This window comes from Pseudoalteromonas sp. UCD-33C (assembly GCF_001306895.1).
GTDB lineage: Bacteria > Pseudomonadota > Gammaproteobacteria > Enterobacterales > Alteromonadaceae > Pseudoalteromonas.
In genome coordinates, this window is the sequence record NZ_LJTB01000017.1 from 1 (window position 1) to 57671 (window position 57671).

The window sequence follows — 57671 nt, forward strand, 5'->3', positions numbered from 1 at the left end:
GGACAGTCTACGTGTGCGTAGTGACGAGTTGGAGTATCGTACTCAACGTGTGAAGTTGAGATTGTGATACCACGCTCACGCTCTTCTGGAGCGTTATCGATTGATGCGAAGTCTTTAGCTACACCACCGTATACTTTTGCAAGTACGTTAGTGATTGCTGCTGTTAGAGTTGTTTTACCGTGGTCAACGTGGCCGATTGTACCAACGTTTACGTGCGGTTTTACGCGTTCAAACTTTTCTTTTGCCATGACGGAACCTATCAGTTTTGTGTATCTAGATTACATATGAAAATAATCCACCGAGGGTAGATTAATTTAATTTTTTCAAATTTCAAATAGTTTTTTCTGACAGATAAAGGAAGAAATTAAGATGAGTTCTCGATACTGGTGCTGATAGGCAGATTTGAACTGCCGACCTCACCCTTACCAAGGGTGCGCTCTACCAACTGAGCTATATCAGCAACACCAGAAGTCTGGAGCGGGCAGCGGGAATCGAACCCGCATCATCAGCTTGGAAGGCTGAGGTAATAGCCATTATACGATGCCCGCATAGGAACCTGTTCTTAAACTACCTCTAACCGTCAAGAATAAAGTGGTGGAGGGAGCTGGATTCGAACCAGCGAAGGCTGAGCCGTCAGATTTACAGTCTGATCCCTTTGGCCGCTCGGGAACCCCTCCACGAAAATTCTTTACTAAGTCACTTCCGGTAAAAGGAAAGTGGTGCCGACTATCCGAGTTGAACGGATGACCTACTGATTACAAGTCAGTTGCTCTACCAACTGAGCTAAGTCGGCACTGCTTTAGTACGGGGCGAGATTCTAAGGTAAGGTTTATTGTGATGCAACCATAAAATTAAAAAAAATGTGAATTTATGTGTTAAACGCTCACTATTCAGGCAAAAACCCGTATTTTTACTGCTTTATAGCTAATTCACGCCAATAATTCAGTCCTTTAAACACGAGCAAGCTGTCAAACTTAGCATCTATATATGTATCTGCTAACAATTTGCCATAACCACCAGCAAATAATAACTGACAACCCTGCTGGTTAAGATGTTGTTTTGCTTGCTCGATTGCACCAAGAGTAGCAACCATAGCGCCATTTTTTAGGCCATTTGGCGTATTACGCCCTAACTCAGTCGTAAATGGGGTTTGCTCATCATCAAACACGCGTTGCGTATTTTGGGTAAGTGATGAGGTCATTAAATCAAGGCCAGGTAAGATCCAGCCTCCTAGATGCGCGCCTTCTTTATTAAGCACATCAATTGTCGTTGCTGTACCGGCATCGATAATAATGCAGTTTTGCTCGGGATATTCTACATACGCAGCGATCACCGCGAGCCAGCGATCAATTCCTAGGTTTTGAAACTGCTGATAGGCACAAGTTAACGTAGCGAGTTTAGCTGTCACCTCTGCTTCAAAGTAAGGAACAGCATGTTGCTGCGCCTGTGCTAATAACGGTTTAAGTAGCTCTGTGCTACCTACGCAGGAATAGACCAGCTCTGTTATTTGTGACCAAGGTAAATTGCTGAGTTCACAGGTTTGGTAATCCTTGCCATCAAACAAAACGGCTTTAATTGCGGTATTACCAACATCCACTAATAGTTTCATAGCTCAGCCTTACGTAATGAAATTTCACCACCATAATAACTTTTCACTTCGCCATCTTGACGAATACGTACGCCACCTTGGTTATCAATCCCTTCACAAATACCACGCCAGCTACGATGACCCGTATTGAGCTCAACACACTCGCCAGCAAATGCATTTAATTGATTCCACTGTAGATACATATCGTTTAAACCTGATTGCTGATACTGGGCTAAGCGTTTTTCTAAATAAAAGCATAAATAGGCCACCAGCTTGTTTTTATCTAATCCCTGTACATGCTGGCTTAAATCAGTCCATGCCTGATCTATGTGTTGGCTAACACTTTCTGGCATATGTAAATTAATACCTATACCTATTACAAGCTGACAAGGCCCTTGTGGTTGGCCGTCAAGTTCAACTAATACGCCCGCTAATTTTTCACGGTTTAAGTAGATATCGTTTGGCCACTTAAGCTCTACATCCAATTGATATAAGGCTTTAAGCGTATCGTAAACAGCAAGCCCAACAGCAATAGATACCCCCATAGCAGCTTGCAAACCATCATCCAAACGCCAAAAATAACTAAAGTATAAGTTTGCACCAAATGGAGATTGCCAAACGCGCCCACGGCGCCCTCTTCCTGCTTGCTGCATTTCTGCAACTAATACACTTCCAGATGGCAGTGATACTTCTGTTTGCAAACGGCGCATTAACTCACTGTTGGTTGAGTCAATAATAGGCTGCACTTCAACATCCGCGGTGCTGCCACCTAACTCATTATAATGCTGACCAATTTTATCTTTGTTCAGTAAGCCTGCACTATTATTTAGGCAATACCCTTTACCCGTAACCTTAAATATATCGAGCCCCATCTCCTGCAAAGAGTGAATATGTTTACCCACTGCTGCACGGCTAATACCGAGCTGCTCGCCCAATTGCTGACCAGAAATAAAACCACCGGTATTTAGAGCTTGTAAAATAGCGAGCTTATTTCCATCTGGTGCTTTCATGATGAAGCTCCCAATTCAATGTGGCATTCATGTTCAGCATTGATCAGGCGTACTTCGTGCTGTAAAGCAATCTGATATTTATGCCAAACCTGTTGTTGTACATGCTTTACCATGGCAATTAAGTCACCACCTGTACTATTACCGTGGTTTACTAGCACTAACGCTTGCTGCTGATGCACTTCAATACCTGCGACCTTAAAGCCTTTTAACCCAGCTTGCTCAATCAACCACCCCGCCGCAACTTTATGATGCTCAGCATCCACAAAGTAATGAGGTAGCTCTGGGTACTGTTTTAAAAGTAACGCAAGTTGCTCATTCCTGATCACTGGGTTTTTGAAAAAACTGCCTGCATTTGCCAGTTCTCTGGGGTTTGGTAGTTTGCTATTTCTGGTTGTGATGATTTGCTCAAATACCTGCTGTGGAGAGGGTTCTGAAAGCTGTTGCAATGGTCCATAACTCAGAACTGGCTGCCATTTTTTAGGTAACAGCAACCCTACTTGGGTGATTACAGCTTTGTTCTTCAGTGCATGCTTGAAGATAGAGTCACGATAGCCAAATTGGCATTCGCCTTTAGTTAAGCGCTTTATGGTTTTGGTGGCAATATCAAAATATTCGACATAACTCACAAACTTTTCAAGCTCTACACCGTAAGCACCTATATTTTGCACTGGTGCAGCACCAACAGTCCCAGGTATTAAAGCAAGGTTTTCAAGCCCAGGCATATCATTAGCAATAGTCATAGCAACTAATTGGTGCCAGTTTTCTCCGGCTGCAATGTGCAATAAAAAGCCATCGCTTTGCTGCTCTATATCTATGCCCTTCGTATTCATGTGGATCACAGAACCTTGGTAGTCAGATAAAAACACCGTATTACTGCCTTCACCTAAAATACAAAATGGCCCAGAAAAGTCTGTGCTTAAAAGCTGATTCACTTCATCAATTTGATAAAAATGCTGGCATTGGCTTGGCAAAGAAAAGGTATGAAAAGATTGCAGGGACTGAGCCACAAAACGCCTCAAAGGTTACCGGTAACTAATCGCATTAGTGTAACCTATCGTCGCAAAATACGCATTAGATTGTAAAAATCACTCAACCCACTGCACTAATCATGTTATAAAACGGGCTCTTTTTCATTTCCGTTCCAGGGTTATTATGAAGTTTAAACCATTACTTTTAAGTCTTGCTATGGCCGGTGCTTGCTCTCAAGCAACTGCAGATGCAATCAGCCAGCACACTTACGCAAACTTAGATGACGTAACAACCACTCACCTACTACTAGATTTAGATGTTGATTTTGATGACAAACAACTAGAAGGTTTTGTTGAGCACACGCTAGATTGGCACAATGCAACAAGCAAAACACTGGTGCTTGATACTCGCGATTTAGATATCGAAAAAGTAATGTATCAAGATCAAAAAGGCAGCTGGCACAAAGCTGACTTCACCCTTGCTGCACGTGATGACGTGAAGGGCTCAAAATTAACAATTAAATTTAAAAGCCAAGCAGTTAAAGCACGTATTTACTACAACAGCCGTCCAGAAGCTTCAGGTTTACAGTGGTTAACGCCAGAGCAAACAGCCAGTAAATCACACCCATTTATGTACAGCCAATCACAAGCAATTCATGCTCGTAGTTGGATCCCAGTACAAGATACGCCAGCAATGCGTGTAACCTACTCGGCACGTATTCACACTCCTAAAGACATTCGTGCGGTGATGAGTGCTGATAACAAAGATGCACTTTATAAGGACGGCGATTACCTATTTAATATGCCACAACCAATTTCGCCATACTTAATCGCAATTGGTGCAGGTAATTTAGAATTCAAAGCCATGTCTAAGCAAACGGGTATCTTTGCTGAGCCAACAATTTTAGATGCATCAGTTGCTGAGTTTAACGACACACAAGCGATGATCGATAAAACTAACGCGATGTATGGCGAATACGCATGGGGTCGTTATGACTTATTAATGCTACCGCCAAGCTTCCCATTTGGTGGCATGGAAAACCCACGTTTATCATTCATCACACCAACGGTTGTTGCTGGCGATAAAAGCTTAGTAAACCTAATTGCTCACGAGCTTGCTCACTCTTGGTCTGGTAACTTAGTAACCAATGCGACTTGGGAAGATTTATGGCTAAATGAAGGTTTCACGTCTTACGTTGAAAACCGCATTATGGAAGAAGTGTTTGGCCGTGACCGTGCCGTTATGGAGCAAGCGCTTGATGCTGCCGGCTTACGTGCATTACTTAAAACTCTACCAGCACCAGATACGCGTCTTAACTTAAAACTTAATGGCCGCGATCCTGATGATGCATTTAGCTCAGTGCCTTACACTAAAGGTCAGCTTTTCTTAATCTATCTAGAAAACAAATTTGGCCGTGATAAGTTTGACCCATTCGTAAAGGGTTACTTTGACCAATTTGCGTTTAAGTCTCTTACAACAGCGCAATTTGTTACTTACTTAAAAGCTAACTTGATCGACAAATACCCAGGCGTTGTGAGCATGGATAAAGTTAATGAGTGGATCTTTGAGCCTGGTTTACCAAGCGATGCTCCTAACCCAACGTCTGATGCCTTCGATAAAGTTGATGCTGTAACCAAAACATGGTTAAACGGTGAGATCAGTGCAGCCCAGTTACCAACAGCGGATTGGTCAGTTCACGAGTGGCTACACTTTTTGAATAACCTACCTCGCGATTTAAGCATCGAAAAAATGACTGAACTTGATAATCAATTCAACCTAACACAGTCAACTAATGCAGAGCGTGCTTTCGCATGGTTTATGCTAGCGGTAGGTAATGGTTATCAACCAATTTACCCAGCGCTTGATGAACACCTATCAGGCATCGGTCGTCGTAAATTAATTGTGCCACTCTATAAAGCACTTATTAAAAACGGTAAAAAAGACTGGGCGCATGATGTGTACTTAAAAGCACGTCCGGGTTACCACCCACTCGCACAAGGTACTGTTGACGACTTATTTGCAAAGTAAGTCATCAAACACAAAAAAGGCGCTGCAATCAGCGCCTTTTTTAATTATTTTATTAGTTACTTACTTTTTGTAAGAACGCACGGCGCTCTTCAGGGCTTGCTTGTTGCCACCAAAACTCAAGCATCGCAGCCGCACTTGGCATATTTTTCAAACCCGCTTGTCCGCCGGGTACTTTTGCAGGCAATGTGACAGGGATTGCAGTCGCAGGTTTGTTGCTTGTACTTGTAGCAGCAACTGGGGCACTGGCTACAGCTTGTACAGGCGCGCTAGCTGCACGATAGCTAACTATCGATAGCGGCACAGCAAGTTCACTGCCCTTGGCTTTTAAGCTTACTTGCGGTGATTCAGCAAACACTTCTGCCGCAACAGCATTACTGGCACGATTAAACACTAGGTCATAGTCTTTGCCACTCTCTACCGTAAGCTCAACCCAAAATGGCTCTGACTCAACAACTTGATGGTCATCATAACCTTGCTCGTAAAGATCGGTATATTTCATCTTTACTTGGTACGTACCAGGAGCAAGCTCAACATCGTCAACACGACTGAAAAACGACTGTTCAATTAGGCGCTCTCCAACTTGTAAGGGTACAAACTCTTCGGGAAAGTGAATAGTCTCAGCTACACTGCTGAAACTATTAAATAGCATTAACGCACTACTCAGTAATACTAACTTACGCATGTTCACTCCTTGGTTGTTCAACTTGCGGCAGTTTCAGTTTGACACTGCAAATAAAGTTTGTCATTAGTGGGCGGTCATTTAACCACATTTATAAGAGAGCTAAGTATGAGCCAAGAGACTATTTTTACAAAGATTATTAACCGAGAGATCCCAGCTGATATTGTTTATGAGGACGATCTATCTTTAGCTTTTAAAGATATTAACCCACAAGCCCCTTTTCATGTGCTGATCATCCCAAAAACGCCAATAGCGACGATTAATGATGTTACGGAAGAAAACTCAGCTTTAGTCGGTCACTTATATGTAGTTGCTGCAAAACTCGCTAAACAATTTGGCTTTAGTGAAGACGGATTTCGCGTCGTAATGAACTGTAATGACCACGGCGGACAAACTGTGTACCATATACACCTACACATGTTAGCAGGTAAAGAAATGGGCTGGCCTCCATATCAGGACAAGAAAAAAACAGCAATCTAATACTTTGATATGTAAACAAGTGTAAAAAGTAGCACAAACATATTGTTTTTGGCTATAATAAATATATATCAGTTAGTTAACATATTGCGATTAGTTAACTAACTGTAATTTTTGACACAAAACAGACACAAACTGTACTTTTCCTGCACAACTCTCAGAAATTTCTAATACGAAAGGGGTGGATTGCGTGATAGGATTTAACTGTCAACTTTATTCAAGAGTGTATATATATGAGTAGTTCAGCCTTTTTATTATTAGATCCAGAGCCAATTAACACTATTGGCATTAACGTATTAGAGCCATTGTTAAAAACACAAGGACTAGCAGTGACATCTGGTACTGATATCTCTGAAGTACCAGAAGGAACACGCTTGTTATTTATTGAAACGTCAAGCACAGATCCGTGGGGCAAGTTAAAAGAGCAGCTAGTTAATTTACGATTAAAATGCGATATCGTGCTGTTTAACCTAGATGAAAATCCTGAACTTGCAAACCGTGCTCTATTAAGTGGTATTCGTGGTGTGTTTTACACAACAGATAATGCAGATGTGTTAATGAAAGGCATTCGTTTATTACTTGAAGATCAACTATGGTATCGCCGCGACATCATGTGTAATGCATTAAATCGTATGTTGCAGTTCAATAAAGACGCACTCCACAAATTGACAGATGGTGACATCGAACCGGTTAAACTTACTAAACGTGAAAAAGCAATTATCTCATTAATGAGTAAAGGTTCGAAAAATAAAGAAATTGCTGAAGACTTAAGCATCAGCCCACATACAGTTAAAACTCACTTATATAGTGCATTTAGAAAAACTAAATGTCGTAACCGTATCGAGCTATTGTCTTGGGCACAGCAGAATATTCCAGACGAAATTCGCTAAACTAAACATCCTACAAGTTAAAACAGACGCAGCCGCGTCTGTTTTTGTTTCTGGTTGCTAAACACTGTAATTGACTTTATGCTCAAACTGATTGCAAAACATCGGAAATACAATGCTCGACTCAGCCACTTTATATTATGCCAGTGCTGCCATGATGGCAGTAATGACTCTTCTTAATTACCTTACATGGCGAACCAATAATAATACTCCGGGCACCTTACTCTATATTTTCTATCCTCTAGTGATGTTTGCATCGGTAATGAGTTTTGCACTGCATGGTCATATCAATAATATTGCCAGTGTTGCTATCGCGAACACCTTACTCTTTAGTGCTTCCATTATTCATGTACTCGCGATTTGCCAATTTTTAAATGCCAAATGCGTTGGTTTTAAAACCTTTGTTGCGATAACGGTGGTGCTCGCGATTACCATGATTTACCTTGCCACTGATAGCGCAGAGTTACGTAGTCGAATTTTGGTTTCTGATCTTCAGCATATAGTTGAAGCTTTGTTTTTACTGGCATTATTTATTCGAAATGGCCGTAAAAGTTACCCTAATGGCAGTATTGTCTACATTTTAATTCTCAGCATTATTCTGGCTATATTTACAGGCCGAACCTTAATGATGGGAGATGTCACAACAGCAAGCTTATTGTCAGCGGATTGGTTTAGTATCACTTTATTTATTAATGGTGTTATTGCGCCGATGTTTTATGCAACTGGTATGGCACTATTATGTAATGAACGCCGCGAACAAAACCTCAATCAGTTAGCAGAAAAAGCTCATAAAGACTTAGAAATTCGTGGTTTATTCCTATCAACTATCAGCCATGAAATACGTACGCCGTTAAATGGCATTTTGGGTAGTGCACAGCTAATCATGAACCAGTCGAGTGACCCACGTGACAAACCTTATTGTGAAGCAATAATTAACTCAGCTGAGTCGCTAAACTTACTGGTCGATAAAGTACTCGATTACGCCAGCCTTGATCAGCGTGATGAAGCGCTCTACGAAGAAGACGTCGAGTTTAAAACCTGGCTCAATAACCTGTGCCTTTTACTCAGCCCTTTAGCAGAGCAAAAACATTTAAAGTTTGAACTTATATACAACTTGCCCGATCAAGCATGTTATTACTGCGACCAACAAAAACTCAGACAAGTTATTATTAACTTAGTAGGTAATGCGATTAAATTTACCGACCAAGGTGCAGTCAAAATCCAAGTAAAACTGCTCAATGAAGGGCAATTAGATCACCTTGTTCGTATCAGCGTCATAGATTCTGGGCCTGGTATTGAAGATGAAGAAATTGCATACCTAACAGAACCTTATGTTCAAAGCAGCGCAGGTAAAGAAAAAGGTGGTACAGGCCTTGGCTTAGCAATCACCAGCCGTTTACTGGAAAAGTTAGGCAGCAAGCTCAATATTGAGAGTGAACTTAATAAAGGCAGTACTTTCAGCTTTGATATTCCGCTTGCCATTGGTGAGCTTAGTCTTGTTGAGCAGCGCCACCAATCAAAAGATTATGTTACTGGCCTAGACGTGTTATTAGTTGAAGACCTCGACTTAAACCAAAAAATTGCCATTGAATTTATGGCCGATGACGAGCACAAGATTAAGCTTGCAAAAGATGGTACTAGTGCCATTGAACTAATGCAAAAACATCACTTTGATGTGGTATTACTCGATATGAATTTGCCTGATTTAACAGGCCAAGAAGTGCTAAAAAAGCTAAAAAATATCGACCATTTAAACCAGCGAACCCCGGTGTTAGCGTTCACCGCGAGCCTTAGCCCTGATGAAATAAAAGAATACTTAGCACTTGGTATCAAAGACATTGTTGGCAAACCAATTAAGCAACAAAAACTACGCCAAGCACTTAGTGATTCACAAAGTAATCAAGCAGCAAGCATTGCTGTTGAGCTGCGCGATACACTCTATGATGAAACAGCCGCAGCGACTCTTGTCAGCTCATTCAGTGAAGATGAAGTGTCATCGATTTACAACGAGTTTGTATTGTCAGCCAGAAACAAACTGATCCGCTGCCAACAGCTCGTCGAGGATGATAAAGAGCAGTGCATCAAGCTACTGCACCGCCAAGCCAGCACGGCTTTACAACTAGGCTTTAACCGCTATGGTTTAGAACTTAAGAAAATCGAGCGTAAACTGCTCGACAACAAGCCTTTAAAGGAATCACTAACCGACGCATTAGTCCTATGGCAAGAAAGCCTACAAGCCTACTTAAAGCATGTTAGAAGTGAGTTAGCATAGGAGCTCCTAGCTCCTAGCGAGACTAATCCCTATTAGCCTCAAGCAAGCGACATTTGTCATATGCGTAGAAATTCCCCTCTCTCGCATGTCTGAAAGCTCCGAACTCCCCAAATAAATTTGATCCAAATCAACTATTAAATCGCCTTATTTCGCATCAGGAAAATAGCTTGATCTGGATCATATCAGCCGCCCTCAAGCCAGCCTATGATTAACTCATAGACATTAGGAGGCACAACCATGAACGTATTCTTCAGAGATTTTTTTAGCGACCCAGTTTTATTTATGTCATTCGGCATTTTGGCTGTTGTTATCGTTTTATGCCTTTTCTATGTTGGTTTCTTTATTAAGAAAATACACGACGCAGAAGTTCCTAAGTAAGAATTAAGCACGACGCACAAAGCCCCTATCCAATTTATTGTTTAGGGGCTTTTTATTTGCAGCTAGCTAAAATCTTGTAGCGGTTCTCAAAAAGCAAAAACTTGCTACAATAGGCGCTTATTTTGTTTCGAAAGTGTCAGCTATGTTACCTGAGTTTAAGCCTGCGTGGTGGATGCGCAATCGCCATTTACAAACCATAATGCCGCGCTTTTTTCGCCCTTTTCATAATACCCGCTACGACTTATCGACAATCGATACTCCAGATGGTGACTTTTTAGAACTGGCTTGGGCAACACCTCATAACGAGCAAGCACCCCTCGCTATTGTATTGCATGGTTTAGAAGGTAATATAAACAGCTTTTATGCTAAAGGCATGATGAAAAAGCTTAAACAACAAGGCTTTGCTGTTGTATTGATGCATTTTCGAAACTGCTCGCGCGAAGTTAACCGTTTAGCACGTGCTTATCACAGCGGTGAAACAGAAGACCTGCGCTTTTTCATCAACCACCTTAAGAGTAAATTTCCAAAACGTCCGTTATTTGCCGTGGGCTTTTCGTTAGGTGGTAATGTACTGGCAAAGTATTTAGGTGAGCAAGGTACTAAATCGAACTTAACAGGCGCAGCCGTTGTGTCTGCGCCATTTGACTTGTCATCATCTTGTGAAGTAATTCGCAAAAGCTTAGGCAAGATTTATCAAAAGTATTTGCTCGACCGTATGAAAAAGTCGATGCAAAGAAAGCTGCCACAAATCGAACAGCAAATTAGCCTAACGCCAGAAAAACTTATGGCGATTGATGACTTATGGCAATTCGATAATATGCTCACGGCACCATTGCACGGCTTTGCCGGTGCTGAAGATTACTATCAGCAAGCGAGTGCAAAACCATTTTTAAAAAGCATTGCAACACCTACGCTGATTGTGCACGCCAAAGATGACCCGATGTTATCAATAAAAGCCGTGCCAGATAGCTTAGATGTAAGTGAACATGTTACGCTGCGCATCTCAGAACAAGGAGGCCATGTCGGATTTATTAGCGGTAAAAACCCTTTTAAGCCCGAATATTGGCTTGAACGAATTGTTCCTGAGTATTTTCAACAATTAGTTAAAAAAGAGCAGTTATGATCATTCCCCACGAACGCCTCGATAAAGAGACTCTGTATAATTTAATCGAAAGTTATGTTTTACGTGAAGGCACTGATTACGGCGAACAAGAATTTAGCATTGAAAGCAAAGTAGCGCAGGTTCATCAACAGCTTAAAAATGGTGAAGCCATGGTGTTTTTTTCTGAGTTACATGAGTCAGTTACGATTATATCCAAAGCTGAATTCGTTGCTCTACAAGCAGATCCAGAGTACCAAGCGTCGTTTAACGACTAAACTTGTAAGTTACACTGTAACCCTTCACAATGGCTTTTTAACTTAAAGAGCCATTAAAAAATGAAAAAACTAAGCTCACTGGTTGCCGCAGTTTCTTTGGCCTTAATTGGTCAAGCAAATGCAGATCAGGTTACTGCATCAGATAAAGCCATTAAACTGGCAAAAGACACTATTTTAATCGATACCCATATCGATGTGCCTTACCGTATTCATAACAAGTGGGCTGACGTAACCAAAGCTACAAGCGACGGTGACTTTGATTATCCGCGTGCTGTGCAAGGTGGTTTGAACGCTCCTTTCATGTCAATTTACATTCCTGCAAACCTAGAATTTGAAGGCAAAGGTAAAAGCTATCAATTAGCAAATCAGCTAATCGATTCTATGGAAGCGATTGTGCAACGCGCACCAAGTAAATTCGCTATTGCTGACTCAACTGCCGATATTAAAGAGCAATTTAAACAAGGCAAAATGTCGATTGCTATGGGCATGGAAAACGGCTCACCTATCGAAGGCGACATTAAAAACCTTAAGCATTTTTATGAGCGTGGCGTGCGTTACATCACGCTAGCTCACTCACAGAGCAACCACATTTCTGATTCATCTTATGACATCCGTCGTAAGTGGAAAGGCCTGAGCCCGTTCGGTAAAGAGCTAGTAAAAGAAATGAACAACATTGGTATGCTGGTTGATGTATCGCATATTTCTGATGATGCGTTTTACCAAGTGATGGAAATCTCGAAAGTACCCGTGATTGCTTCACACTCGTCACTGCGTAAATACACCCCTGGCTTTGAGCGTAATATGAATGACGACATGCTGTTAGCTCTTAAAAAGAATGGTGGTGTTATTCAAATTAACTTCGGTTCAAGCTTTGTTACAGCAAAAGCAGGCTCTTGGTACGATCAACTTAAATCAGCAAAGGCTGAAAAGAAAAAAGACGGTACTAAGCTAAGCAAAGATTTTGATGCTGCTTATCGCGCTAAAAACCCGTTTCCATTTGCAAGCTTAGAACAAGTACTTGATCACATTGACCATGTAGTTGAGCTAATTGGCATCGATTATGTGGGTATTGGCTCAGATTACGATGGTGTAGGCGACTCTCTACCTACTGGCTTAAAAGATGTATCTAGCTATCCTAACCTTGTGCAAGGTCTAATGGACCGTGGTTATAGTGATAAAGACATCAAAAAGATTTTAAGTGGCAATATGCTACGTGTATGGCAACAAGCTGAAGCATACGCAAAAGCCCATTAATCGACACAAACTCCATTTAAAAGCGCAGCTAACTAGCTGCGCTTTTTGTTTTTATCATTATAAGTAATTGATAATACAAATAGCTTGTTTTAATCTGCTGATATTACAAAGCAACTTGGATGATGTGATATGTCAACTTGGCAAGGGAATACTGCGCTGGCATTTGCAAGCATTGCACTTGGCTTATCAATTTATAGCTATACAAAAGTAAACTCGACTGACAAGCCTGTAGTTATTCAGCAAGCAAAACCTAACTTAAAAAAGTTAACCATTCCAGAGCAAGACAGAGAAAATCTAGTTGCCTTACATGGCTATATTTTAGATCTCGAAACACGCATTCACGAGCTTGAAAATCAAGCGCCAACAATTGATCCTGAGCGACTTGCCTCATTAGTTAAACAAGCAATGGAACAGCAAGAAAAAGAGCGACGAGTCGAAATTGAGAGAAGAAATCCAGCGCTTGGCTGGCTAAGTAATTTACCTGATGACTACCGCGAACGCATCAAAGCAGACCCACAATATGCCGACAGCTCAATAAATGAAGCTCTTGCCACCTTACTCAATTTGAGTAAGTCCGAAAATGAGCGCTTAGCAGCCTACGGGCAACTAAAAATGACCCTAAGCATGCTCAGACGCGACTTGGACGACAGCCAAGCAAATGCAGTAATCGATGCCATGATAAGCATTAGCGAATACACCAATGACCCTAAGATTCGTGTCAGTACTTTAGAGAATTTATCTCGCCAAAATAACGTATCGCCTAAGCTCGCTGAGCATTTTCAAAAGCTGTTACAAACTGACGATAATGATTATGTTCGCAATATTTCTGCCACAGCCCTCATTGGCCAATTTTTCCGTGCCACAAGAGACGGCAACAATAGTTATGCCAGTGATTTAGCAGAACGCATTACCGCTCTTGAAAATAGTAGCAATACAAAAGTTGCCGAAATCATGGCTGAAAATCTAAAAGGCCCACGGTTAAGAGAAGAGCTAGATAAAGCGTTGGGGAAATGATTGAAGGTGCTAGGTGCTAGGTGCTAGGTGCTAGGTGCTAGGTGCTAGGTGCTAGGTGCTAGGACAAACTAAATCCTGTTTACTCTCAAGCAACTATTAGTTTTTGTAAACCGAAAGAAAACAACCCGCTCAATCTACTTAAAACTTATAGCTTAAAGCTTCCAACTGTTTTTAAAAACAAAAAGCCCCAGCAGATGCCGGGGCTTTTTAGTAAGGAAACTTAATTAAAAATTAAGCTTTCTTTGGACGCTCAACAACGTCTACTAAAGTCCAAGACTTAGTCTTAGAAATAGGAGCACACTCAGAAATAGTAACTACGTCACCAGTTTGAGCTGTGTTGTTTTCGTCATGTACGTGTAGTTTAGTCGTACGTTTGATGAATTTTCCATATACTGGATGCTTCACGTAACGTGCGATAGCAACAGTGAAAGATTTATCCATCTTGTCGCTGATTACACGGCCTTGAAGAGTACGGATTTTATCGCTCATTATTGACCTGCCTTCTGGTTAATAACTGTTTTTACACGCGCGATATCGCGACGTACTGTTCTTAGCGTGTGTGTCTGAGCTAACTGACCAGTGCTTGCTTGCATGCGCAGGTTGAACTGCTCACGAAGAAGTCCTAGAAGTTCAGCATTTAGCTCTTCTACGCTTTTGTCTTTTAGTTCGCTAGCTTTCATTACATCACCGTCCGAGTTACGAAAGTTGTTGTGAATGGTAATTTACGCGCTGCAAGGTTAAATGCTTCACGAGCAAGCTCTTCAGAAACACCTTCCATTTCGTAAAGTACTTTACCAGGTTGAATTTCAGCAACCCAATATTCAACAGAACCTTTACCTTTACCCATACGAACTTCTAATGGTTTGTTCGTAATTGGCTTATCTGGGAATACACGAATCCAGATTTTACCTTGACGCTTTACGTGACGTGTCATAGCACGACGAGCTGCTTCGATTTGACGAGCAGTCATACGGCCACGGCCAGTAGCTTTCAAACCGAAAGTACCGAAGCTTACTTTGTTACCGTTTTGCGCTAAACCGCGGTTGCGGCCTTTGTGCATTTTACGGAATTTTGTACGTTTTGGCTGTAACATTACTCGCTACCTCTACTTAGCACTTTTTTTGGCTTTCTTTGGCGCGCGTTTAGCTGGCTTCTCTTGCTCTTGTACTAGTGGTAAACCACCAATAACTTCGCCTTTGAAGATCCAAACTTTAACACCAATGATACCATAAGTGGTTAAGGCTTCAGAAGTTGCGTAGTCGATATCAGCACGAAGAGTATGTAGAGGTACACGACCTTCACGATACCATTCTGAACGTGCGATCTCAGCACCGCCAAGACGACCGCTAACTTCAACTTTGATACCCTTTGCACCAATGCGCATTGCATTTTGTACCGAACGCTTCATAGCGCGACGGAACATAACACGACGCTCTAGCTGTGACGCAATACCGTCAGCTACTAGTTGTGCATCAAGTTCAGGCTTACGAACTTCAGCGATATTAATCTGAGCCGGAACACCTGCAATCTTAGTTACTGCTTGACGTAGTTTTTCAACGTCTTCGCCTTTTTTACCGATAACAACACCAGGACGAGCTGTGTGAATTGTTACACGGATAGATTTAGCTGGACGCTCGATAACGATTTTAGACACAGAAGCCGCTTTTAATTCCTTAGTAAGGAAAGTACGTACTTTGTGATCGCCAAAAAGCTGATCAGAGAAATCTTTTGAATTCGCGTACCAGGTAGAAACCCAAGGTTTAGAGATACCTAGGCGAATACCAGTAGGATGAACTTTTTGTCCCATTACTTATACTCCTAGCTATCTGAAACCACAACAGTGATGTGGCTTGTACGCTTAAGGATGCGGTCTGCGCGTCCTTTAGCACGTGGCATAATACGCTTCATTGTTGGACCATCGTCCACAAAGATCGTAGTTACACGAAGCTCATCAATGTCAGCACCTTCGTTATGCTCTGCGTTAGCAATAGCAGACTCAAGTACTTTTTTAACTAATACAGCCGCTTTTTTAGGGCTGTACGCCAGGATTTCTAGAGCGCGATCAACCGGAAGTCCGCGGATCTGATCTGCAACTAGACGTGCTTTTTGCGCCGAACCAGAGGCGAATTTATGTTTAGCTAATGCTTGCATTTATCATTCCCCTCTTAACGTTTCTTCGCTTTCTTATCCGCAGCGTGACCGCGGTAAGTACGAGTTGGTGCAAATTCACCTAGTTTGTGACCGATCATTTCGTCTGTGATGAACACAGGAACGTGCTGACGACCATTATGGACAGCGATGGTCAATCCGATCATGTTAGGTATGATCATTGAACGACGGCTCCAAGTTTTAATTGGCTTCTTGTCACCGCTTTCCAACGCTTTCTCTACCTTCTTCAGCAAGTGTAGGTCAATAAAAGGACCTTTCTTGAGAGAACGTGGCATGGCTATTCCTCAACTATTATTTAGTACGACGACGTACGATAAATTTATCAGTACGCTTGTTCTTACGTGTCTTAGCACCTTTAGTCGGCTTACCCCATGGAGACACAGGATGACGACCACCAGATGTACGACCTTCACCACCACCGTGCGGGTGATCTACCGGGTTCATGGCAACACCACGAACTGTCGGACGGATACCACGCCAGCGATTTGCACCAGCTTTACCTAGTGAACGAAGCATATGCTCAGCATTGCCTACTTCACCAAGTGTTGCGCGACAGTCAGCTGGAACTTTACGAACTTCGCCAGAACGAAGACGTAGAGTTACGTATTGACCTTCACGAGCAAGGATTTGAACGTATGCACCAGCAGAACGTGCGATTTGCGCGCCTTTACCTGGTTTTAATTCTACGTTGTGAACAGTCGAACCTACAGGCATGTTACGCATTGGTAACGTGTTACCAGCTTTGATTGGTGCATCAATACCAGATTGGATTGAATCACCAGCTTTTAAGCCTTTAGGTGCAATAATGTAACGACGCTCACCGTCTGCATATAATACAAGAGCGATGTTTGCGCTACGGTTTGGATCATACTCTAGACGCTCAACAACAGCTGGAATGCCATCTTTAGTGCGTTTAAAGTCGATTACACGGTAATGATGCTTATGACCACCACCGATGTGACGAACCGTGATACGACCTTTGTTATTACGACCACCAGACTTAGAGTTTTTCTCTAGTAGTGGTGCGTAAGGTTTACCCTTATGTAGATCTGGGTTAACCACTTTAACCAGGTGACGACGACCCGCAGAAGTTGGTTTACACTTTTGAAGTGCCATAATTCTAACTCCCCTTATTACTCGGCGCCGCCGACAAAGTCTAGCTCGCTACCTTCTTTAAGAGTAACGTAAGCTTTCTTCCAGTCTGAACGACGACCGAAACGCATGCCAGTACGTTTTGTTTTACCCTTAACGTTTAGTGTGCGAACACCAGTTACTTCTACTTCAAAAAGCTTTTCTGCTGCAGCTTTGATTTCAGCTTTAGTTGCATCAGAAGCTACTTTGAAAACAATCGTGTTGTTCTCTTCAGCAGCGATAGTGCTTTTTTCAGAGATGTGTGGAGCAAGGATCACTTTTAAAAGACGTTCTTCACGGATCATGCTAGCGCCTCCTCAAGTTGCTTAACAGCAGCAGCTGTAATAAGTACCTTATCGAAAGCGATTAGGCTTACAGGATCGATACCAGCTACATCACGCGTGTCAACCTTGTATAGGTTACGTGCCGATAAGAAAAGATTCTCATCTACTTCTTCAGTCACGATTAGAACATCTTTAAGCTCAAGTTCTTTAAGCTTAGAAACTAGTTCTTTAGTTTTTGGTGCTTCAAGACCAAACTGCTCAACAACGATTAAACGCTCTTGACGAACTAATTCAGATAAGATGCTTTTGATCGCACCGCGGTACATTTTACGGTTTACTTTTTGGCTGTGATCTTGTGGTTTAGCTGCGAAGCTAACGCCACCTGAACGCCAAATTGGGCTACGAATTGTACCAGCACGTGCACGGCCAGTACCTTTTTGAGACCATGGTTTTTTACCACCACCGCTTACTTCAGAACGTGTCTTCTGAGCACGAGTACCTTGACGAGCACCTGCTGCGTAAGCAACAACTACTTGGTGTACTAATGCTTCGTTAAACTCACGTCCAAAAGTAGCTTCAGAAACTTCAAGAGCGCCAGAAGCGTCTTTAATTGCTAATTCCATCACTAAATCTCCAGGACTTATGCTTTAACAGCTGGTTTAACGATAACGTCACCGCCGATAGCGCCAGGTACTGCACCTTTAACTAAAAGCAAGTTACGCTCAGCGTCAACGCGAACTAGTTCTAAGTTTTGAGTCGTTACACGCTCAGCACCCATGTGACCGGCCATTTTCTTACCTTTAAACACCTTACCAGGTGATTGGTTTTGACCGATTGAACCAGGAGCACGGTGAGATAGAGAGTTACCGTGAGTAGCGTCTTGCATGCTGAAGTTCCAGCGCTTAACACCACCTTGGAAACCTTTACCTTTAGAAGTACCGGTTACGTCAACTTTGTTGATTTCGTTGAATAATTCAACAGTAAGCTCAGCGCCTACTTCAAAATCGCCTTCACCACCATTTAGGCGGAATTCCCACAGACCGCGACCCGCTTCAACACCAGCTTTAGCGAAGTGACCCGCTGCTGCTTTGTTTACACGGCTTGCTTTTTTAGTGCCTGCGGTTACTTGAAGCGCGTTATAACCGTCAGTTGCTTCAGATTTGATCTGAGCAATGCGGTTAGGTGTCGCTTCGATAACTGTCACAGGGATAGATACACCATCTTCAGTGAAGATACGTGTCATACCCACTTTACGACCGACTAGACCTAATGCCATTTTCCTAAAACCTCTCTAATCTTCCGATTAACCCAGGCTGATTTGAACATCAACACCAGCAGCAAGATCTAAACGCATTAGAGCGTCAACAGTCTTGTCAGTTGGTTCTACGATGTCGATCAGACGTTTATGGGTGCGGATTTCGTACTGATCACGCGCGTCTTTGTTAACGTGCGGTGAAGTTAGTACAGTAAAACGTTCAAAGCGTGTAGGTAGTGGGATTGGACCACGTACTTGTGCGCCAGTGCGTTTCGCAGTTTCCACGATTTCCGCCGTTGATTGGTCAATCAAACGGTGGTCAAAAGCTTTTAGGCGAATACGAATGCGTTGATTTGACATTCTTAAACCTCAATATAAAGAGCATTTAAAAAGAGCATAAAAAAACGACCGAAACAATCTTAATAACTAAGATGTCGGCTGCTTTCTTATATCTACGATGAATTCCAAATCGGAATTCCTGTTTATTAGCTTGAAATCCAAGCTTAATCTTTCCTTCCAAGTTCCCGAGGGAATTTTGAAAGCCTGCGTATTATAGATAGATTGGTGATAAATGCAACAACTATTTTGAAAATCTCAAAGGTCTAAATTAAATTTTGTTTAATTTTCGAACTTTATCAATAACATTAGCGTCTTTAAATTATACTTGTGCGAGTAAAGAGGCTAGAAAATCGCTTTTAAATGGTCAGTCCAGTTAATAATTGTTATTCTATGCCGCTTATTTTTGACCAGACTCGGTCTATTTAATATCTACTAATAACTTTGGTGAGTTGATGCGTATCATTAATCGTTGTTTAAATTTCATTTCTGCCGGTATGAACCGCTTGTTTGTAAAAAGTAAGGTGTTGCCAGAGAATCCGATTGAACAATACAACCTAAACCCAGCCAACCCTACTTTTTATATTGTTAGGCTAAATGCACGCTCTGATTTAGCTGCACTGGCAAGGGTATGTAAAAAATACGGCTTACCTAACCCGACCGAAGAGCAGTTATTAGGTAATGCAGAACTTGATCGCTTTATCGGTATTCAAAACCCACCACCGCTATTTGGTAATAAAAGCAAACCAAGCAATGCCCTGCAGCAAGGCAAACAAATTATTGACCACCTGATGCAATCAGGTGAGAAAAACGTCCAAGTGATCCCGGTGACGATTTTATGGGGTCGTAATCCGGGTAAAGAAAAGCCAGGTTTAGGTACTTTGGTGTCTCATTCATTAACACCTAGCTGGTTTCGTAAATTCTTTGTGTTGCTATTTTCTGGGCGCGATAACTTTATTCGCTTTAGTCAGCCGCTCGATTTATCGTTATTGGTCAATGAAAAAGCTGAGGTTGATGAGCTACCGCATAAACTATTACGTGTAGCCCGCGTGCACTTTCGTCGTCAAAAATTGGCAGCGACAGGCCCGAAAATGCCATCACGTGAGCAGCTATTTAATTCGCTACTTGCCTCACCAACAATAAAAAAAGCAATTCAAATAGAAGCGAAAGAAAAAAACATCAGCCAAGAGCAAGCTCGCCAAAATGCGCTGAAGCTACTTGATGAGATTGCCGCCAATTATAGCGATGCCACCATTCGTGTTGCAGACCGTATTTTAACTTGGCTGTGGAATAAGCTTTATAACGGGATTGATATTAAGTTTTCTGAGCAGGTGCATGAGCTTACAGATAAAGGCCACGAAATTATCTATATGCCATGTCACCGATCGCATATGGATTACTTATTGCTGACCTATTCTATTTACCATTTAGGGTTAGTTCCGCCACATATCGCTGCGGGTATTAACTTAAACTTCTTCCCGGCAGGAGGGATTTTCCGTCGCAGTGGTGCTTTCTTTATTCGCCGCTCATTCGCGGGCAATAAATTGTATTCGTCAGTATTTAAAGAGTACCTGAGCCAGTTATTTATCAAAGGCTATTCAGTAAAGTTTTACACTGAAGGTGGTCGTAGCCGTACTGGTCGGTTGTTACCGCCAAAAACAGGTATGCTCGCCATGACATTACAAGCCATGTTACGTGGCATAGACCGCCCTATTTCAATTGTGCCTGTATACATTGGTTATGAGCACGTAATGGAAATTAATACTTACTTAAAAGAGCTTGCCGGTAACGATAAAAAAGGTGAGTCGGTATTAGGTATCTTTAAGGCAATTAAAAACCTTAAAAACTATGGTCGTGGTTATTTAAACTTTGGCGACCCTATATCGATAAACCAATATCTCAATGATCAACAACCTGATTGGCGAGAGTCGATTCACCCAACTGATGTTCAGAAACCACAATGGCTTGGACCACAAGTCGCTAACCTCGCTGATAAGGTAATGGTTAATATTAATAGCGCCGCTGCACTCAATGCAGTGAATCTACTTGCGATGATATTACTGGTAAATGATAAACACGCGCTAAGTAAACCTAAGCTGATTGCTCAGCTTGAGTTTTATTTACATTTACAACGTAGCGCAAGCTACAGTGAAAAGGTGACCACACCAGACGAAAGCGCCGAGCAGCTATTAGAGCATGCACTTAAACTTAATAAGTTTGATGTGATCAGTGACGAGTTTGGCGAAATTATCGCGATTAACGATAAAGAAAAAACACTGTTCAACTACTACCGTAATAACGTGTTGCACTTATTTGCAGTACCGAGCTTATTGGCGCTGCATTTATTCAAAGCACATCAAACTACCATGGCTGATTGCCAAGCCTTGATTGCACGTTTTTACCCGTTGTTTGCCAAAGAGTGGTTCTTGCATGAGTTAGATGAAAACTACATTACTCGCGTACTCGCAAGCTTCGTTGATCAAGACCTGATTGAAATTGATGGCGATAATATCAAGATCACTAACAGCAACGACTGCTTAGCGAAACTCGAAATGCTCGGTCGTGCCCTAAGCTTAACACTACAACGCTACGCTATCGTGGTTGGTTTTATTCAAACTAGCAGTGGTATTGAGCGTGAAGAACTTGAACATGAAAGCCAAGTGTTAGCAGAGCGCTTAGGCACCTTGCACGGCATTAAAACCCCTGAGTTCTTCGACAAAAAAGTACTTATTGGTTTTATTTCAAGCTTGCGAGAGCAAAAGCTAATTACCGAAACAGAGCAAGGCTTAACGGGCAGCAATGAGCTGTGTGAAGTGTATTTATATCTTAAAGCATTGCTGCCAGCACGGGTCTGGCAGTCAATTGACGATATAGTGCAAAGCCAAGCTCAGCACATAAAAGATTAACGCTGACGCATGACCCCTTCTTGGATCGTTGAGGCAACCAAATTGCCTTGACGGTCAAAGAACTGACCTCGCACCAAACCACGACCAGAGCTCGCACTTGGGCTATCAATCGAATATAAAATCCAATCGTCTAGTCTAAACGGGCGGTGAAACCACATTGCATGGTCAATCGTTGCAACCTGCATATTCGGCTGCATAAAAGATACGCCGTGCGGCTGTAATGCAGTTGGTAAAAACTCAAAGTCAGATGCGTACGCAAGTAAGTAATTATGAATGCGCTGATCGTCAGGCATCTCGCCATTAGCTTTAAACCAAATATGCTTAACGGGCTCCATTACTTGTGGTTTGAATGGGTTATGAAAAGTCACAGGACGCATTTCAATTGGCACTTCACGGATGAACTTATTTCGAATTGGTTCAGGAATAAGCTCTGCATTTGCTTGGTAAAACTCAAGCGATGACTTTAATTCTTCAGGCTGAGGGACATCAGGCATTTGCGCTTGATGTGATAAGCCCTCTTCTTCACCTTGGAAAGAAGCGGTCATGTAAAAAATCGGCTTACCATATTGAATTGCTTTTACACGGCGAGTACTAAAACTTTTACCATCACGGATATTCTCTACATCATAGACAATCGGCTTTGCAGCATCACCAGGGCGCAAAAAGTAAGAGTGTAAAGAGTGAACAATACGCCCTTGTGGTAATGTTTCTTTTGCGGCAGATAGAGCTTGGCCCATTACTTGGCCACCGAATACAGCTCTAAATCCTAAATCTTGGCTTTGCCCGCGATACAAGCCTTGCTCAATCTCTTCTAACGACATTAATGACAGTAGGTCATCTAATACTTGGCTCATTTATTTATCCTCAATCCCGACAAGCGTTTAATGATACTATAGACTAATTGGAAGTAAATCTTTGTAAGAGCACCTCATTATGGCTTATTGGCTTTTTAAAACCGAACCCGATGCATTTTCAATTGATGATCTAAAAAACGCACCTGAGCAAACCTCTATGTGGGATGGCGTGCGTAATTATCAAGCCCGCAACTTTCTGCGCGATGGTATCAAGCAAGGTGACTTGGTGATGATTTATCATTCAAGTTGCAAACAGGTGGGTGTTGCAGGTATCGCTACGGTGACTCGCGAAGCTTATGCCGACCCAACACAGTTTGATTTAAATAGCGATTACTACGATGCTAAAGCAACTGCTGATAACCCGCGCTGGTTTGTAGTCGATGTGCAATACCAATCACACCTTAAAAAGCTAGTTAGCCTGCAGGCGATTAAAGCCAATGAGTCAATTACCGAAATCGCCCTTAAAAAAGGCGGCCGATTATCAGTAATGCCTGTAACTGAACATGACTGGCAACAGATCATCGCAATGAGCGAGGGCTAAGCATATAAAGTAGCGGCCATTTTTAATGAGCTGCTATTTTTGCTATAATTTCGCCCCTTTATTTTAGAGGTACTAAGGGGGGGGGTGTATGAAATTATTGTATTGGTTAGAGGAATGGACCAATCTCCCACGCGATGAGCAACAAAGCCTTGTTCCTATGACTGGTGGTGATTTGCTCGGTGATGTTTATGTGAAATACCATATCATTGATGCCAATAAGCCCCTGCTAATTACCTTCTCTCCTGCTGGAACAAATTATCAAGAACATGATATCAATGATGATTTTTCGCCTTGGGCTTATAAGCTCGCGAAAAAGCAGGATGTGAATATCATCGCCTTTCAACATTTAGGCATTAGCAACTGGTTTAGGCACCGTAATTTGTTGTTTTTCATTGAGCAGCTAGCACCACTGATTGGCGGGTTCAAAGAGCGATTAGGTTATGGTTTGAGTCGAGGAGGCTTTGCCGTTGGTGCCTTTGCCAATCTATTAAAGCTTGATAAAGTCTTGCTCTTTCACCCTGTTAGCACAAAAAATAAAGAAAAAGCGCCATGGGATGATCGTTCAAGTACCGACATCGCGCAAAAATTTGATTGGAACGGTGACTACCACGATTTAGATTTAGGCCATGCAAAGGGTTATATTATTTACGACCCAACGAATCGCATCGACCGAGCTCATGCTAAACGTTACCCACAACTAACCCACTTACGCGTGTTTGGTATGGGCCATAGTGTTCATGCAACATATTTAAATAAGTTTGGTTTTTATAAAGATGTTGCTGTTGATTTTATTAGCCACCAGCAAGTTGATATAGCCCAATTCCGCCAGCAAACCAAAACGCTGCGCTTTAAAGAAGATTATTATCGTCGTCTAAATAAGGCAAACAAGAGTTCGCCACATCGTTTAGCCTTACTGAGCACCGCGCATACAATTTTAGCTGAAGAAAAAGCCGAGCACATGCAAGAGCAAAAAGATGCGATTGATGTGCAACCGCTGATTGATGTTGCAATCAAACATCAAGATGAGCACCCAAACGATGCAATAAAGGTCTTAGAAGTAGCGCAGCAACTCTCACCCGATGATCCTGTGATAGACCATAAACTAAAACAGTTGAAATGATACAGCTGCTGTCAGCTTGAGGTAAGTTAACCCTTAGGTTTTACTTTACGGTGTTTTTTGACCCGCCCGTGTTTAGGGATGATTGTTAAATACATTACTAAAGCTAACCACGAAAAGAAGATGATACCGATTAACCAAGCATTCTTTTCGTGGCCTTGAGTGCGTTTACTATTGAGCACAATGACCACAGGTAAAATGTAGGCACTGAGTACAATAATTAAAAACACAACTTCGTTCATAAATACCAATTCGCTTAATTAAAAGTATTATTGCGGATTGGTACTATACCAACGCAGACCAATCAACTTCGTCACTCAAAACACGCTCCGCAGCAATATAATGCAAAATATCTCCCTCACTTACTACATAATCAAGTGGCGGGTTTAAGTCCATATTTTTTGCACTCAAATTATGTGCTACACCCAGCAGTATAGCATCGTGACTATATTTAAAGTGATGAAACAGCTTGCCAAACTCCATTGCTTGCACGCCTTTTGGAATTGGTAAACTAAACTGAGTATCACCATGAAGTGTTGATAACAGCTCTTCTTGCACCCGGCTTGAACCTGGGTCTTGCATTGAACGCACTAGTATCTCGGCTGACTTAGCACTGCTACATTCTACATTGTGGCAATGCTCATGTAGCATTTCGATTTTAGTTTCATCAGTAAAGTGTGCGCTAATGTGGCACTGTTCATTGACCAACTTGCTAATACGCAGGGCTGTTGTAAACGTTTGGTCATCGTCTTGGCCATCAATAATAATTTTGTCGGCGCGATCAATGGCAATTCTTTTCAACTCATCTAGGTCAGTAAAGCTACTTAGACGAGCAAAATCAACCATAGGATTTGCTAAAAACGGATGTTCCATTTGCTCAGTAACCGCCAATAAAATACGACGATCTAAGCGTTTATGATCGGCCAAGATATAGTCAACCATCTTTTTAGTACGTGTATCATGCCAACCAAAAATAATAATGTGATTGTTTATATGTGCGAAGCTTTTATCACCCGTCATAGCGCGCCTAATTAAATAAGTTACTGTTTGCCCTGTTTTTCCTAACAGAACGCCAAATAATGCTAAACCAAAAGGTATTTGCAGTAATGCGACAATCCAACGGCCAAGCTCAGTGCTCGCGCTAAAATCGCCATAGCCAACTGTAGATGTAGTTACTACATAATAATAAAAATAAGTACTAAGTGGTGTGAGCGCTTGCTCTCCTGCAAGCATAAGCAGCCACCAAATAAGTAGCATATGCAAAAGCGTAGTAAATACCACAGCCTGCCAACTTACTTGATCAATGTGACTGCGAATAAGTACCACTAAACGATTAAATATATGATGCATAATCCTTGCGATTTATAGTGGAAGAAATTATCGATACGGTACTGTAATGCTTGCTCTTTGGCAACTGATGGAAAATTACTAATGCATGTCGATGAAAAATGATAGTAGACTATACTATCTCTGTATTAGGTGTTTAGGGTGAAATATGTCAGGTGTTCTTGCTTCCGTCGATAAGCGTACGCAACTGGTCGGTGAAAACCGCTTAGAGCTTTTACTGTTTTACCTACACAGTCGCCACTTATTCGCTCTCAATGTGTTTAAAGTTAAAGAAGTGGTGAAGTTACCGCAAATTAGCAAAATTCCCCACGCCCACCCTAAAGTTTCTGGGGTTGTAAATATTCGTGGCGAATCAATTCCGGTGATTGATTTGCGCAAAGCGATAAACATGCCTGAAGCTAAACACATCGAAGATACAAACCTCGTTATCACCGAGTACAATCGTACCGTGCAAGGTTTTTTAATTGGTAAAGTTGATCAAATCATCAATATGACGTGGTCAGATATTATGCCGCCGCCAACGGCAATTGGTAAAAATCATTACCTAACAGCCTTAACTAAAGTAAAACGCGATGGCCAAGAGCAGCTTGTTGAAATTATCGACGTAGAAAAAGTGCTCGCCGAAATCGTTGAGTACGAAGTCCAAATATCTGAAGACATTCTAGATAAAAGCATCGTGAACGAGTTTGCAGGCCGCAAAATTCTTCACGCCGATGATTCTCCAACTGCCCGTAAGCAAGTAAGCGATACCTTGTCGCAACTTGGTATCGAAATCATACCTGCTCGTAACGGACTTGAAGCACTCGAAATGCTAAAAGGCTGGGCTGATCAAGGTAAAGATGTAGAGAAAGAATTGCTCATGGTGATCACCGATGCTGAAATGCCAGCAATGGATGGCTACCGTTTAACACACGAAATTCGTAACGACAGCCGCATGAAGAACCTACATATTGTGCTTAATACATCTTTGAGTGGTAGCTTTAACCAAGCTTTAGTTGAGAAGGTTGGTTGTAATGCCTTCTTATCAAAATTCCAGCCAATACTGTTAGTAGAAGAAGTTCAAGCCCGCTTAAAAGCCGTGCTAGAGCAAGATTCACAGTAAGCGCATTTAGCATCAGTTTTTAAAGGCATAAGCTAAAGCAACGACGTCGCAATTTGCCAATCATCGTTAATCATGATTTATTGGCATTATCGATTCCACGACAACAATAAAAACTATGCTAAATCGCGTTGCCAAACCATTCACTAAACTAGTAGAGCGTTATCTACCCGACCCGTTTGTATTTGTTATATTACTCACCTTGCTGAGCTTTATCGTTGCGAGCCTCTTTACGCCGTCAACGCCCACGCAAGTGCTCGCGGCTTGGGGTGGTGGATTTTGGAACCTATTACAATTTGCCATGCAAATGCTGCTAGTGCTGCTAACGGGCTACATGCTAGCGAGCACCCCGGTAATGCGCAGTATACTCAACAAACTCGCGACTCTTGCCAACAGCCCTGCTAAAGCGATCATACTCGTTACGCTCGTGTCTTTATTAGCAAGCTGGCTAAATTGGGGCTTTGGTTTAGTGATTGGCGCTTTGTTCGCCAAAGCAATTGCGAAACATACCCGCGTTGATTACCGTTTGTTAGTGGCCAGTGCCTATTCAGGTTTTATTGTTTGGCATGGCGGCTTAGCCGGTTCAGTGCCGCTGACAATCGCAACCGATGGCCATTTTGCAGAGCAAAGTATTGGGGTAATAGGCACCGAAAACACGATTTTTTCGGCATTTAATATCGCTATTGTTGTGGGCTTGTTTATCGTCATGCCGCTGGTAAATCGCTATATGTTGCCAAGCGAAAAAGACAGTGTTTATGTTGACCCCGCAAAGCTTGAAGATGAATCGCAGCAAGCAGATACGCCTACCCGCCCCGCCGAAGTAATTGAACATAGCCGTTTGCTAGGTATGGGGATAGGTGCTGTTGGTCTTGCCTATTTATTCTATTATTTTGTGTTAAACGGAGGCGGCTTAAACTTAAATAGCGTGATTGCTATTTTCTTATTTAGCGCAATTTTACTGCATCAAACGCCGCATAATTTACTTAGCAGCTTACAGCAAGCAATCCCTAGTGGCGCTGGTATTGTGATTCAATTTCCCTTTTATGCGGGGATCATGGCCATTATGGTAAAAACGGGACTTGCTCAACAAATATCGGAAGGATTTATTGCCATTGCAACAGCCGAAACGCTGCCATTTTGGAGCTTTTTAAGCGCAGGATTTGTGAATATATTTGTGCCGTCAGGCGGCGGCCAATGGGCAGTGCAAGCGCCGATTGTCATTCCTGCAGCACAAACACTTGGCGCGGATATGCCACGGGTGGCTATGGCTGTCGCATGGGGCGATGCTTGGACTAACCTTATTCAGCCGTTCTGGGCACTCCCCGTACTTGCTATTGCCGGCTTAAAAGCCAAAGACATCATGGGCTTTTGTCTTGTGCAGCTGATCATCACCGGCGTGTTTATATCGTTAATGCTGAGTTTTTACCCTTAACACGATATTAGGAAGTGTTAAAAACACTTCCTAATATCTGGCGGTGCATGCTAACTTGCTAAAATCTTCATTGGCAAGCTGAGGATTGGGCTTTCTGAATCAGCAAAATGCATCATCACCGCAACGTGACCTGCAACAACCAGTGCGTACATTACCGCTGAAAAACCTTGTCCATAAGTATCGAGAGGGATGAGGTGTGAGTAGTGACGTCCGCGCCACTCAAAGATAATCTCAAGTGCTCCTACAAATAAGAAAAACACCAGTAGCATCAAGCCGAAGGTATAGCTTAACCACAAGCCAAATAACACGCCTAATAAACACACACTAAGGCCTATCCATGAACGCATCGAAAAACTAATGCTTTTAAGTACATGGCCGCCATCTAAGGGCAGAATAGGTAACAAGTTAAATAGGTTTAACAATGCACTAAGTACTGCCACACCGGCGAATATTTCCATTTCTGTGGCGTAGTAAAGCACCACTCCCAGCACTGAGGTAATTAAGCCAAAAGCGGGCCCCATGAGTGAGATCACCACGTCTTGCCACCGGGTGGTAATTTTATCATCAGAAACAGCCAAACCACCGACAAAGGGAATAAGGTAAATACCTTTAGTTTTAATGCCAAAATATTTCATAGCGCGCACATGACCATATTCATGCACCACCAAGCAAGCAATTAGCATCAAGGCAAATTCAATGGAAAATAACCACGCATAGCCTGCCACCGAAGCACCCGCTAAAGCCGCTTTGACTACTTTTGCACTTTTGAATAATTTAAAGCCCAGTGCCAGCAAACCAATAATGCCGCGTTTTGGTTCAGCTTCTTGTAACTCAGGTAAAGCAAGTTGGCTCACCTGCTGCTGGTTAACAAAGATTGCTAAGCTTTTTTCCTGCACTTTACTAGTATCAAGGCCAATACGCTGCCCCTGAAAATCAAACTCATAAAGATCTGACTCTGGATTATCGAAGGCAATTGCTTGTTGTTGATGAAAAAGCTGAATTAACTGTGAGCCGCTTAAATGCAAAATAAAGGTTTCGTCTGCGAGGCTCAGCTGAAGTCTGACCATAGTTCTTATAAATACGAATAAAAAGTGTGGCTATTATACTGAGGCCTTACAAAATTACGAATTTCCTTTAGGTACAAGGAGGTATACTTTTCGCACCACAAAACAAGCAAAAAACATGACGAAACACCGTTTATCTACTACTTTTAACTATAGCGTTCTTGTTCATGGAGTGAATATGGTGAAGTCAAATAGACACATTCTCGTAGTGGATGACTCAAAAGCCATCCTGATTGTTATGCATGCCATTTTGAATGAGCTTGAGGTTCCGCACATCACAACCTGCCTAAGTGCAGAAGAAGCTTTAGAAAAAATTAAAAAAGCACCTCGATTCTTTGATGCTATTTTTACCGACCTCAATATGCCAGATATGGATGGTATGGAGCTTATTCGTCACTTAGGCGCTATGAAATACCAAGGTGCAATTGCCATTATTTCTGAGATGGATCCTAAAGTTATAGACCTTGCAGCAGACCTTGCTCGTAAACATAACGCTCACTTAATTGGTAACGTCACTAAACCAGTGCAACTCAATCAAGTGTATTTACTACTGCAAAAGCTTGAGCACTTTGCTATTCATGTTGAGCGTACAAAAACCCCTATTTCTGAGTCACTGCTACTACATGCCATCAGTCATAATGAAATTATTCCGTTTTATCAACCTAAGATAAATCGCCACGATAATCGGGTTGAAAGTATTGAGGTGCTTGCCCGTATCAACACAAGCCAAGCAGATGAAATTATCTTACCGGAGCGCTTCATTTGTATCGCTGAAGACCTAGATTTAATAAACCTTATTACTTTTCAATTGTTTGAAAAAGCCACTAACGATTTTGCAGAAATCAAAGAGCAGTTTGATCCTAACTTAAAACTGGCGTTTAACTTATCTCCTTCGCAGCTCGAGGACTTAAGCTGCCCAGATAAACTGGCTTTAATACTGCACCTTAACAACCTAACACCCAGTGAAGTTATTTTAGAAATTACCGAACAGTATGCTCTACGCAGCACTGCACAACTCGAAACACTCAACCGTTTACGAATGCGCGGTTTTGGTATTTCTCTTGATGATTTTGGTACAGGATTTACCAATGTTCAGCAGCTAAAAACACTACCGTTTACCGAAATTAAGATCGATCGCACCTTGATTAGCAATATTGAAACCGATCAGTTTTCCCAAGTGATTGTTAGCAGCTTGGTGAATATAGCGATACAAGAAGATCTTGCTATTGTAGCCGAAGGCATTGAACGCGTGGAAGAGCTTGAATACCTCGACCGCTACAAAGAGTTTATTTTAATGCAGGGCTTTTTGCTGTGCCGCCCGAAAGCCAAAGAAGACTTTTTAAATTGGTCACTTTCATGGCGGCAAATGGTAAAAACTGCAGCAGGACATCGCCGCTAAGGTTTACGCTTATCATCACTGACAATGGTATTACTTGATGCTAAACGTTGTCGCCAACGCTGTTTGGCGACTTTTTGCATATTGGCTGATTGATCATGTTCATCAACAATTTCGAGCCCCATTAATGCTTCAATTAAATCTTCAAGAGTGACAATACCTTGTACATCACCATATTCATCCACGACTAAACAAATATGCGTGCGCTCAGATAGTAAGGTTTCGAGTAAGGTCGGCACATGCAAGGTTTCTGGTACGGTGTAAATAGGCTTAACAAGCTTGCTAATTTTATAGTCTTCACCCAGACGGTGATAAGCCAGCATAATGTCATTTTTATGCACAAAACCAATAATATCATCACCATTTTTGTCATAAACCAATACTCTAGAGAACGAAGAAGAACCATGCTCCGCCAAGTATTGGTTTACGGTTAAGTCTTTATGCACTTTAAAAAGCACCGTACGTGGTGTCATTAAGGTATCGAGTTTGGCATGACGAAAGTGCAGCAGGCTACGAATGATTTCAGATTCATCTTGCCCAAGTGCTCCAGACTCAGTACCGATATCAGCCATGGCTTCAATCTCTTGGCGAATATAATAGGCTTCATCGTAATTACGCCCCAAAAAGCGCGTTAAAATGTCTGCAAACCACACAAAGGGTTTTAGAATAAACACCAACCAAATTAGGCTCACACTAACAATGGGTGTTAATCCTCGCCAATAATTAGCCCCTAATGTTTTAGGGATAATTTCAGAGAGCACTAGTACCAATAGCGTCATAATTGCAGAAGCAACACCAACCGCAGCATCAGAGAACACCACTGCAGCTTGTGCGCCAACGCCAGCGGCACCTGCTGTGTGCGCTATGGTATTTAACGTGAGTATTGCAGCTAAAGGTTGGTCTATATTGTCTTTAAGCTTACCAACACGTTTTGCTAACTGCGGTTGCTGCTTTCTGAGCATGGCAACATAACTGGGCGTAATACTTAACAGTACCGCCTCCATCACTGAGCACAAAAACGAAACCGCAATGGCAACAAACATATAAACAAGTAACAATGTCACTGTAAGCCCTCTTAAAAAGTTAACCTGCTCACCATAGCAATTGAAAACCACAAGCTCAAACCCGACTGCAATCTAACGCAGAGCACTTTTTGGGTAATTTGCAGCGTGCTATATTGGTTTAAATTACCTTCAACAGGCGAAACTATGACACTTTCAACTACTTGGCTAAGCCAATCAGCCAAGCTAAAAACAACATTCAGTGCATTAGCGTTATGTGCGTTAAGTAATACAGCGATGGCCGATGTCATTGATAAATCAGCGGTGCAATTTATTGGCCCTCTTGGCGAAGATATGCAACTTAAGCCATATCAAACGGATCATCGCGATGCCATTATTGCTAACCTATTACCTAGCTTGCAAAAAAGCACCGATAGCATACGCGTTTTTGGTAATGAGCTTGACTGGCAATCATTCGACAAAGTGAGCGCGCTAACACTTGGTGGTTTGCAAGCACTCAAATTTACCGCCTCGACAGAGCGTTTTAGCCAAGGCTCATTAACACTTAAAGGCATTGAAAACGCGCAGCTATTTATTGATGGTGAAAAGCAAACAGAAAAAAATAAAAGCTATGAGCTAGCTTTAAGCCAAGGCGATCATCAGTTTGTTATCATCACTGAGCAAGTAGCCAACTGGAATGAGGTTGAGCTTGATTTTACGGCTAAGTCAGAACTAGATGCTGTGCAATTTAGTGCTAAACAACAACACGGTTTGTCTGCTAAGCAATTATTTGATGCGCCAACAGTCAGTTATATTTCAATGGCACCAAATGGCGATTACTTCATTACTAGCCAACGTCATTACGAAGATGCAAGCGCTAATCAAGCGCAATATGTTACTGAACTTAAAGACGAAAAAAACAATACACTTTATCGCTTTGAGTCAGCCCAACCAAGTAACATTACTTGGAGCCCAGATAGCAAAAGTTTAGTGTATTTATTAAATGGCGAGCTTAAGCGTTTAAACCTAAAAACCATGCAACTTAGCGTCATTGCTAAAAACCTCTCTGGGGCAAATGGCTTTCAGTTTTTTGATAACAACAGCTTAATTTTTAGTTGGTCAAAGTCTCCAACAGATAATGGCAAGCTCACTAAGCATTACCAAGGCCTGCAAGACCGTTGGTCTTATGCTCGTACTACATCGCAAGTCTATTTACTCGATATATCAACAGGTCTAAGCAAAACCTTAAGCCAAGGACCACTTAGCCATTCACTTGAAGATTTTGACGCTAAAAGCGGTCACGTCTTAATGAGCCGCTCAGCACAAGCTATGCAACTCTCACCACAGCCAGCAACAGAACTTGTTGAGCTAAACTTAGCTTCATCGGCTCTTACGGTACTTGGTCAATACAAAACATTTAATCAGGCTAAATATACTGACGACGGAATTTATGTCACTGCCGGACCAGATTTTAATAATGGCTTAGGTCGTAATCTTCCTGAAGGGATGCTTGCTAATAACTATGATGGTCAACTTTATTTACTCAGCCGTGACGGTAAAAAAGCAACCGCTTTAAGTAAAGAGTTTAACCCGGCTATCGGGCAGTTAAACGTACTTAAAAACGGTGATGCACTGATTAAAGTTACCGAGCAAGATACTGTACAACTTTATCAATTCGACTTAAGCAAAAAGCGTTTTAATAAAGTGAATACGGGCTTTGATGTTGTTGAGCAAGTTAGCTATTCACACGAACGTACCCCGCGCATTTTGGTTACCGGTACCACAGCGTCAACACCTCAGCAGTTAAAGCAACTAAGCTTAGGTAAGAGCCGCGCTAAAACTGTGTGGGACTCTAAGCCAATTGGCTATGAAAATACGCAAGTAGCCTCATTGGAAGAGTTTAACTTTACTAATAAGGATGGCATTGAAATTAAGGGTCGCGTTTATTTACCGCATGATTTAGATAGCAATAAACAATATCCTGCGCTGGTTTATTATTATGGCGGTACATCGCCAGTAACTCGTGGTTTTACCGGTCGCTACCCATTTAACCTTTGGGCTGAGCATGGTTATGTTGTTTACGTTGTACAACCTACTGGCGCAACCGGCTTTGGCCAAGAGTTCTCGGCTAAACACGTCAACGCATGGGGCGAATACACCGCCAACGACATCATCGACGGCACAAAAGCCTTTTTAGATAAATATAGCTTTGTAGATAGTAAGCGTGTAGGTAATTTAGGAGCCTCTTACGGTGGCTTTATGACCATGCTACTCGCAACTAAAACAGATATGTTCAGTGCATCGATTGCTCATGCTGGAATTTCAAATATCACCTCGTACTGGGGCCAAGGTTGGTGGGGTTACTTATACTCAGCTGAGGCATCTAAAAATAGCTACCCGTGGAACAATCCTACACTTTATAGCCAGCACAGCCCGGTGTTTCATGCTGACAAAGTAACAACGCCGCTATTACTCCTTCATGGTGATTCGGATACCAACGTACCAGTTGGTGAAAGCCACAATATGTACACGGCATTAAAGTTATTAGGTAAAGATGTTGACCTGATTGAGTACAAAGGTGCAGATCACCAAATTTTTGCTCGAGATAAACGTTTCGACTGGTGGAATACCATGTTGGCTTATTTCGATAAAAACTTAAAAGATCAGCCACAATGGTGGCAATATCTTTATCCTGAAAAGTAGATTAATCACTTGGCTGAGTACTGTGCGAGTGCTCAGCTTTCACCCTTTTCAACTACAGCTAAGCCATTAAATTGTAAGAAATAGTTACAAACCTCGCCAATACACTTCTCAGCCTTTGCCATACAGTGCTAACATAACAACAAATCAAGTGTGAAATTAAAGCGAATGACTATTCAAGTTTTATTGGTTGAAGACGACGAACTACTCGTTAAACGCATTCTTAATCATTTTAAAGAAACTGAGTTTAATATTGAGGTAGATTCAACGGGGGCCGATGCATTAAGCATTGTGCAATCGCGTGCTTCATCAAAAGAAGCTATTTCTCTAGCCGTTATCGACATTGTGTTACCAAAACGCGATGGGCTTTTGCTTGCCAAAGAACTTAATGCACTAACAGATATTGGTGTTATTGTGCTGTCTAGTCGTGACTCGCAAGCTGACCGTATTGCAGGCCTTGCACAAGGTGCCGATGACTATATTTGCAAGCCGGTTGACTTACTTGAACTTGAACTAAGAATGCGCGCCCTTTTTAAGCGCATAAAAGGCTCTCAGCAAGATGATGAGAGTGAAGAGTTTATTGAATATGCCGACTTTAAACTGCACCCAGATAACCGTACATTAGTGACCCCTAATGGCGAAGAATCTCGTCTTACCGAAGCAGAGCACAAGGTACTTATTTGCCTTATTGCAAATGCAGGTAAAGCGACATCGCGTGAAAAAATTTCCGAAGAAATTGGTCAACCTGACTGGAGCCCAAGCGATCGTACCGTTGATGTACTTATTGGCCGCTTACGTAAAAAATTAAGCGATGAAAAAGACCAAAAACGTATCGTTACCGTTCGCGGCAAAGGTTACATGCTCTCTATTTAGCAAGTTATCTAATACTGCGTTAATTGACTAATTAACCGCTCAAAGGCGCGATAATTCAGCGCCTCTTTTAATTCATTTAAGGTAATTGCTGGCTGTGCTTTCAAGTCGCTAATGGTGCGTGCAACTTTAATAACACGATGATACGAGCGTGGTGACAAAGCCAGTTTTTCGCTGGCTTTTGCTAAAAACTGCAGCTCAGCAGCTGCCAACTCACAATGAATGCTCATTTCTTTATTATTCAAGCGCGCATTCACTTTGCCTTGCCGGTTAAGTTGAATTGCATAAGCTCTTTCAACTCTGGCTCTTACTTGTTCACTGCTTTCTTCTACTTGCGTGCTCTGTAATTGGCTACTGGTGAGTCTCGGCAGCTCAATTTGTAAATCAATCCTATCGATAAATGGTCCAGATACTCGAGATAAATAGCGCAATACTTGATCAGGCGTTGCACGCTTATCAGTATGACTTCCTGTAGGGCTAGGGTTTAATGCGGCGATCAGCTGGAATTGCGATGGAAATTCCATTTGTCGTGCCGCTCGCGATATAGTCACCACGCCCGTTTCCATTGGTTCACGCAGTGAATCGAGCACTTTTCTCTCAAATTCGGGCAACTCGTCTAAAAACAAGACGCCATTATGAGCAAGAGAAATTTCCCCCGGTTTAGGATTCGAAGAGCCACCAACAAGAGCCACAGCAGAGCAAGTATGATGTGGATTTCTGAAGGGTCGCTCACGCCAATTCGATAAATCAACCGATTGACCAATTATCGAATATAACGCGGCAGTGCTAATTGCTTCATCATCCGACATGGTTGGCATAATCGTAGGCATACGTTGGGCAAGCATTGACTTGCCAGTACCTGGAGGGCCAAGAAACAGTAAATTATGGCCACCAGCGGCTGCTATTTCGAGTACCCTTTTGGCGCCAGGTTGGCCTTTCACATCACTTAAATCGAGTAGCGAGTCACGCTGCGACTGCTGCTCTGGATAACAAATATTAAGTGGCAAAGGTTGCTGATTTAATAAGTCATTCCAAACATCTTGTAAGGAGTAAACGGCTTTTCGAGCGACGCCCGAAACAAGGCTTGCGAGATTGTCGTTTTCAGCGGGTAAGAAACAACAGCGACCCTGCTCTTTCGCTCCTAACACCGAAGGTAAAATAGCATTTACCCCTCTTACTTCACCATTTAAAGCTAACTCTCCGTAAAACTCATAACGATGAATATCAGGGCAGTTTATTTGCCCAGAGGCGACTAAAATACCCACAGCAATAGCTAGATCAAAACGGCCACCTTCTTTAGGTAAATCAGCAGGCGCAAGGTTGACGGTTATTCGTTGATCTGGAAAACCAAACTGAGAGTTTTCGAGTGCGCTACGCACTCTATCTTTCGACTCTTTGACTGACGCTTCAGGTAAGCCAACGATATGAAAAGCGGGCAAGCCATTTCCTAAGTGTACTTCAACAATCACTTCAGGGGCTTGTACACCCACTTGTGCACGTGAAAATATTCTAGCTAAAGACACGATCCATGATGTCCCTATCATTCATCCTTAAATTAAGTTTAGTCGGGATATTTAAAAACGTGTAATGTCAGTTGCCATTTCATTGCTGCTAAACGCAGTGACAAGGTCATAAGCATGGCTAATATCATAGCCACTTCGGTCACTAAACCCAGCGAAATACTTAATGTATAAACAATGCCACCAGCGATACAAGCAATTGCATAAAGCTCGCCCTTTAATAGCATCGGCATATTTCCAGCCAGCACATCACGGATAACACCGCCAAAACAGGCTGTTATTACACCCATGATAATCGCGGTGGTGTCTGGCATACCTGCGAGCATGGCTTTTTGTGTGCCCATCACCGCAAAAAATGCCAAACCGAAAGCATCAGCAACTTGCAGCGCATTAAGTGAAATAGAACGCTGCTTATTGATTAATCGAGTGGTGACAAATACAGACAATAAAATAGCCCAGAAATAGCTTTGATCATGTAGCCAAAATACAGGAACATCTAAAATAACGTCGCGTACAGTCCCACCGCCAATAGCAGTGACTGTGGCTAACACAACAACCCCAAAGCCATCCATTTTTTTGTTGTACGCCAGTAGCGTTCCAGAAACTGCAAACACGGCTACGCCGAATAAATCAAACCAATGGTAAAGTTCAGTCATGTTTGTAACTAAAAAGTAATGTTAGTGCCGTTGTAACATAAACTTTTCAATCTTTTAAGCGAAGTTTCGATTACTCGCCTTTTTCGACCAGCTCAATAAACTTTAAACTTTGCATCATAACGTTATCTGCAAGCGTAGAGTCTGAAAAGTAAGATTCCTTCTCAGTTGCTTTACTAGGAGCTGCCAACAAGATGTTATAATCATCTTCTAACTCGACCCATAAGCTTCGTTCTTGAGCATTTAATTGCGCATGTTTTTTACGAACATTGTCGGCTTCATAAAATGCCTCTTGTGCTTTTAAGAATGCATCTTGTGATTCTTCGCTCATATCTTCACTTGAAAACAAGCTATTACTTAAATCACTTATGTCTTCTTGCATTGCATCCATCGTTTGGCACCCACTAAGGGTAAGAAGTAATACTGAGAAATATAACGCTTTCATAAACTAACTCCTCAAAAAAGCCCAGTAGCATTGCTGCTACTGGGCTCAGAAAATTACTGCTTAATTAAACTGCCCGATACAAAAGTGTGTAACTCGGGATCATCATTATCATCGTAGGTTTCAGGTACTTCGAAACCTAGCGTTGCTACACTAAAACCACCTTCAATGGTTGTCACGGGGGTCATAGTCACACCATAGCCATAATTTTGCGTAGCTGTTGGTTCGCTATACATCATCAACGACCCAAGATCTAATGCCCACTCTGCTGAGCGTACTTCACCATCTAACTCAAATGTTGCAGTACCATCATTACTTATAACGACATTAGAGGTTTCTAAACCACTGCCATCATCAGCCATAAAGGTAAATACATGTGAGCCAATAAGATCTGCTTCAGTGAAAGCTGCTTGATCAATAACTCGTGTAACGCGTTCGAAGAGGCCAAAATCATCGCCGTCTTTGAACTGTATAAAGTTACCTTGTGGCTTCACAATAAAGTAAGGGTCAGCAAATTCAATTGGGTCACCATAGGTTTTTACATAGAAATCAACCACTACCTTTTGAGTTTCTGCATCATAGGTGTAGTAACCACCTGATATACCTAACTCATCAAACTCAGTATCATGAGCAAGCTCTAAGAAAGTGCCATCCTCTTTAAATACAGCAATGAAGAAATCTCCATCGTAAGAGCCATATGTATAACCCCCTATTAGCGGGTTTGATTCACTGTAGATTCTACTTAGCGTAATAGTACCCTCACCTTCGATATCGAATGTCAGCGTATCTCCATCAACACTGGCAACAATACTGCCAGCATCATCTATACCGAAACTACCATTGGTATCTTCCGTAATAGTGACATCAAAAGCGCCTGTTGTTTCATCCCAAGTAAAGTCACCAATTTCAAAACCAGGGAATGCGGTGTCATCATCAGGGTCGTCCATTGCTTGAATTTGTAACCATTTTCCATCACGAATAATTACCGCGACATCAGGCTCATCAGCAAGCTGCCAAGCCCCATCCAATGGATGATCCGTTGCAGGACGCTCTACAACAACTTGCTCTTCAGCCATTGCCTTATCAAAGTACCACGCTTGTTTAGCATCTTCAGTACAACTACCTGCTTGCTCATACACGCAAATAGTTAAGAAGTTTCGATCAAAGTCACTCACTTCAGCCTTCATGCTATCAAATAGTAATTTCCCTGACGCTAAACTGTAGTCGTATTGATTGACCACTCCAAGGTAAGTGAAGGTGATTTGATGGCTATACTCAGCCGTCATCTCATCATAAATAGTCGCTATTTTAATGGTTTCTACACCTAGCTCTCTTGGTGAATAAAGTTCAATGTAGTTAGTTGTAATTGGGTAGCCATTATTATCAAAACTTGCGTTTTCTTCTAACCAATAGGGTGCGAATTTGGTTACCCCATACTCATCTGACACAGAGAAGTTACGCAGATGAGATGAATAATCTTCGACACGCTCCGAACCATCATAGTTAAAAAAGCGATATTTACGATACGTAAAGTTTTGACCATTGTTAGTGGCTAATAATCGCTGCGAGAACTCACTGTATACTTGGCAAACTTCCCCTTCAGGACAAATTGGCTGAACACCATTGCTCGTAAAATAGTTATATCTTAAGAACACTCCCTCACTGCTTACTTGCCAAGAACGAAAGTTTTGATTCAGGTTAAAGTTCATTAAACCATCATCATACACATCATAGTGGAGGTCTGTTTGAGGTGAGTTATAGCCTTGGTAAACAGTCCATTTACCCAATAGGTCTGACTTAGTAAATGAAAGCTGATTATCTCTCACCATTAAACCTGTGACTGTACGTGAGCTATCGTCCGCTTTAGCTTCGAGTGATGCCGCAAATTGATAACCCACTTGTACATTTTTAACGAGCCAAATAGCGATGTCATAACTAATAGTTTCTGCATTATTGCTTATAAGCAGTCGATTCCCATCAACTTGCCAAGTCACACTAACAGGCGCGTTATCGTTATCAATGAGCGTTCCTGTTCCACCAGAAAGTAACTCAACACTTACTGCACTACTATATCCACCAAACTCGCTTAGGTTATCAATAACCCAATTACCAATAAGTTCATCAGCTGTCACAGCAAGTGTTTGCTGTTGTTCAATAAGGGTGGCGTTATAGTTCGATTCTGTAGTTCTATATACAACATCTGAACTGGTTATGCGTGTTTCGCTTTTACGGAAAAACTCAACCGTTCTGTTTGCATCGTTTTCAAGAAGAATAGTTAGGTCTAACTCAACTAAGTACTCACAAACATCTAGCTGTTCATCGTTTCCATCAGTAACCACAAAGCAACTCATTAATGCTGGCTCAGCCAAAGTAATTGTGATGTCTTGCTCTTGTTGCGACCAACTAAAGTCAGTATCAACATCCAGTAAACTGACATACCCGGTACCATCATTATTAAACTCAAACTGCCCAACTGAAGTTCGATAATATTGTGGCTGCATTAATAAATAGTTGCCGGTCAGATTATTGATTGTTTGATCAACTAATTCATCATCATCTTTAATCTCTTCTTTTGTAGAGTCAATTAATCCTGGATCTTGGCTTTCAACTGTATTTATAAAGTCATCAATTTGTTCAGCGCTAGATATTAAATCAAGGGTCGAATCGACACCCTCAGGTAGTTCGTAGTCATCATTATCTACAATGATCTTGATTAACGCTGCAAGTAGCAGTTTTTCGTCAGCATCAACAGCGAGTAAAGCTTCATCTAATGCTTGTTCAGAATCGATGTTTGTACCGTCGCGGCTTAAAAGTGCAAACTCTGCAGTACTAACATTAGTAATGTTTACGCCAAAGTTTTCATCTTTGCTTAATGTGCCATCGGCTCCTGCTTGTGAAACAAGCGTTGCGATAGACTTCAGTTGGGATACAAATTCAACGCCCGGATCAATGGAGTTATTACCCAACGCCACCAGCTTAACCAGTTCATCAGCATCTGAGTCATCAACCTCAATGTTTACGCTATAGCGGCCTTGTGCATCAGCGGTAATCTCAAATTGTTCATCACCAATCTGCACCACAATACTTGAGTTGATAATCGGCTCATCGGTTACAATACCGGTGATCGTTACGCTGAGCACTTTACGTTTAAGCTCAATCGTTACTGTTGCTGTGGCGGTTGCACCATCATCATCGGTGACTGTCAGTGAAACAACGACATCTGCATCATCTTCGATTTCAGGCGCGGTGATCGTAAGTGTACTTGTATCGCTGCCGGTAAGTGTTAGATCTGGACCTGATGTTTGCTGCCATGCGTAACTTGCAATTGTGCCATCACTGTCTGTTGCCGTCGCTTGTAGGACTAAATCGCCACCTTCTGTTACGTTGCTATCACTACTAATAGATACCGTGGGATTTTTGTTTGTAGCGACGGGAGGGGTATCATCATCGTCATCACCACCTCCACCGCCTCCACCACAAGCGGTTAAAGCGACAAGACTTGTCGCTAGTAATAATTGTTTTAAATACTTTATGGAGTGAAAATTAGGGGGGCTCATCATGCTAATCCTTACATTGAGTACTGTATTTCCCTAAAAAGAGGCAACTGCATACACAGTTGCCATAACTCAAGGGAAGCAAAACCTATTTTGAACATGAAATAAAGGCGGGATCTCAGTGTCGTCCTTAACCATAATCTGAATTCAGTCATGTTTGCCCGTCAAATATGAACACCCGAGATCCCATCAAAGCGATTCATTTTTCGTTAAGGTTCAAGGGTAGATTAGTTACAAGAAATAAGTATGCTGAATGCCGACAAAAATGTACTCAAATACGACATTTCCTATATAAACAACATGTTATATGTAATGACATTGGTACTCTTTCGCTGTCATGCCATATTTTGCTTTAAAAAATTTAGAAAAATACGAGCGTGACGAAAAGCCCACATCATCTATTACTAAGCTTATTTGTCGCCCTTGTCTTAGTAATTCAGCTGCTTTACTCAGTCGATAATTACGCAAATATTCACTAGGAGTAATGTTTAATAGAACTTTTAACTTACGTTGTAATTGACGCTCACTAAGCGCTAATTCTTTCGCACAATTCACCATAGAGAAACCTTGTTGCTGGTAATGCTCAGCAACATACAACTCAAGCTTTTCAAGCAGCTGTTTGTCACGAGGATCAACCACAACCGGTTGCTTTGTCTCAACATGATCAGGTGCATCCATAGTTTGCTGTTGAGAATATAAATTGACCCAATGTATCCAATTCTCAACTTTTAAAAATAGCTCTTCTCTATCAAATGGTTTGGTGATCACATCTAGCGCATGCTGTTGCAAACTACTTACTCGGGTTTCATAGTCTCCCTTGGCGGTCAAAATAATCACCGGAATATGACAAGTAACGGGCGAATTATGTAATGAATCTAAAACAGTAAAGCCATCGACTTTTGGCATCATTAGATCAGTAATTATTAAATCTGGTACTTGGCTCAGCGCTATTTGCAAACCGATCTGACCATCTTCAGCTAATAATACTTGATAGCGGTGCTGTAACTCTGTTTTTAGGTAATGACGTAGCTCGTCATTATCTTCAATAATTAATACACTCGCTTTGTCATGACTCACTTTTGATTTTAGGCTTGTACTATCAACAGGAACTTGCTCTGCAAATTGTGCTGTTTTAAATGCGAGTTTAAAGTTGGTTCCTTCTCCTAAACGACTTGCCAACACAATATTGCCTTTGTATTTATCGACCAGACGTTTAACGATAGCTAAACCTACGCCACTACCTTCTACATTTGCATGACTACTTACTCTGTAGAAAGTATCAAACACCTTGTCTTTTTCAGCGTCTGCGATGCCTTTACCTGTGTCTGTTACTTCTATGTAGGCAAGCTCACCTGATGCGCTTACGATTAAGCTGACTTGGCCTTGCTGAGTATACTTAAAAGCATTGCTTAATAGATTAGTAAGAATTGTGATCACCCCTTCTCGGGTGCTTTCAATAAATACAGCCTCTTCAATATCAACCTTAAAGTCGATGGACTTTTCACCTAACACAGCAAACTGCCCCGCGACCTCTCTGGCTATTGCCGATAATGATACAACTTTAATAATCTCTTCATGGCGCTCATCATAACGAGTCAGCGTTAACAGCTTATCGACCAAATTTTCTAAGCGCCGGCTATTACGCAATACCAAGTTCAGTTGCTCACGCTTTTCAGTATTTCGCTCATCTGCTATGAGCTTTTGCAACGGCGCAATCAACAAACTCAAAGGAGTACGTAATTCATGAGATGCATGTGTAAAAAAACGCACTTTATTTTCGAGTGAATCACTCAGAGCATCAGCTTGCTGTTCGATGAGTGTTTTTTGCTCTGCGATTTCATCGGTGCGTTCGCTAACAATTTGCTCCAGATAATATTTTTGTTTGCGTATACGGCGAGTCCAAAGCACTGTGAATAACCACACCATCGCCAAAATCAGCATGGCTGCTAGCAGATAAAACTCACTGGTTTGCCACCAAGGCGCAAGAACCGTTATGTTTAACAGTAATGGGGTAAGCGCATTTGCCCCATTTTCACTACTAGCATTAACTTTCAACTGATATTTACCAGCAGGAAGATTAGTGTAATCAACTGATAAAAAAGCCCCTGTAGCTTTGCGCCATTGTTGTTCAAAGCCCGCTAACTGATAGGAATATTGGTTAGTCTGTGGCTCAGAGTAGTGTAGGTAACCAATCTGAAAGTGAACCCGTTTAGTTCCCGCAGGAATAGTCACTGAACGGCTTTTTTCTATTTGGTATAAACTGCCTAAACGACTGACTCCTTGGTTTACCACATCCTCATCATCAAATTGCAAACTAGTAAGTGCTAATTGCCCACCAATAGTATTAACTTCAAGGTCAGCAGGGTTAATGACACTAACCCCTTGAGTGCCACCAAACATCAAGCGGCCATCACGGGTTTTTAAATAAGCACCGGCATTAAATTCATTACCTTGTAAGCCATGTCGAGCTTTATAATTTTTTATGCTCATGGTTACAGGGTCTATTTTAGCGAGGCCGTTGTTGGTACTTAGCCATACCCTATCTTCATTGTCTTTTAGCAACGCATAAACGACTTGATTAGGAAGGCCTTGAGCGACATTAAGCTGATGAACTTGCTGGTTGCTCAAATCAATAATATTTAAGCCGTTCGATGTTGCGAGCCACATTTGCTGATCAATTTTTAAAAACGCTCGCACTGTATTATCAGATAAAGCCAAGTCTCCTTTGCGATAATTAGTGAGGGTATCGGTTGCTGCGTTATAGTGATAAGCCCCATCACCATCTGTGCCTATCCACAGATCTGCTTGCGAGCTTTTGTATAAACTCGTCACCCGCGCCGTTGGAATTACAAGTTGTGTATTTGCTACAGGCTGTGCAAAACTAATAAATTTGCCGCGCTGCCTATCAAAGCAAAACAGCCCCCCTCCATTAGTGCCGACCCAAACATTATTTTTCTCATCGACTAAAAGGGCATATATACTGTTTTCAGTTAAGCCATGCCCGCCTTCATCTGCCCGAAAGTGACTGATGCTGCCATCGGTATGCAAAACATCAATCCCTTGCTGCCAGCTGCCAATCCATATATCGCCATTACGATCTTCGGCGATGGCTTTAATTGCATTGCTACTGATTGAATACGGTGAACTTTCGGTGGTTATGCGATCTAAACGATTTAATTGCTGATCAAGAATATCGATACCGCCACCCCAGCTGCCATACCAAATACGTTGCTTTGAGTCTTCAAATAACGCCCACGCATCGTTACTTGAAAGTGGCGTTGGCTTTTTTAACTTACTAAATTGCAATGATGCAGGGTCGAGCTTACTGATCCCATGTGCAGTACCAAACCACATAATGTCGCTACTGTCTCGGTAGATACTATATACCCGGTCATGAGCAAGACTATATTTATCAAACGGGTCATGCGCTAAAACGGTGAAGCTTGCATCAATAGGGTCGTAAACATTAATTCCGCCGCCTCGCGTTGCTAGCCAAACTCGGCCTTGGCTATCAAACTCAATATCACGAATTTCATTACTACTAAGCCCAGAATTATCATCATTAGAAGTTAACCACTGCGTTATTGTTTGGGTGCTTAACGCAATTTTATATAAGCCGCCGCCCTGACTTGCCAACCAAATACTGCCATCAGAAGACTGTTTGATAGCAAAGATACTAGCATGAATATCTACAGGCTCAGCAAAGCCAGAAAAAACCGAATTGATTTGTTGATTATTAATAAGGTCATAATGAAGTAACCCAGCTCCATGCGTTCCTATCCAAAGGATGTCAGCGATTTTTGATAGCGCATAAATAGGTTTTTTTAACCCTGTTATTAACGTTTCAAGCTGCTCTGCTCGCTTATCGTAACGAAACAGGCTGCCGTCGTAAGTGCCAATATAAACTTGCTGTTGCGCCACCAATAAACTGGTAATGCGGCGCTCTTTTAAAAGCGGCTCAGAAAATTGATAATTATGTAATGCGAGTTGGTTTACACCACTATTTCGAGTACCTATAAACAACGTTGACTCGTTGTCGATTGCCAATGGGTAAATATAGTTATTCGCTAGGCTATTTTCCTTATCGGATGCTGTGAATACAGTAAACTCATTACCATCAAAACGGTTTAAACCTGCCTGTGTTGAAATCCAGATAAAGCCTTGCTGGTCTTGAACAATATCAAACACAACACTTTGCGATAGACCATCATCAATATCGTAGTTTTGAAATGCACACAAAGCTGAAGGTAAGAACAGAAGCGCTAACAGCGCTATTAAAAAACGGATCATCCCTAAATCTACTTATTTATTATTAGTTATTAATCAAGCGTAGTTCAGTTCAGCTAACATTCATAATCATTTCCCAATTTAGGGATGAATAACTAGGATAGATATCAAGGGGTTGGATTTAGGTGTGAGTTAGCGGGGTAAAGGTGCTAGGTGCTAGGTCAAGCACAATCAGAAGAAAGGTTTAACATGAATTGTATTGGGTTTCGCTACGCTCAAACCAACCTACACAAAGAATGAACTGGGTGAACCCGAGTGAAAACACTGCACTAAACAACACTCTCATTCTACTTAAAACTTATAGCTTAAAGCTTCCAGCTTTTTCAGGCATAAAAAAACACGCTTTCGCGTGCCTACTTATCAAACTCATTTAATTTTAATCTTCAATTTCAGTTGGTTGCGGGAGCTGTGAATTTTGAGGGCGAACCGACGACCTTCGGGCTCTGAACCTGAATTTCAGGCATAAAAAAACACGCTTTCGCGTGCCTAGTATTACATATAAATTTTTAATTTCAGTTGGTTGCGGGAGCCGGATTTGAACCGACGACCTTCGGGTTATGAGCCCGACGAGCTACCAGGCTGCTCCATCCCGCGCCTGAAATTATTAAGTTTATTTTACTTCTTGCTTAATTTAAGAAGTCAACCAATTCAGAGAATTGGTTGCGGGAGCTGTGAAGGTGAAGAGTGAACCGACGACCTTTAAAGTTCCAACAATATACCAATCTTTTAAAAGATTGGTTGCGGGAGCCGGATTTGAACCGACGACCTTCGGGTTATGAGCCCGACGAGCTACCAGGCTGCTCCATCCCGCGCCTGAATATTAAGTTTATTTTACTTCTCACTTAATTTAAGAAGTCAGCCAATTCAAAGAATTGGTTGCGGGAGCCGGATTTGAACCGACGACCTTCGGGTTATGAGCCCGACGAGCTACCAGGCTGCTCCATCCCGCGCCTGTAATCTCTAAGTAACATAAGCATGTTATTGCTGCCCTGTTTCAGAGAGAGCGCTATCATATAGCAATAAGATTAGAAATCAAGGGTTATAGTGACAAATTTAATTCAAGCGAACAAAAAGCACACAAAACACCGTTAGAATGCACGCTGATGAGGACTAATCATTTTTTGCCACTCCCAATCAGGGTGACCCATCACGATAAAATCAGGGTTTTCTGTGCTTTCTCGTTGATTGTAAGTTAACGGGTTGAACTCGGCATCTGTAATACAGCCACCAGCTTCTTCGACAATCACTTGTGACGCACCAGTATCCCACTCACCCGTTGGCCCGATACGTAAAAAGCAGTCCGCTTTACCCTCAGCGATAATACACGCTTTTAATGAACATGAGCCTAATGCCACCGTCGCAAACTGAGTATTTAAATACTGGCTGACCGCTTCAATTTTTTGTCTGCGGCTTACAGCTAAGGTTAAATTATCCGGCGTTGCTACCGAAATTTGCTGATCTTGGCCATTTTCACGTTTAAATGCGCCATTTTGATAACTAGCAAAATAAGTCACTTGTTTCGCTGGCCAATGGATAACACCCAGTACTGGGCGATTATTTTCAACTAAAGCGATATTAACTGCAAAATCACCGCTTTCTAGAATAAACTCCCCTGTACCATCCATTGGATCAAGCAGCCAATAACGGTGCCAATCTTTTCTGTCTGCCAGCGCCGGAATAGGTGTTTCTTCTGACATAATTGGAATATCAGGGGCTAGGGTCTTCAAACCAGCCATTAATACATCGTTCGATGCTAAGTCAGCCTTGGTGACCGGAGTATGATCTGACTTTTGCTCAGCACCAATATCATCCTGCTGATAAATGGCCATAATGGCATCGCCTGCTTGCTCAGCTAACCGAATACACGGTTCTAAAAAATCATTCATTGCCCGCTCCCGACTCTAAGTACTTTGTTAATAATAGCAAAGCTGCGACACTTCGTGCTTCAGTAAAGTCTTCTTGTTGCAATAATGATTGCCAATCACTTATTGGCCATTTTACCACGACAAGCGGTTCAGGCTCATCACCGGGTAAGGTTTCAGGGTAGAGGTCTTCAGCATACAAAATATGCATAGTGGCATTAAAGTAACTCGGCGCCATGCTGACTTTTTTAAGTTCAGCAAAATGTTTAGCACCAAAACCAACTTCTTCTTTAAGCTCACGGTCTGCAGCTTGCTGTGGGGTTTCGCCTGGGTCAATTAAGCCCTTTGGAAAACCCAACTGATAATCATTGGTGCCTGCACAATATTCTCGCACTAATAACAGTTCGTTATCGGCCGTTACTGGCACAATCATAACTGCCCCTCTGCCACCGCCACGAATTCTTTCGTATTGCCTTTGCTCATCATTTGAGAACTTCAATTCGAGAGATTCAACAGTAAATAGTCGACTTTTAGCGACAACTTCATTAGACAAAATTTGCGGTGGTGTAGGATGCTTTTTCTGTGTCATTGGCATTAATTTGCTATCATGGCAGTTATGCTCATCATAAATCTTTTAAAGTGAATTGCCTATGTTAAATTGGTCAAAAATCGATACTGTGTTGTTAGATATGGATGGCACCCTACTCGATTTGCATTACGATAATTACTTTTGGCTAACTGTTATTCCCGAGCAATATGCGCGTAAACATAAAATCAGCTTAGACGAAGCAAAAGCTGACATTTTACATCGTTATCAACAAGTTCACGGACAAATTAATTGGTACTGCTTAGATTATTGGCAACAACAACTTGATTTACCAATTATGGCGCTAAAACGTGACATACAACATTTAATCAGAATTCGTGAAGATGTTCCGCCGTTTTTAACTGAGCTTAGAAAAGCAGGCAAGCAATTGATCATGCTTACTAACGCACACCCAGATTGTGCCATGTTAAAGTTTGAACACACTGCTATCGATAATTACTTAGATGGGGTTATCTCAACTCATCAATATGGCGTGAGTAAAGAGCATCAACCATTATGGCAACAAGTACATCAAGAATGGCAGTTTGATAAGGAACGGACTTTATTTGTGGACGACAGCCCTGCCGTGCTAGATGCAGCAAAAGAGTTTGGTATTGGTCATATACTTGCGGTTGCCAACCCTGATAGTCAGCAACCGCATAAGCAGTTCGATGGCTTTTTATCAACCATCGATTTTCGCGAGCTTATACCCGTTGAATGATTACTTCGGGTAACGCTGCTCTAAGCCTTGATATACAAGTTTTGCAAAATCTGCATGCTCTGTATCTAGGCTTTTTACCACTTCAACTAAGTGCTCGTTATCTTCTTGGCCATTCCACACCTTGATATAGCTACCGTCTTTGTAGCCATGATCTTGGCGGAAGAAATTCAAGGTGTTTTTACCAACGTAGCCACGGTATAAATCATCGATATCCATACCGATTTGCGCCATACAACCAGCAAATGCAGCTGCATTAAAACTCTTTTCAGCGACTGCTGAGGCGGCTAATAATTCGAGTGTTTGTTTAAAGTCATCGGCTTTAACTGGTGCACTTAACTCAGCTTCAAGTTGCGCAGCTAAATGCTCATAGCTGGTTTCACCATCAATGCGTAAAGATAAACCAAAATGGAAAATATCAACTAACTCTAAAATAACTTGTTCTGTATCTGGGGTTTGTTTCTTCCACCACTTCCAACCGTAGTGGTCAAGCATTTCAGCACACTCAACCCAAATTGCACGATACCATTCAAAACCTTGGCTAAACCATTGCTCATGAACTTTGGTATTCATCGCATTTTGCATCTCGAGCATAACAACGAGTTTTTGTAAATTAGCAGACATTCTTTATCCCAACTTGCATTTTTTATTTGCCTATATACTACAGTTAAATTTGAGTTTGATGTAGGTAAAGATGAAATAAATCCCGCAACAATCAGGTCATCTTTGCAGTTGATAAAAATAACCGAGGAAGCCCATGTTTAAATCTCTATTCATTAGTGCACTGTTTGTACTATCAAGCCACGTTATCGCTGCAACTGCGACTAATATTGCCGAGTCAGCAGAGCAAGTTAGTCCGTTATTACCTGGCTTAACGGTGCCAAATGTTGAATTGAAAGACCAATACGGTAAAACCGTCTCGCTAGCTGAGCGCTTTAAAGAAAAAACTACCGTGCTGATTGTTTATCGTGGTGGCTGGTGCCCATATTGTTCAAAACAATTGGCCAGCGTGCAAAAAATTGAGAAAGAATTAGCAAGCTTAGACGCGCAACTAATTGCCGTTTCACCAGATAGCCCTGAAAAACTCGCTGAAACAAAAATTACAGCTCCTAGCTATCAATTGCTTTCTGACGACAGCCTTACTTTGGCGCAAACGTTAGGTTTAGCATTTTATTTAGATGACAAAACAGCAAAGATTTACCGCAATAAGCTTGGGGTTAACTTTGTCTCGTTAGAAGGTGAGCCGAAAGTAGCACTGCCTGTACCCGCAGTATTCGTGTTAGATACAAATGGGTTAGTTCATTTTCAATACGCCAACCCAAATTACAAAGTACGCTTAACAGAAGATTTATTACTAGCTGCTGTTAAATCAGTGAGTGAGCAATAAATTAGCTACCGATAAGCAGAACATGTGTCTGCTTACCGGCCTTGTGTAAATTCTTGCCAAGATTCAATTAAATCAACAAAATCTTCAAAGCCACAGCCACTGCACAGGCCTTCTTCTTCAAGCATTAAATCATCATCTTGGTAGGCAACTAAGTCTTCGTTATCTTGATGTAATGCATGTGCTTCGAACAGCGCTTCATCTTTACTTAAGATCAAATCAATTTCTTGACCTTGTAAGGTTAAAGGCTCATGACTGTTCTTAACAGCAGAGATCAACGCTTGCACCATCGCAATTTTTTCTTTTCCGACTTCTTCGTTTAGCCAACGGCCTATGATGGCGTGTTCAGAGGAAATTTTAATGCGTAAACCGCTAATAGGGTCGCGGATAAATTGATATTCCATGGAGGGTACTCTTAATACGTTATCTGCTAATTATACCGTTTGCAGCTAAACGTGGCGAGTTTAGTCGCCTTAAAACAACTCGAGCGCCCAAGTGGCGCTCGTGTTTGTGCTAATTAAATAGCTAGAGTCGCGACTTGAAGCGTGCAGCATCAATAATCGCCCATAGGTATACGATTGGCAGTAGAATAAAACCAACTGCCACATAAATTAGTGCACCACTAATAACCCATGCTAAAAAGAATGCAATAGCCGCCATTAAACGACCTTGTACCAATTGTCCTAAACCAGGAAAAAAGATATTACATATTGCTGCGATTACATTACCGCCAGAACCTTGCTCTGCCATACTAACCTCTGTAGTTTTTAATGATTATACTTTTTATAATCACACTTTATGCCAACTTATTATGACTTACAAATCAAAGTGTTAAAAAGTAGCGTTATTTTGATTTTAGTTCTTTTTGCTAAAAATCGGTCAAATTCACAATTTTTATACTGCAATTTTAATAACTTGCCAAAATAGCTGTTTATAAAAACAGTATTTTATTTAGCCTTGCATAAACACCTGTTATACTCCACCCATTATAGATTGAAAAGGCGTAACGATGGACGTTTCTGAATTACTCGATGGCTTAAATGACAAACAACGGGATGCTGTCGCAGCCCCATTGCAAAATATGCTGGTACTTGCAGGTGCAGGTTCTGGTAAAACTCGAGTACTTGTTCATCGCATCGCATGGCTCATGCAAGTTGAGCAAGCTTCTGCATACAGCATCTTTGCGGTAACCTTCACTAACAAAGCCGCGAAAGAAATGCGTACCCGTGTAGAAGAAACGTTAAAAGCACCGGTTGGTGGTATGTGGATTGGCACTTTCCACGGCTTATCTCATCGTATTTTACGCGCCCATCACCGTGAAGCGAACTTGCCTGAAAGCTTTCAAATCTTAGATTCTGACGATCAACAACGCATGATAAAACGCTTACTTAAAGCGATGAACATCGATGATAAAAAGTGGCCAGCAAAACAATTTGGTTGGTATATCAGCGCGAAAAAAGATGAAGGTCTGCGCCCTAAAGACATTCAAGCCTACGATATTAATGAGCAAATGATGCTGAAAGTCTATGCTGCATATCAAGAGGCTTGTGACCGTGCAGGTTTAGTCGACTTTGCAGAAATACTGCTGCGCTGCTACGAAGTACTTAAGAATCACCCAACACTTTTACGTCACTATCAACAGCGTTTTGCCCACATGCTGGTAGACGAGTTCCAGGATACCAACACTATTCAATATGCTTGGTTAAAATTACTCGCAGGTAACACCAACAGTATTATGATCGTAGGTGATGATGACCAAAGTATCTATGGCTGGCGTGGCGCAAAAATTGAGAATATCAAACGCTTTTTAACTGACTTCGAAGCCGAAACTATTCGCCTTGAACAAAATTACCGTTCAACGGCAACAATCTTAAAAGCATCAAATGCACTGATCAAAAACAATGCTGAACGCATGGGTAAAAGCCTTTGGACAGACGGCAATGATGGTGAGCCTATTTCTGTTTACGCTGCGTTTAATGAATTAGACGAAGCACGCTTTGTCAGCAGCAAACTACGTAGCTGGCTAAATGCAGGTAATGCATTACAAGACGCCGCGATTTTATACCGTAACAACGCGCAATCTCGTGTACTCGAAGAAGCAATGCTACAAGAAGGTTTAAAATACCGCATTTACGGCGGTATGCGCTTCTTCGAACGTCAAGAGATCAAAGATGCGCTTTCATATTTACGTTTAGTGGGTAACCGTCAAGATGATGCTGCTTTCGAGCGCGTTATTAACACCCCTGCCCGCGGCATTGGTGATAAAACGCTAAGTCATATCCGTGATTGCGCGCGCAATGAGTCATTGCCACTTTGGTATGCCGCAAAAGCAATTGTAGAGCAACAACACCTATCTGGCCGTGCAGCAAGTGCCGTCACTAAATTCTTAGAACTTGTTGAGCATATCGAAGATAAAATCAGCGATCTCACCTTAGAAGAGCAAGCGAAATATGCCATTCAAACCTCAGGGTTAATGGCAATGTATCAAGCTGAAAAAGGTGAAAAAGGCCGTGCCCGCGTAGAAAACTTAGAAGAGCTTATTAGTGCTTGTGGTCAATACGAACTTCCTGAAGATGAAGAGTTCAGCTCACCACTACAGGGATTTTTGGCTTATACCTCACTAGAGTCTGGCGAAGGTCAAGCTGATGAGCACGAAGACGCGGTGCAAATGATGACACTACACTCAGCAAAAGGCCTAGAATTCCCATTGGTATTTATGGTTGGTGTTGAAGAGGGCATGTTCCCATCACAACAAAGTAATGAAGAGTCTGGTCGTTTAGAAGAAGAACGCCGCCTCTGCTATGTTGGTATGACTCGCGCGATGGAAAAACTATATATTAGCCATGCAGAAAGTCGCCGTTTATACGGACAAGAAAAATACCATAGCCCATCACGCTTTTTACGTGAAATGCCTGAAGACTGTATCGAAGAAATCCGAATTAAAACACAGGTTTCAAGACCGCCTGCGGCAGGTCGTTTTAGTCCATCAGTAACACATGCCGCATTTGAAGATAGCGGCTTTAACTTAGGGCAACGCGTATTACACGCCAAATTCGGCGCAGGAACCGTACTCAATTACGAAGGTAGCGGCGCACAGTCACGTATTCAAGTGAACTTTGATGACCTAGGCAGCAAATGGCTTGTAACACAGTATGCAAGACTTCAAGCCTTATAATGAGTACTTAACAGCACTGTGTAATGAGCTGGTGATTGCAAAGCATCGCCAGCTTGTCATTGTGCAAGGCAGCGAAACTTGGTGCTACCAGTTTGCAAACCAATTAGCGCTCAAAAATACCTATGTTTTCAGTAGCAGCTCATTATTAGCAAATAGTGAGTTTCCAAAACATGCTCACCAAATTCTTGGCCAAGAGTTTCAACACGCAATTTTTGATGGTTTTAGCGGCTTATATGCCGATAAACTCGCAGCGCTTGCAGGTACCGTAAAAGCAGGTGGTGTACTGATACTGTTGCTGCCCGATGACCGCAAGTGGCAAGACCCTGCACTCACTAGTATTACCTCTTATGCCCAAGTGATTAAACACAGCTTTTTTAATCAGCGTTTATTCTCCAAGCTAAAGTTGCAGCCACATTATTTTACTGAACACTCGCTCCCTGCTTACCAATCAGTATCGCCAGCAACTGCTGAGATAAATTATCAGCAACAACAAGCATGTGTTGAGCAAATTATTAAAACCGCAACAGGGCGCGCTAATCGCCCTTTTGTGATCAGTGCGGACCGAGGTCGTGGTAAGTCAGCTGCTTTAGGGATTGCAGCAACAAGTCTTCAAGATAAAAAAATCCTTATTTGTGCCACGCAAGCCAAAGCCGTACAAACAAGTTTTAAGCATTTAGCCACTGAGCTTGGTGTTAGCAAAGAGCAAAACTTTAAGCAACTATCTAATCTTAGCTATATTGCGCCAGATATACTGCTAAACGAAAAACCTGATTGCGATCTGTTATTTGTCGACGAAGCAGCGGCGATTCCGGTTCCTATGCTATTGCAGATCCTAAAAAGTTATCCACGAATCGTATTTGCTAGCACTATGGTTGGTTATGAAGGAAATGGGCGTGGTTACACGTTACGCTTTTTACATTACTTACGTAGCCAATATAAATCGCTAAAGGCAGTTACTCTGGATGAACCTATTCGTTTTGCTAAACATGACCCCCTCGAAAATAGCCTACGCGAACTATTACTACTCGATGCAAAGTACCTAGATACGCAGAGTGGTAAGTCTTACCAATTTGAAAATATAAGCAAAGATCAACTCGTTGAAGATGAGCAGCTGCTTAGCCAAATTATGGCGCTACTGGCGCTGGCTCATTACCAAACCACAGTAAATGACTTACGCCAATTGCTTGATGCCCCAGAGTTACAGCTATCGATCTGCAAACAAGAAAATGCATTAAAAGCCGTTTGCTTAATTGCTATTGAAGGTGGCTTAGCACCAGAAATCGCAGAGCAAGTAATAAAAGGAAAGCGCAGGCCTCATGGTCATTTAATGGCGCAAACTCTGACTCAATTGAGCCGAAATACAGAAGACTTGTGTAAACGCTCAGCGAGAGTTGTGAGAATAGCTGTTGCACCTGAATGTCATCAACAAGGTATTGGCTCAGCCCTGTTAAACTACTGTGAAAGCCAATTAAATAATTGCAGTTATTTTGGTGCCAGTTTTGGCGCAAATGCAGCGTTAGTTAAGTTTTGGCAAAGTAATGGCTTTAATGTTGTTAAGCTTGGATTTAGTCATGACAAAGCAACGGCTGAACATGCTGCTTTAGTGATTAAAGCGTTAGATAAGCAAAGCACAGATAGCGCAGCACTCTTAATAGAGGAATTTAAACAAGACCTGTCTTTACAACTCCTTGGTCACTTTAGCTCACTTCCTTGGCAGCTTATTGCAGAATTATTCAAAGCCTTACCAAAAAGCTCCTTATCTTCTGCCTTAAATACAAGAGCTGAGCGACTGTTAACCGGTGACATTAACATCTTCCAAGTACAGCCATTGTTATGGAAAATGATTTGGAGCACACCAATTAGTCTAAATTTATTAGATGAACATACAAAATTCATCCTTATTCGACTAGTATTACAGCAAACCTCTGTAAATAGCTTAATCGAAGAAGCCGGTTTTACAGGTAAAAAAGACTTAGACTCACAGTTCAAAACCGCAGTGCAAGGTTGGTATGCTCACTATAAATCACTTCAAAATAACAGCTATTAAGTGTTTAAGTATTTGTACCTTGCTGCTATCTCAGATAGCTTTAGCTGAACACTCACAGCCTACCATTAAACTCGGAATGTCCACTGCGCTCACAGGACCTGCAAAGCAAATAGGCGAACAACTGGCGCTTGGCAGTAATATTTACTTTAATAAAATCAACAAAGAAAACGGTGTTAACGGCCAAAGTATCGACCTGATATTAGCTGATGATGGCTACGAGCCAAAAAATACCGTAGTGAATACCCGCGAGTTTTTATTTGACCAAAAAATCCATGCGATTTTTGGCTCTATGGGCACACCAACAGCCCATGCAATTAAGCCCCTGCTAGATAGACACCGTATTCCATTTCTCATGCCATTTACAGGCGCTGACTTTTTACATAACAGCTCAATGCCAAATGTATTTAATCTTCGTGCGAGCTACCAAGATGAAGCCATAGAGCAAATTAACTACCTAGTTAAAGAGCGTAAGCATGAAAAAATTGGTTTAATGATCCAAGCCGATGAGTTTGGTTATATGGTAGAGAGCAATCTCGTTAACGCCCTAAAAATACATGGTATTAAACCTGTAGAAGTCACGCGATTTAAGCGCAATAGTGATGATATTTCAAAAGCTTTAGCGCTTCTAAAAGAAAGTAATGCAACCGCAATTTGTTTAGTCGGTACCTACAAGCCTCTCGCTGAATTTGTTAACGCTGCAAACAAACAAAGCTTCAACCCAGACTATACTTCGGTGTCTTTTGTATCGAGTCATGATTTATATCAGCGAATTAAGCAGCCCGCCAACATTATGGTCACTGAAGTGGTTCCCGACCCTAATAACTGTAAAAACCCTTGGTGTAAGCAGTTTATTGAAGATATCGAGCCTTATCACACGAGTGCGAATAGAATTATATTTGAAGGTTATTTGAATGCCGTTGCATTGGTTAGCGCTGCCCAAAAATGCCCAACGCCACTAAACAATCAATGCCTACTGACTGAGCTAAATCGCCTCTTTACCGACACATCAGATTTCGCTGATCTATTTAACACTCACACTTCTGGAAATAACAAAAAAATCTACCGCTCATATTTTAAAAGTAATTAGGTTAAACTACGACTAAATTACAATAATGTTCTATGCTATAGAGACTTAACAAGGCTTTGAGGGAAATATGGATCTGATTAATTTTCGAGTTGGCCAAAAGACCATTTCACTAAAAATTCTCGATATTCTTCTAACCGAGCGTTACGAAGGAAACTTAACGTCGTTGCCAAATGAAAATAAAAGCTTCATTGGAGTTAAAGATTATATGGAAACTCCAACGCCTATCTTTGATTTAGGAATTGTATTAAACAATCACTCAACCAAAGAAACCAATGCCGAATTATCCGACCTTTTAGTCGAAAGAGAGAAAGACCATTTAGATTGGCTAGATGCTCTAGAAAATAGCCTAGTAACAGGTGCGCCTTTTACAAAAGCCACAGATCCAGACAAATGTGCTTTCGGTCGTTGGTATAACAACTTCGAAACCGATAACGAAGATTTACAAAGTATCTTAGCCAAGTTTGATAAGCCACACCGTGAATTACATGCTATGGCCGGTGAATTATTAGAATTGCAAAAAAGCCAACCTCACGACAAGGTGATTAGCCTATTTACAGAGAAAAAGCGCCAAACATTCAACCAGCTTATTAGATTGTTTGAATCGGCACGTGAGCAGATCATTCTTGATTACAAGCCTATCATCATCTTCACCACAAAAGACGGTGTAACACCTCATATAGGCCTTCTAGTCGACAAAGTAGAAGACAACATCAACGTAAAAAAAGAAGACATCAAACCGTTAGACCAACTTACCTCGGTTGGTTTTGATGTTGATCCGCAAACTAAAAACATGATGCGCGGATTAATCAAAATGAAGCATAAACACAGCTTATTATTAGACCCAAGTGCCATCTTCCGCCCAGAGCACCTCATGCGCCACGAAGCAGAAGAAACCGAAGAGTATGGGCTTTTTTAGTCGCT

Annotated in this window: 54 protein-coding genes and 7 tRNA genes; 23 read left to right on the forward strand and 38 right to left on the reverse strand. The window is 41.8% G+C overall.

What is annotated here, in order from left to right; genetic code table 11:
- From AOG26_RS18965 to murB, 8 genes are all read right to left on the reverse strand, one after another.
- A partial coding sequence (locus AOG26_RS18965; protein WP_235523726.1) for a GTP-binding protein occupies window positions 1–248 on the reverse strand: 248 nt, incomplete at its 3' end.
- A gap of 136 nt (window positions 249–384) precedes the next feature.
- Window positions 385–460, reverse strand: a tRNA-Thr gene (locus AOG26_RS18970).
- 13 nt (window positions 461–473) lie between these two features.
- Window positions 474–548 (reverse strand) — tRNA-Gly (locus AOG26_RS18975).
- A gap of 44 nt (window positions 549–592) precedes the next feature.
- Window positions 593–677 (reverse strand) — tRNA-Tyr (locus AOG26_RS18980).
- Between the two features lie 40 nt (window positions 678–717).
- Window positions 718–793, reverse strand: a tRNA-Thr gene (locus AOG26_RS18985).
- 117 nt (window positions 794–910) lie between these two features.
- Complete coding sequence (locus AOG26_RS18990) at window positions 911–1609, reverse strand: type III pantothenate kinase (protein ID WP_054563911.1); 699 nt, start codon at window positions 1607–1609, stop codon at window positions 911–913.
- Window positions 1606–2598, reverse strand: a complete 993-nt coding sequence (gene birA / locus AOG26_RS18995) for a bifunctional biotin--[acetyl-CoA-carboxylase] ligase/biotin operon repressor BirA (RefSeq protein WP_054563912.1) — start codon at window positions 2596–2598, stop codon at window positions 1606–1608. Before birA ends, AOG26_RS18990 begins: the two co-directional genes overlap by 4 nt.
- The gene (gene murB / locus AOG26_RS19000; RefSeq protein WP_054563913.1) at window positions 2595–3605 is read right to left on the reverse strand and encodes a UDP-N-acetylmuramate dehydrogenase; all 1011 of its coding nucleotides are present in this window, start codon (window positions 3603–3605) and stop codon (window positions 2595–2597) included. The genes birA and murB overlap by 4 nt, the downstream gene beginning before the upstream one ends.
- Before the next feature lie 145 nt (window positions 3606–3750).
- Here murB and AOG26_RS19005 point away from each other — a divergent pair, with 145 nt between their 5' ends.
- Window positions 3751–5595 carry a M1 family metallopeptidase gene (locus tag AOG26_RS19005; RefSeq protein WP_054563914.1) on the forward strand — a complete coding sequence of 615 codons (1845 nt, stop codon included), beginning with the start codon at window positions 3751–3753 and terminating at the stop codon, window positions 5593–5595.
- Window positions 5596–5647: 52 nt separating this feature from the next.
- Here AOG26_RS19005 and AOG26_RS19010 read toward each other — a convergent pair whose 3' ends face one another.
- Window positions 5648–6277: a DUF2057 domain-containing protein gene (locus AOG26_RS19010; RefSeq protein ID WP_054563915.1), complete on the reverse strand. Its 630-nt coding sequence runs from the start codon at window positions 6275–6277 to the stop codon at window positions 5648–5650.
- A gap of 105 nt (window positions 6278–6382) precedes the next feature.
- Here AOG26_RS19010 and AOG26_RS19015 point away from each other — a divergent pair, with 105 nt between their 5' ends.
- From AOG26_RS19015 to AOG26_RS19045, 8 genes are all read left to right on the forward strand, one after another.
- Window positions 6383–6754, forward strand: a complete 372-nt coding sequence (locus tag AOG26_RS19015; protein WP_054563916.1) for a histidine triad nucleotide-binding protein — start codon at window positions 6383–6385, stop codon at window positions 6752–6754.
- Window positions 6755–6984: 230 nt separating this feature from the next.
- Window positions 6985–7641, forward strand: coding sequence for a helix-turn-helix transcriptional regulator (locus AOG26_RS19020; protein ID WP_054563917.1), 657 nt, complete (start codon window positions 6985–6987; stop codon window positions 7639–7641).
- Window positions 7642–7753: 112 nt separating this feature from the next.
- Complete coding sequence (locus AOG26_RS19025) at window positions 7754–9910, forward strand: ATP-binding protein (RefSeq protein WP_054563918.1); 2157 nt, start codon at window positions 7754–7756, stop codon at window positions 9908–9910.
- Window positions 9911–10147: 237 nt separating this feature from the next.
- A complete protein-coding gene (locus tag AOG26_RS20755) occupies window positions 10148–10288 on the forward strand; it encodes a DUF3149 domain-containing protein (RefSeq protein WP_119852677.1) in 141 nt (46 codons plus the stop codon).
- Between the two features lie 142 nt (window positions 10289–10430).
- On the forward strand, window positions 10431–11411 hold the full coding sequence (locus AOG26_RS19030; protein ID WP_054563919.1) for a hydrolase: 981 nt from the start codon (window positions 10431–10433) through the stop codon (window positions 11409–11411).
- Window positions 11408–11665: a YheU family protein gene (locus tag AOG26_RS19035; RefSeq protein ID WP_054563920.1), complete on the forward strand. Its 258-nt coding sequence runs from the start codon at window positions 11408–11410 to the stop codon at window positions 11663–11665. Before AOG26_RS19030 ends, AOG26_RS19035 begins: the two co-directional genes overlap by 4 nt.
- Window positions 11666–11725: 60 nt before the next feature.
- On the forward strand, window positions 11726–12919 hold the full coding sequence (locus AOG26_RS19040; RefSeq protein WP_054563921.1) for a dipeptidase: 1194 nt from the start codon (window positions 11726–11728) through the stop codon (window positions 12917–12919).
- Window positions 12920–13048: 129 nt separating this feature from the next.
- On the forward strand, window positions 13049–13933 hold the full coding sequence (locus tag AOG26_RS19045; RefSeq protein ID WP_054563922.1) for a hypothetical protein: 885 nt from the start codon (window positions 13049–13051) through the stop codon (window positions 13931–13933).
- Window positions 13934–14164: 231 nt separating this feature from the next.
- On the opposite strand, the gene rpsQ is transcribed toward AOG26_RS19045, so the two are convergent.
- Genes rpsQ through rpsJ form a run of 11 tightly spaced genes read right to left on the reverse strand, consistent with a single transcriptional unit; the run spans window position 14165 to window position 19132 of the window.
- A complete protein-coding gene (rpsQ, locus tag AOG26_RS19050) occupies window positions 14165–14422 on the reverse strand; it encodes a 30S ribosomal protein S17 (RefSeq protein ID WP_054552372.1) in 258 nt (85 codons plus the stop codon).
- Window positions 14422–14613 (reverse strand): 50S ribosomal protein L29, encoded by a 192-nt coding sequence (gene rpmC, locus AOG26_RS19055; RefSeq protein ID WP_054552371.1) that lies wholly within the window; start codon window positions 14611–14613, stop codon window positions 14422–14424. The genes rpsQ and rpmC overlap by 1 nt, the downstream gene beginning before the upstream one ends.
- Complete coding sequence (gene rplP / locus AOG26_RS19060; RefSeq protein ID WP_036974208.1) at window positions 14613–15026, reverse strand: 50S ribosomal protein L16; 414 nt, start codon at window positions 15024–15026, stop codon at window positions 14613–14615. The genes rpmC and rplP overlap by 1 nt, the downstream gene beginning before the upstream one ends.
- 12 nt (window positions 15027–15038) lie before the next feature.
- The gene (gene rpsC / locus AOG26_RS19065; RefSeq protein WP_054552370.1) at window positions 15039–15740 is read right to left on the reverse strand and encodes a 30S ribosomal protein S3; all 702 of its coding nucleotides are present in this window, start codon (window positions 15738–15740) and stop codon (window positions 15039–15041) included.
- A gap of 11 nt (window positions 15741–15751) precedes the next feature.
- The gene (gene rplV, locus AOG26_RS19070; protein WP_004588690.1) at window positions 15752–16084 is read right to left on the reverse strand and encodes a 50S ribosomal protein L22; all 333 of its coding nucleotides are present in this window, start codon (window positions 16082–16084) and stop codon (window positions 15752–15754) included.
- 14 nt (window positions 16085–16098) lie between these two features.
- Window positions 16099–16377: a 30S ribosomal protein S19 gene (gene rpsS / locus AOG26_RS19075; RefSeq protein ID WP_010376377.1), complete on the reverse strand. Its 279-nt coding sequence runs from the start codon at window positions 16375–16377 to the stop codon at window positions 16099–16101.
- A 16-nt stretch (window positions 16378–16393) separates the two neighbouring features.
- Window positions 16394–17218, reverse strand: a complete 825-nt coding sequence (gene rplB, locus AOG26_RS19080) for a 50S ribosomal protein L2 (protein WP_054552369.1) — start codon at window positions 17216–17218, stop codon at window positions 16394–16396.
- A gap of 17 nt (window positions 17219–17235) precedes the next feature.
- Window positions 17236–17538 carry a 50S ribosomal protein L23 gene (gene rplW, locus AOG26_RS19085; RefSeq protein WP_054552368.1) on the reverse strand — a complete coding sequence of 101 codons (303 nt, stop codon included), beginning with the start codon at window positions 17536–17538 and terminating at the stop codon, window positions 17236–17238.
- On the reverse strand, window positions 17535–18140 hold the full coding sequence (rplD, locus tag AOG26_RS19090; RefSeq protein ID WP_054552367.1) for a 50S ribosomal protein L4: 606 nt from the start codon (window positions 18138–18140) through the stop codon (window positions 17535–17537). The genes rplW and rplD overlap by 4 nt, the downstream gene beginning before the upstream one ends.
- 17 nt (window positions 18141–18157) lie before the next feature.
- Entirely contained in the window at window positions 18158–18793 is a 636-nt protein-coding gene (gene rplC, locus AOG26_RS19095) for a 50S ribosomal protein L3 (RefSeq protein ID WP_036974218.1), read from the reverse strand.
- 27 nt (window positions 18794–18820) lie between these two features.
- Window positions 18821–19132: a 30S ribosomal protein S10 gene (rpsJ, locus tag AOG26_RS19100; RefSeq protein WP_002957900.1), complete on the reverse strand. Its 312-nt coding sequence runs from the start codon at window positions 19130–19132 to the stop codon at window positions 18821–18823.
- Window positions 19133–19563: 431 nt separating this feature from the next.
- Between rpsJ and plsB the strand changes: the two genes are divergently transcribed.
- A complete protein-coding gene (gene plsB / locus AOG26_RS19105) occupies window positions 19564–22014 on the forward strand; it encodes a glycerol-3-phosphate 1-O-acyltransferase PlsB (RefSeq protein WP_054563923.1) in 2451 nt (816 codons plus the stop codon).
- Here the strand turns inward: plsB and tesB are convergent.
- The gene (tesB, locus tag AOG26_RS19110) at window positions 22011–22868 is read right to left on the reverse strand and encodes an acyl-CoA thioesterase II (protein ID WP_054552365.1); all 858 of its coding nucleotides are present in this window, start codon (window positions 22866–22868) and stop codon (window positions 22011–22013) included. The two genes, plsB and tesB, sit on opposite strands and share 4 nt — an antisense overlap.
- 79 nt (window positions 22869–22947) lie before the next feature.
- Here tesB and AOG26_RS19115 point away from each other — a divergent pair, with 79 nt between their 5' ends.
- Together AOG26_RS19115 and AOG26_RS19120 are read left to right on the forward strand one after the other, a co-directional pair.
- Window positions 22948–23409 carry an EVE domain-containing protein gene (locus tag AOG26_RS19115; protein ID WP_054563924.1) on the forward strand — a complete coding sequence of 154 codons (462 nt, stop codon included), beginning with the start codon at window positions 22948–22950 and terminating at the stop codon, window positions 23407–23409.
- 88 nt (window positions 23410–23497) lie between these two features.
- Window positions 23498–24529 carry a hypothetical protein gene (locus tag AOG26_RS19120; RefSeq protein ID WP_054563925.1) on the forward strand — a complete coding sequence of 344 codons (1032 nt, stop codon included), beginning with the start codon at window positions 23498–23500 and terminating at the stop codon, window positions 24527–24529.
- Between the two features lie 26 nt (window positions 24530–24555).
- On the opposite strand, the gene AOG26_RS19125 is transcribed toward AOG26_RS19120, so the two are convergent.
- Together AOG26_RS19125 and AOG26_RS19130 are read right to left on the reverse strand one after the other, a co-directional pair.
- Window positions 24556–24768: a hypothetical protein gene (locus AOG26_RS19125; protein ID WP_054563926.1), complete on the reverse strand. Its 213-nt coding sequence runs from the start codon at window positions 24766–24768 to the stop codon at window positions 24556–24558.
- Window positions 24769–24811: 43 nt separating this feature from the next.
- A complete protein-coding gene (locus tag AOG26_RS19130; RefSeq protein WP_054563927.1) occupies window positions 24812–25876 on the reverse strand; it encodes a potassium channel family protein in 1065 nt (354 codons plus the stop codon).
- Window positions 25877–26021: 145 nt separating this feature from the next.
- Here AOG26_RS19130 and AOG26_RS19135 point away from each other — a divergent pair, with 145 nt between their 5' ends.
- Window positions 26022–26975, forward strand: coding sequence for a chemotaxis protein CheV (locus AOG26_RS19135; RefSeq protein WP_054563928.1), 954 nt, complete (start codon window positions 26022–26024; stop codon window positions 26973–26975).
- Window positions 26976–27090: 115 nt separating this feature from the next.
- The gene (locus tag AOG26_RS19140; protein WP_054563929.1) at window positions 27091–28404 is read left to right on the forward strand and encodes a short-chain fatty acid transporter; all 1314 of its coding nucleotides are present in this window, start codon (window positions 27091–27093) and stop codon (window positions 28402–28404) included.
- Between the two features lie 50 nt (window positions 28405–28454).
- Here the strand turns inward: AOG26_RS19140 and AOG26_RS19145 are convergent, their stop codons facing one another.
- Window positions 28455–29471 (reverse strand): metalloprotease, encoded by a 1017-nt coding sequence (locus tag AOG26_RS19145; protein WP_054563930.1) that lies wholly within the window; start codon window positions 29469–29471, stop codon window positions 28455–28457.
- A gap of 175 nt (window positions 29472–29646) precedes the next feature.
- On the opposite strand from AOG26_RS19145, the gene AOG26_RS19150 reads away from it, so the two are divergent.
- Window positions 29647–30867, forward strand: coding sequence for an EAL domain-containing response regulator (locus tag AOG26_RS19150; RefSeq protein ID WP_054563931.1), 1221 nt, complete (start codon window positions 29647–29649; stop codon window positions 30865–30867).
- On the opposite strand, the gene AOG26_RS19155 is transcribed toward AOG26_RS19150, so the two are convergent.
- Window positions 30864–31928, reverse strand: coding sequence for a hemolysin family protein (locus tag AOG26_RS19155; protein WP_054563948.1), 1065 nt, complete (start codon window positions 31926–31928; stop codon window positions 30864–30866). The genes AOG26_RS19150 and AOG26_RS19155 overlap by 4 nt on opposite strands.
- Before the next feature lie 144 nt (window positions 31929–32072).
- Here AOG26_RS19155 and AOG26_RS19160 point away from each other — a divergent pair, with 144 nt between their 5' ends.
- Both AOG26_RS19160 and AOG26_RS19165 read left to right on the forward strand, forming a co-directional pair.
- On the forward strand, window positions 32073–34568 hold the full coding sequence (locus tag AOG26_RS19160) for an alpha/beta hydrolase family protein (RefSeq protein ID WP_054563932.1): 2496 nt from the start codon (window positions 32073–32075) through the stop codon (window positions 34566–34568).
- Between the two features lie 165 nt (window positions 34569–34733).
- Entirely contained in the window at window positions 34734–35438 is a 705-nt protein-coding gene (locus tag AOG26_RS19165) for a response regulator transcription factor (protein ID WP_054563933.1), read from the forward strand.
- An 8-nt stretch (window positions 35439–35446) separates the two neighbouring features.
- On the opposite strand, the gene AOG26_RS19170 is transcribed toward AOG26_RS19165, so the two are convergent.
- From AOG26_RS19170 to nudE, 10 genes are all read right to left on the reverse strand, one after another.
- Window positions 35447–36958 (reverse strand): YifB family Mg chelatase-like AAA ATPase, encoded by a 1512-nt coding sequence (locus AOG26_RS19170; protein WP_054563934.1) that lies wholly within the window; start codon window positions 36956–36958, stop codon window positions 35447–35449.
- A gap of 38 nt (window positions 36959–36996) precedes the next feature.
- Window positions 36997–37611, reverse strand: a complete 615-nt coding sequence (locus AOG26_RS19175; protein WP_054563935.1) for a trimeric intracellular cation channel family protein — start codon at window positions 37609–37611, stop codon at window positions 36997–36999.
- A gap of 70 nt (window positions 37612–37681) precedes the next feature.
- A complete protein-coding gene (locus AOG26_RS19180; protein ID WP_054563936.1) occupies window positions 37682–38053 on the reverse strand; it encodes a hypothetical protein in 372 nt (123 codons plus the stop codon).
- 53 nt (window positions 38054–38106) lie between these two features.
- The gene (locus tag AOG26_RS19185; protein WP_152966993.1) at window positions 38107–41610 is read right to left on the reverse strand and encodes a COG1470 family protein; all 3504 of its coding nucleotides are present in this window, start codon (window positions 41608–41610) and stop codon (window positions 38107–38109) included.
- Window positions 41611–41907: 297 nt separating this feature from the next.
- On the reverse strand, window positions 41908–45894 hold the full coding sequence (locus AOG26_RS19190; protein ID WP_054563938.1) for a hybrid sensor histidine kinase/response regulator transcription factor: 3987 nt from the start codon (window positions 45892–45894) through the stop codon (window positions 41908–41910).
- A gap of 514 nt (window positions 45895–46408) precedes the next feature.
- A tRNA-Met gene (locus AOG26_RS19195) sits at window positions 46409–46485 on the reverse strand.
- A gap of 141 nt (window positions 46486–46626) precedes the next feature.
- A tRNA-Met gene (locus AOG26_RS19200) sits at window positions 46627–46703 on the reverse strand.
- A gap of 61 nt (window positions 46704–46764) precedes the next feature.
- Window positions 46765–46841: transfer RNA gene (locus AOG26_RS19205), tRNA-Met, on the reverse strand.
- 138 nt (window positions 46842–46979) lie between these two features.
- A complete protein-coding gene (cysQ, locus tag AOG26_RS19210; RefSeq protein WP_054563939.1) occupies window positions 46980–47777 on the reverse strand; it encodes a 3'(2'),5'-bisphosphate nucleotidase CysQ in 798 nt (265 codons plus the stop codon).
- On the reverse strand, window positions 47770–48342 hold the full coding sequence (gene nudE, locus AOG26_RS19215) for an ADP compounds hydrolase NudE (protein ID WP_171040476.1): 573 nt from the start codon (window positions 48340–48342) through the stop codon (window positions 47770–47772). Before nudE ends, cysQ begins: the two co-directional genes overlap by 8 nt.
- A 61-nt stretch (window positions 48343–48403) precedes the next feature.
- Between nudE and yrfG the strand changes: the two genes are divergently transcribed.
- The gene (gene yrfG / locus AOG26_RS19220) at window positions 48404–49060 is read left to right on the forward strand and encodes a GMP/IMP nucleotidase (protein ID WP_054563941.1); all 657 of its coding nucleotides are present in this window, start codon (window positions 48404–48406) and stop codon (window positions 49058–49060) included.
- Here yrfG and AOG26_RS19225 read toward each other — a convergent pair whose 3' ends face one another.
- Window positions 49061–49681, reverse strand: a complete 621-nt coding sequence (locus tag AOG26_RS19225) for a dUTP diphosphatase (RefSeq protein ID WP_054563942.1) — start codon at window positions 49679–49681, stop codon at window positions 49061–49063.
- 133 nt (window positions 49682–49814) lie between these two features.
- On the opposite strand from AOG26_RS19225, the gene AOG26_RS19230 reads away from it, so the two are divergent.
- On the forward strand, window positions 49815–50444 hold the full coding sequence (locus AOG26_RS19230; protein ID WP_054563943.1) for a peroxiredoxin-like family protein: 630 nt from the start codon (window positions 49815–49817) through the stop codon (window positions 50442–50444).
- Between the two features lie 32 nt (window positions 50445–50476).
- Here AOG26_RS19230 and AOG26_RS19235 read toward each other — a convergent pair whose 3' ends face one another.
- Together AOG26_RS19235 and AOG26_RS19240 are read right to left on the reverse strand one after the other, a co-directional pair.
- Window positions 50477–50845 (reverse strand): YacL family protein, encoded by a 369-nt coding sequence (locus AOG26_RS19235; RefSeq protein WP_054563944.1) that lies wholly within the window; start codon window positions 50843–50845, stop codon window positions 50477–50479.
- 121 nt (window positions 50846–50966) lie between these two features.
- Window positions 50967–51191 (reverse strand): hypothetical protein, encoded by a 225-nt coding sequence (locus AOG26_RS19240; RefSeq protein ID WP_054554878.1) that lies wholly within the window; start codon window positions 51189–51191, stop codon window positions 50967–50969.
- A gap of 259 nt (window positions 51192–51450) precedes the next feature.
- On the opposite strand from AOG26_RS19240, the gene uvrD reads away from it, so the two are divergent.
- The 4 genes from uvrD to AOG26_RS19260 all read left to right on the forward strand — a co-directional run bounded on the left by uvrD (window position 51451) and on the right by AOG26_RS19260 (window position 57666).
- Window positions 51451–53616, forward strand: coding sequence for a DNA helicase II (gene uvrD, locus AOG26_RS19245; protein WP_054563945.1), 2166 nt, complete (start codon window positions 51451–51453; stop codon window positions 53614–53616).
- Window positions 53594–55663 (forward strand): GNAT family N-acetyltransferase, encoded by a 2070-nt coding sequence (locus AOG26_RS19250; RefSeq protein WP_054563946.1) that lies wholly within the window; start codon window positions 53594–53596, stop codon window positions 55661–55663. The genes uvrD and AOG26_RS19250 overlap by 23 nt, the downstream gene beginning before the upstream one ends.
- Window positions 55626–56750 carry an ABC transporter substrate-binding protein gene (locus AOG26_RS19255; RefSeq protein WP_152966994.1) on the forward strand — a complete coding sequence of 375 codons (1125 nt, stop codon included), beginning with the start codon at window positions 55626–55628 and terminating at the stop codon, window positions 56748–56750. Before AOG26_RS19250 ends, AOG26_RS19255 begins: the two co-directional genes overlap by 38 nt.
- Window positions 56751–56817: 67 nt before the next feature.
- Window positions 56818–57666, forward strand: a complete 849-nt coding sequence (locus tag AOG26_RS19260) for a CZB domain-containing protein (RefSeq protein WP_054563947.1) — start codon at window positions 56818–56820, stop codon at window positions 57664–57666.
- Window positions 57667–57671: the final 5 nt, after the last annotated feature.

Excerpts from the sequence above, each read along its gene's own strand:
- AOG26_RS19175 (WP_054563935.1), bottom strand. The coding sequence starts at position 37,611 with ATGACTGAACTTTACCATTGGTTTGATTTATTCGGCGTAGCCGTGTTT.
- AOG26_RS19030 (WP_054563919.1), top strand. The coding sequence starts at position 10,431 with ATGTTACCTGAGTTTAAGCCTGCGTGGTGGATGCGCAATCGCCATTTA.
- rplP (WP_036974208.1), bottom strand. The coding sequence starts at position 15,026 with ATGTTACAGCCAAAACGTACAAAATTCCGTAAAATGCACAAAGGCCGC.
- AOG26_RS19130 (WP_054563927.1), bottom strand. The coding sequence starts at position 25,876 with ATGCATCATATATTTAATCGTTTAGTGGTACTTATTCGCAGTCACATT.
- AOG26_RS19150 (WP_054563931.1), top strand. The coding sequence starts at position 29,647 with ATGGTGAAGTCAAATAGACACATTCTCGTAGTGGATGACTCAAAAGCC.
- AOG26_RS19125 (WP_054563926.1), bottom strand. The coding sequence starts at position 24,768 with ATGAACGAAGTTGTGTTTTTAATTATTGTACTCAGTGCCTACATTTTA.
- AOG26_RS19140 (WP_054563929.1), top strand. The coding sequence starts at position 27,091 with ATGCTAAATCGCGTTGCCAAACCATTCACTAAACTAGTAGAGCGTTAT.
- AOG26_RS19015 (WP_054563916.1), top strand. The coding sequence starts at position 6,383 with ATGAGCCAAGAGACTATTTTTACAAAGATTATTAACCGAGAGATCCCA.
- rpsJ (WP_002957900.1), bottom strand. The coding sequence starts at position 19,132 with ATGTCAAATCAACGCATTCGTATTCGCCTAAAAGCTTTTGACCACCGT.
- uvrD (WP_054563945.1), top strand. The coding sequence starts at position 51,451 with ATGGACGTTTCTGAATTACTCGATGGCTTAAATGACAAACAACGGGAT.
- AOG26_RS19020 (WP_054563917.1), top strand. The coding sequence starts at position 6,985 with ATGAGTAGTTCAGCCTTTTTATTATTAGATCCAGAGCCAATTAACACT.
- AOG26_RS19185 (WP_152966993.1), bottom strand. The coding sequence starts at position 41,610 with ATGATGAGCCCCCCTAATTTTCACTCCATAAAGTATTTAAAACAATTA.
- rpmC (WP_054552371.1), bottom strand. The coding sequence starts at position 14,613 with ATGAAAGCTAGCGAACTAAAAGACAAAAGCGTAGAAGAGCTAAATGCT.
- AOG26_RS19225 (WP_054563942.1), bottom strand. The coding sequence starts at position 49,681 with ATGTCTGCTAATTTACAAAAACTCGTTGTTATGCTCGAGATGCAAAAT.
- AOG26_RS19115 (WP_054563924.1), top strand. The coding sequence starts at position 22,948 with ATGGCTTATTGGCTTTTTAAAACCGAACCCGATGCATTTTCAATTGAT.
- AOG26_RS20755 (WP_119852677.1), top strand. The coding sequence starts at position 10,148 with ATGAACGTATTCTTCAGAGATTTTTTTAGCGACCCAGTTTTATTTATG.
- rpsS (WP_010376377.1), bottom strand. The coding sequence starts at position 16,377 with ATGCCACGTTCTCTCAAGAAAGGTCCTTTTATTGACCTACACTTGCTG.
- birA (WP_054563912.1), bottom strand. The coding sequence starts at position 2,598 with ATGAAAGCACCAGATGGAAATAAGCTCGCTATTTTACAAGCTCTAAAT.
- AOG26_RS19145 (WP_054563930.1), bottom strand. The coding sequence starts at position 29,471 with ATGGTCAGACTTCAGCTGAGCCTCGCAGACGAAACCTTTATTTTGCAT.
- AOG26_RS19250 (WP_054563946.1), top strand. The coding sequence starts at position 53,594 with ATGCAAGACTTCAAGCCTTATAATGAGTACTTAACAGCACTGTGTAAT.
- AOG26_RS19035 (WP_054563920.1), top strand. The coding sequence starts at position 11,408 with ATGATCATTCCCCACGAACGCCTCGATAAAGAGACTCTGTATAATTTA.
- AOG26_RS19180 (WP_054563936.1), bottom strand. The coding sequence starts at position 38,053 with ATGAAAGCGTTATATTTCTCAGTATTACTTCTTACCCTTAGTGGGTGC.
- yrfG (WP_054563941.1), top strand. The coding sequence starts at position 48,404 with ATGTTAAATTGGTCAAAAATCGATACTGTGTTGTTAGATATGGATGGC.
- tesB (WP_054552365.1), bottom strand. The coding sequence starts at position 22,868 with ATGAGCCAAGTATTAGATGACCTACTGTCATTAATGTCGTTAGAAGAG.
- AOG26_RS19120 (WP_054563925.1), top strand. The coding sequence starts at position 23,498 with ATGAAATTATTGTATTGGTTAGAGGAATGGACCAATCTCCCACGCGAT.
- AOG26_RS19135 (WP_054563928.1), top strand. The coding sequence starts at position 26,022 with ATGTCAGGTGTTCTTGCTTCCGTCGATAAGCGTACGCAACTGGTCGGT.
- AOG26_RS19005 (WP_054563914.1), top strand. The coding sequence starts at position 3,751 with ATGAAGTTTAAACCATTACTTTTAAGTCTTGCTATGGCCGGTGCTTGC.
- AOG26_RS19040 (WP_054563921.1), top strand. The coding sequence starts at position 11,726 with ATGAAAAAACTAAGCTCACTGGTTGCCGCAGTTTCTTTGGCCTTAATT.
- rplC (WP_036974218.1), bottom strand. The coding sequence starts at position 18,793 with ATGGCATTAGGTCTAGTCGGTCGTAAAGTGGGTATGACACGTATCTTC.
- rpsC (WP_054552370.1), bottom strand. The coding sequence starts at position 15,740 with ATGGGACAAAAAGTTCATCCTACTGGTATTCGCCTAGGTATCTCTAAA.
- AOG26_RS18990 (WP_054563911.1), bottom strand. The coding sequence starts at position 1,609 with ATGAAACTATTAGTGGATGTTGGTAATACCGCAATTAAAGCCGTTTTG.
- rplB (WP_054552369.1), bottom strand. The coding sequence starts at position 17,218 with ATGGCACTTCAAAAGTGTAAACCAACTTCTGCGGGTCGTCGTCACCTG.
- AOG26_RS19165 (WP_054563933.1), top strand. The coding sequence starts at position 34,734 with ATGACTATTCAAGTTTTATTGGTTGAAGACGACGAACTACTCGTTAAA.
- rplD (WP_054552367.1), bottom strand. The coding sequence starts at position 18,140 with ATGGAATTAGCAATTAAAGACGCTTCTGGCGCTCTTGAAGTTTCTGAA.
- rpsQ (WP_054552372.1), bottom strand. The coding sequence starts at position 14,422 with ATGAGCGATAAAATCCGTACTCTTCAAGGCCGTGTAATCAGCGACAAG.
- AOG26_RS19260 (WP_054563947.1), top strand. The coding sequence starts at position 56,818 with ATGGATCTGATTAATTTTCGAGTTGGCCAAAAGACCATTTCACTAAAA.
- rplV (WP_004588690.1), bottom strand. The coding sequence starts at position 16,084 with ATGCAAGCATTAGCTAAACATAAATTCGCCTCTGGTTCGGCGCAAAAA.
- AOG26_RS19190 (WP_054563938.1), bottom strand. The coding sequence starts at position 45,894 with ATGATCCGTTTTTTAATAGCGCTGTTAGCGCTTCTGTTCTTACCTTCA.
- AOG26_RS19010 (WP_054563915.1), bottom strand. The coding sequence starts at position 6,277 with ATGCGTAAGTTAGTATTACTGAGTAGTGCGTTAATGCTATTTAATAGT.
- AOG26_RS19235 (WP_054563944.1), bottom strand. The coding sequence starts at position 50,845 with ATGGAATATCAATTTATCCGCGACCCTATTAGCGGTTTACGCATTAAA.
- AOG26_RS19025 (WP_054563918.1), top strand. The coding sequence starts at position 7,754 with ATGCTCGACTCAGCCACTTTATATTATGCCAGTGCTGCCATGATGGCA.
- AOG26_RS19045 (WP_054563922.1), top strand. The coding sequence starts at position 13,049 with ATGTCAACTTGGCAAGGGAATACTGCGCTGGCATTTGCAAGCATTGCA.
- plsB (WP_054563923.1), top strand. The coding sequence starts at position 19,564 with ATGCGTATCATTAATCGTTGTTTAAATTTCATTTCTGCCGGTATGAAC.
- rplW (WP_054552368.1), bottom strand. The coding sequence starts at position 17,538 with ATGATCCGTGAAGAACGTCTTTTAAAAGTGATCCTTGCTCCACACATC.
- AOG26_RS19255 (WP_152966994.1), top strand. The coding sequence starts at position 55,626 with ATGCTCACTATAAATCACTTCAAAATAACAGCTATTAAGTGTTTAAGT.
- cysQ (WP_054563939.1), bottom strand. The coding sequence starts at position 47,777 with ATGAATGATTTTTTAGAACCGTGTATTCGGTTAGCTGAGCAAGCAGGC.
- AOG26_RS19230 (WP_054563943.1), top strand. The coding sequence starts at position 49,815 with ATGTTTAAATCTCTATTCATTAGTGCACTGTTTGTACTATCAAGCCAC.
- AOG26_RS19240 (WP_054554878.1), bottom strand. The coding sequence starts at position 51,191 with ATGGCAGAGCAAGGTTCTGGCGGTAATGTAATCGCAGCAATATGTAAT.
- AOG26_RS19160 (WP_054563932.1), top strand. The coding sequence starts at position 32,073 with ATGACACTTTCAACTACTTGGCTAAGCCAATCAGCCAAGCTAAAAACA.
- nudE (WP_171040476.1), bottom strand. The coding sequence starts at position 48,342 with ATGACACAGAAAAAGCATCCTACACCACCGCAAATTTTGTCTAATGAA.